Genomic DNA, 55633 nt, shown 5'->3' with positions numbered 1-55633 from the left:
AAAGTGGTCAGCGGCCAGACATCCGTGTCGGAGGTTATTCGTGTGCTAGGGAGCTACTAGCTCTCAAGGGGCGAAGTTTGGGATTATTAAGAATCACAAAGAAAATTTAATAATGCTGTTCGGATGCAAGTGATAAGATATAATGAAACTGTTGAAATTATAGGATTTTATACCTATAATTTTAGGTATATAAGACTGGTTTTGATGGCTTAAGAGGAAAGTTGGGATGAGATGTCTTTGCTGGTGGATCTGATGAAGCTCGCCTCGGAGAGAAAGGCATCAGATATTCATATTACGGTCGGGTCGCCTGCGAAGCTCCGTATTCATGGCACGCTTGTATCGGCAGGTGCTCAGCCTGTGACGCCTGAGCAATCCCGAAGCATGGCCCGTGAGATGATGTCCGAGGAATCGTTCAACCGGTTTATGGAAAAGGGGGATACGGATCTTTCGTACGAAATCGACGGGGTTTCGCGCTACCGGGTCAATGCCTTCCATCAGAAGGGCAACGTATCTCTGACGATCCGCTTGATTCCTTCCCGGATTCCTCCGATGGAGGAACTGGGATTGCCGCCGATGGCGCTGGACTTTGCGAAGAAGCCCCAGGGACTGGTACTTGTGACCGGACCTACGGGAAGCGGTAAATCGACGACGCTGGCCGCTATCATCGATTATATCAACCGTTCGCGCAGCGATCACATCATCACGCTGGAAGACCCGATCGAGTTCGTGCATGCGCATAAGTCGAGCATTGTTAACCAGCGCGAGGTGGGAGTGGATACGGATTCCTTCGCAACCGGGCTGCGTGCGGCTCTGCGCCAAGATCCCGATGTGATTCTCGTCGGCGAGATGCGCGACCTGGAGACGATCTCCACCGCCATCACAGCTGCCGAGACCGGTCATCTGGTGTTCGCTACACTGCATACGGCCGATGCTCCCCAGACGATCGACCGGATCATCGATGTATTTCCCGCAGACTCCCAGCAGCAGATTCGTGTCCAGCTGGCTTCCGTACTGCTCGGAGTAATGGCCCAAAGGCTGCTGCCTAGGGCAGACGGTCAAGGACGTATTGCTGCGATCGAGGTGCTGGTCAATACGCCAGCCGTCGCCAATCTCATCCGCTCCGAGAAGGTGCATCAGCTCCGTTCGACGATGCAGACGGGAAGGGCACAGGGGATGGTTACGATGGAGATGGTGCTGCGCGAGCTCGTGCAGCAGCGGATCGTGTCCCTGGATACGGCCAAGGAAGCCTTGTTCGGCTTCGCGGAGCTGAATTAGTTCATGTGCGGCAGAATGAGGTGGAACGGTAATGCCTAAGTTCATGTACAAGGCAGTTAATCACAGCGGCATGCCGTTCAAAGGAACGCTGGAAGCCCAGTCGTTCGAACAGGCTATGGATGAATTGAAGCGTAAGGGCTATTGGATTACGGAGCTGCTGGATCAGAGCCAGAGCTTGCTGCACCGGGAGATCAAGTTCGGCGGCCCGAAGGTCAAGGTCCAGCAGTTTACGATCTTCTGCAGGCAGCTGGCTACGCTGTACAAATCCGGCGTATCCATGGTGGAGTCCGTCAAGGCGCTGGCTGAACAGACGGAGAACAAGGAATTCAGGCGTATCCTGACGGATGTAGCCATGAGCATGCAGCAGGGAACCCAGATGTCGGAAGCGGCGTCCCGATACCCTACGGTATTCAGCGGCATTTTCATCAATATGCTGAAGGCCGGTGAGCTTAGCGGCAATCTGGATGAGATGCTGAACCGACTGGCTGTGTTTTATGAAAAGGAGCACTATACCCGGGAGAAGGTCAAGTCCGCGATGGTGTATCCGGTCATCATGGGCATTCTGACGGTTGTCGTGGTGACGCTGATGATGCTGTTCGTTATTCCGAATTACGTGACCAGCTTTCAATCGATGGGGCTTGAGCTGCCGCTTCCGACGAGAATGGTCATCGCGGTCAGTGACTGGATCGTGGCTTTCTGGTATGTGATTCCTCTTATCATATTCACCCCAAGCATATTGATCAGCTTGATCAGACGTCATCCCAAAGGTCCTTACTGGATTGACTACGTGAAGCTGCGCATTCCGGTCTTCGGCAAGCTTCTGCATAAGCAAGCTATCGCACGGTTCAGCCGGACGTTCAGTTCGCTGTTCACCGCAGCGATTCCGATGCTGCAGGCTTTGACACTGGTGTCCAGCGTCACCGGCAATGTTGTTGTCGGCAAAGTGATCGAGGATGCCCGAGACGGGCTGATCGGAGGCAGGTCGATTACGGACCCTTTCCGGCAAACGTGGCTGTTTCCTCCCATGGTGGTGCAGATGATGGCCGTTGGCGAACAATCCGGCGCTCTGGATACGATGCTGGAGAAAGTGGCGGACTTCTACGAAGCGGAAGTGGATGCGATGACCGACCGGCTCAAGTCGCTGCTAGAGCCGCTGATGATCGTAGCCTTGTCAGGGGTTGTCGGGGGGATTGTGCTGGCCGTTATGCTTCCTACCTTCGATATGATGAAGAACGGTATGGTGCCAATGAATTAAAGTCCGTCAGAACTTCGATAGGGTGTTACTTTTTTTTACATACAATTATGATGATGAAAAGGGGACATGTTCCATGAAAAAGTTTTTGAAATTGAAGCTATTCCGTAAAAACGAAAAAGGGCTGACGCTGGTCGAGCTTCTGGCGGTTATTGTAATTTTGGGCGTTATTGCGGCGATTGCGGTGCCGTCGATCGGTGGGGTAATTCAGAATTCAAGAATAAACGCGGATACGCAGTCTGAAGAATTGATCAAAGATGCCACAGTTCGCTATCTTATTGATAGAAATATTGGATCAGGCATCACAACTGTAACCATTGCGGACCTTCAAACTAACGGCTACCTAAAGAGTGGGACACTTACTCAGCAAGTAACGGGTGCCAAATACGTATCCGTGACCGTTGCTTATAGTGCGACTACAGGCTGGTCGGCTACTAACGTCGTCACAGGAACCTAATGATTTCATTTTAAACCAAAGGTAACTCTCCAGGGTTACCTTCTTTCATTCAACAGGAGGTGAACAGCGGGAGTGGATACGGCGATTGCTCTGGTTTTTGCAGGAATTCTTGGTTTATTGATCGGAAGCTTTCTGAATGTGGCGGCGCTTCGTACGCTATCCGGGGAGTCGTTGTCATTCCCGCCGTCCCACTGCACCAGCTGCAGTCACCGCCTGGGTCCGCTTGACTTAGTTCCTGTCCTCAGCTATCTGCTCCTGAGAGGCAAGTGCCGGTACTGCCGGCAGACGATCTCCATCCAATATCCGATCGTGGAGGCAGCAACCAGTCTTCTTTATGTGCTAATCGTATGGAAATACGGAGTCAGCTGGGAAGCGGCGGCCTGTCTATTCTTCGCTTCGGTTCTGGTAGCGATTGTCATTACCGATTGGAAAGCGATGATTATTCCGAACCGTATTATACTGTTCGGATTGGCAGGAGCGCTGCTGCTCAGGCTGATGTCGCACCCGCTGCCTTGGTGGCATTACTTGGCCGGGATGATGGGCGGTTTATTGCTGATCGTAGCTATAGCTGGGCTCGGATCGGTGCTGCTTCGTAAGGAAGCGATGGGAATGGGTGATGCCAAGCTGTTTGCGTTGGTCGGCCTTGTGCTGGGCTGGAAGCTTACGCTGCTTACCTTATTCGTTGCGAGTCTGCTGGGAACGGTGATCGGGTTAACGGTCATAGCGCTGAAGCGGTCCGAGCGTGAAGCGTATATTCCCTTCGGTCCTTACATTGCGCTCGCCAGCGTGATCTGCATGTTCGAGGGAGATTCGTGGATTAGTTGGTACCTGGGTTTATTGTAAGGAGAGAGTCATGGTTAGGACAACAAGTGCACGCAGTTGGGAGTGGCTGGTCATATGCGGTTCAAGGTTGAGAGGCTTAGGCAATGGATGACGCTGGCCAGTCATTATTTGGGCATCGAAATAACGGACTCTGCGGTGAAGCTGACAGAGCTTATGATAAAATCTGGCGCTTCCGCGTCGGTCACATCCTGCATCCGGGAGCCGCTGCCTGTGGATGCCGTGCAGGACGGAAAAATCATGCGTCCGCATGAATTAGTCCGTACCTTGCAGACGGCCAAGGCTCGATTGAAGAAGCGGACAAGCCGGGCGAATATTTCATTGCCAAGCCAGAATGTGATGGTTCGCTTTATGAAGTTTCCCGACATTCCGGTGAAGGAGCTTCGCCAGGTGATCGATTTTGAGATCAAGCATAACATCCATCTGCCTTTCGAGGACCCGGTGTATGATTTCGTCAAGTTGAACGGACATCATAACCAGCGATCGTCTGTCAGGCTGATGAAGCGCAATCCACCGAATATACAGCAGTCCGCTGCCATTAAGGAAGCGGCTGCCTCATCGGAGAGTTTGTTTGGAGGTAAGAACAGCGATCCGTTTGCAGATTTGGATCAGACTGCGGATGTGGTCCATGAAGAGTTATGCGATGTGATGCTGGTGGCGGTCCCAAGACCGATGGTGGAGCAGTATGTGGATTTGTTCAAGCAGGCGGGCATCAAAATCGCAAGCATCGAGATCAAGGCGATGTCACTCTTTCGTTGTCTGCAATCGATTGACGCTCAACTCAAGGGCACATATCTGCTGATCGATATCAACGATACGATCTGCGATGTGAATGTCTTCTCGGACGGTCAGCTGAAAATTTCACGCAACGTTCAGGTTGCTTTTCAAGAAAAGGAACAAGCGAAGGAGGAGCATGATGATCCGTTCTCCTGGTTGTCTGGTGCAGACAGCCACGGAGATTCTGGCTTTACTAATGCTTGCAGCGAGCTTGCGCACGAGCTGGAGCGGCTTATCAACTTTTACAAGTACACCTTGAACAATCGTAATGAGGAATTCGGCGCGCTGTTTATTGCTGGTGACGTAAGCCGTCTGGATGAAATTTCGGAATACCTGCAGAATCGTCTGTCTCTGAAGGTAACCTCGCTGCAAGCCAGTGTCTCCTGGGACAAGGAGCTGAGAGCCAAGACGGTTGCTTCGGAAGCGTTCGCGACAACCATCGGGCTCGCTCTGCGGGGGGCTGCAACATGAATAACATCAACCTTCTCCCCAGAAAGCCCAGGAGCGAGCAGTACTTCTGGCCGGTGCTCAGTGTAACGGCGCTGGCCGTCGTGCTTTCCTTCACGACCTTGGCTGTCTTTCAGTACAAGCTGGAGATGGCCTCGGAGCAGCAAGCCCAATACAAGCAGCAGCTGCAAGCGCGGATTCAGGTATTAACCCGGCAGCATGCCGAGGAACCGCGGACCGAGGAGTACCGCCGATTGCTCCAGACTGTGAAATCACTGGAGGGCAAGCGGATCGACTGGCTTCCCTGGATGAAAAGCATCACGGCTCCGCTGCCGGAGGCGTCGCGTCTGCTTACGCTGAAGAAAGCCGATGCGTCCCAGAATGAGGTGCCTGTAGCTCCTCCAGCGTCAGGACAGCCTCAGCTCCAGCAGCCGGGGGGGATAATTGACAGCCAGAAGCTCGATGCCCAGCTCGAGTTCTCCGACTTCAAGCAGATTGCGGATTATGTGCTGAAATTGAAAAAGGATAAGGGCTTTCAGGACATCCAGATCTTGTCTGTCGAGAAGAAGGAACTCGTCCTGCCTGTTGCCGTTGCTCTGGTTACCGAGAGTACCCCGGATAAGAAGCCGGCCGTGCCTGCACAGAAGGAAAGGTTCGTTCAGGATATCATCAGTCAAAAGCCGGCAGTAAGCGGGACCAAGTCGGAGCAGCTGTTGTCCGAGCTGGATTGGCTGATTAGCGGCAAGATGTACGAGCAGGAGCACGGAATCAAGCTCCCTGACCGGAAATTTACAAGCGGTAGCCCGCTCAAGGATTCACCGATCACGGAGGATGAGCTCCAAAAAGCTAGAGAGCAAGTGAATAAATTCGAGTCGATGTTCACCGAGAACCGCGAGACGCCTGCAACGGTTCAGGAAGCTGTAGCTCAGGCAACTGCAGCTGAGAAGAAGGCCGTCGTCTATACTGTTCATCTGGAGATTCAAACACGACCGATTACGACGACTCCATAGGTGATCCTGATGAATAAAGTACAATGGAACGCGATAGGGAACCGATTGAAAAACCGTCAGGTCCTGTTAACGGCTGCTGTTGTGATCAGTATGCTGCTGCTGGGCTTGTATTTTATCCGTGCCGTTTATCCCGCTCTGGCGGCCTCCAATCTGGACAATGGGGAGATCGTCCTGCTGGAGCAGCAGCGTGCCGCTCTGGAACAGAAGCCTGTACCGGACAAGGTCCCGGACAGTGAAGTGACCGCTCTGCTGCGTCGCGTACCCACCCAGCCTGAAATCCCCAGATTTCTGTACGCGCTTCTGTCTGCCGAGGAAGGCACTGGGGTAATTCTGCAATCTTACACGACGGGAACTCCGGCGAAGAATGCGGAGGGTCAGAAGTCATTCATCGATACGAAGACGAATTCGGTACAAACGCAAGCAGGCAAGCCTGCTGTAAGTCCTCATGGGAACGGAGTGACAGAGCTCACGATTACACTCAAGCTCAGTGGAACCTATGACGGGCTCCAGCAATTTCTGGCCCGCCTTCAGCAAGGAGAACGCTTAGTTTCGGTAACGTCTTGGACTCTGAATGCTGTCAATCAGAGTCCGGTCAAGCCATCGCAGGCGCAGCCCAAGCCACAACCGCAGCTGCAGAATCAGGAAGAGGACGGAGGGACGGAGGGGACGCCTCCCGAAACGGAGACAACGGGCACCACAGCGAGCGCGAGCAGCCTCCCCTTGCATATGATGGAGCTGCAGCTCAGCTTGTACGCAGCTCCGTCTTATGAAGGCAAGCTGGGCGCCTTGGAGGCGTTGCCTCTGCCATCCCATGAAGCTCGCATCGATCCCACCTTGTCCGATCATGCCTTCTACCCGATGCTGAAGCCGGTGCCTTAATATTTCGAGGAAGAGGAAAGGGTTTATACGTGATGAAGAAGAAGCTAGTGGTAAGCCTGCTGCTGATGTCAACCGTTCTCTACGGCACAGCCTTCGCCGACAGCGGCTGGCGGAAGATCGATGCGATGTTCTCGCAAATCAGCCTTACGATGAACGGTCAGAAGGCTGACATGCGCGGAGACGTCATGTTCTATGAGGGCTCCATCTTTGTTCCCCTCCGCAGCCTGTCTGAGGCGCTGGGGGCGGAGGTGAGCTGGAACGGCAAGACGCAGACGGTTGACGTTGATTTTACATCCGACAAAACGAAGGATATCTATAACGCCTCTCAGAAGGCGATGTACCAATATCTGATCATGCAGAACAATGCGGTTACGGCGGAGCTCATCGCGGGCTTCAAGGGCGATGATGAGGCGAGGCTGCTGCGCACCAACGAGCGCTACGAGAAGCTGCGGGATATTGCCAAGCAGATCGGTGATGAGCGGAATGCTGTATTATTTGACAAAATGATGGCCTCCATGCAGATCGTGATCAGCGGCTGGAGCAGCAAAAACGTCAGCGATTACAGCCTCGGCTGGGCGTTGTACAACGACTACGCCAAAGCTCTGAATACGGCGCTGGCTGAGAAGGTAAAGGACCTGACGAAGAACGAACCGAAATAGAAGGCCAAGGCCATAAAAAAACGGGCATTACTTATCCCAGCTTGGGATCGTAATGTCCGTTTTGTAATCGTAGGCTTGCTGCTTGCCTTTTTGGCCCGGCAGGAGCGTCATTTGGAACTGAAGATGAAGATATTTCACTTGAATGTCGCTGCTCCCGGAGCTGCTCGTTTGGCCGCTCTGCGTCATGAAGTAGGAGCTGGCTCCGGTGATGTCATGGATTAGGACATTTCGAGCAGGCGGCTTGCCGTCTTGGACGGTCTCGACGACTAGCGTCTGGTTGGGGATATCCCTATAGTACCGGATGTAATTGTCGGTTCTGCTAGCGGATTTGAACAAAGTCAGCACATTCTGCTGCTCAGCGGTAGCTGCACCGGCCGGCATAATCAGATTGTACTTCTGCTCGCGAAGCTTCCCGATCATATGATTGCTGACGGACCGGGCTTCGATCTGCGCTTTCTGACGGGCATAGGTGACTTGATTTCCGGTATTTAATTGCTGGAGAGCCATTGTAATGACTCCTGCGATAATGCCTATGAGTGTAATGGCGGCAAGCAGTTCGACCAGCGTCAGCCCTTTTTCGTTGCGGAACATGTTCATATTAGGAGTTCCTGTCCAGATAGCTTTGAATGGCATAGCTGACGCCTCCGGCTGCGGGAATGATCTCAACCTGAATGAGGGAGAAATGATCAGCTACCTTAAGCGTATAGCTCGTACGATTGTTGTCAGTAATCGTATAAACCTGCTTATCGGCCTCGGGAATCGGTATGTTGCTAATATTGACCTTGTACTGACGGTCGGAAGCGCTCGGATAATAAATCGTCTCAAGTTGAACGGGACTTGTCACAGTCTGTCTCAAGGGAACCAGATTCACAAGTTGCTGGATGTCGGCGCCGGGATTGGGCAGAGTTCCCGAATTGTTCGTGGGCGGAAACCAGATATTCATGCTGGCTGTCCCGGAGCTGAAGCTTGCTTTCAATTGTTCCATCACGGACCTGGCGATATCCACGGACACATCCCGCTTCTGCTCCCGTGCTGAGGCGGAGAATAGCTGGTTGTACGTATACGTGAAGGCGAGGATGACCATGGACAAAATAACTAGACTGGCCAAAATTTCGACAAGAGTCAACCCTTTTTCGTTGCGCAGCAAAATTTTCACCTCTTCAATAAGGGACTATGTTACTATAAATATAGTCCAAAAATCACGGTGAGGGAATGGGGAGCCATGAAAAATTTATGGAGAAATGAACGTGGTGCCGCTTTGATTCTTGTGCTGATGCTGAGTATGGTGATTACGGTCGGCTTGACCGCGCTCATTCTGAGTACACAGCAGGGCCAGCGTAACTCTGTGCACGATGGAAATGCCGAGCGTTCGAATTATATTGCGGAATCCGGTGCTGTCATTGTAAAACGGCTGGTTAAAAATGCGGCGGACAATAATGTGCAGGTGCTGAATCTGAACGCTGCGCAGCTAAAGGTTCTGGAAGACGTGAAACCATCCTTTACGCTGGACGGCACCAATGATATGAAAATAAGCCCCTTCAAAGAAGAGGGGAAAATTGTTGTGAATATTGAGGGATTCTCCAAATTCAATGATAGCTTGCAGAAACGTACGAAAATTACCCTGCCTGTCCTGGCGAACAGTAACGGTGGAGGTTCTGGCAGCAACGGTAACGGGATATTTGGCAACGACGTAGTGGGAACTTCGGTTACGGAGAAAAATCAGAAGAAAACCGAGCAATGGGTCAGGCATTGGGATGAGAAGACTTCCAAGGAAAGCGCTCCGGGTCAATATTACAAGGTGACTAACTACCAGGAGCAAATGACCAATCACTTCACCAAGCAGATAGATGCGAATCGTCCGGTCTTCTCGACGTCTGCGGTATTCCCGCTGCAGGGTCCGACTGCTCCCATTATTCCGCTGGAGGTGCTTGACGAGAAGAATTGCTCCAAGTCAGAGTTCCAGGCTTCGGATTTGGATGCGGTCAGCGAAATCTATTGTACGAAGAACATCGTGATTAGTCCTAAAGGGATGACCAAAAAGACCCCTATATATACGAACGGGAGTATTACCGTGAGGGGGGATATCACCAATGGGACATATATGGGCACTCTCTCGGCCAAAGGAAATATTACGTTCGAAGGTAAAATTTATGGTGGAGAGTTCGGCGAAACCATATCTGGCGGACAGATCATCTTCATGGATGAACTGAACGGCGGAGCGTTCTCTTCGCGCCTCTCTGCCCGAGGAGATATCGAGTTTAGAGGCAATATCAATGGCGTGACCTTTTCCGGTGATACTTTGTCCGGAGGTAGTATTTATTATAAGCGTGTCGTGAATAACATCACGTATTCAGGACGGCTGTCTGTTCAGCAAAATATCGTGTTTGAAGAAGGCTTGAAAAAGGGAACGTTCAGCATAGGCTTAGTGGCTGGAAACGATCTTCTGTTCAAGCGGTCTGTAGGGGATACTGGGCCCGTTATCATCTCCGGACTGATGGAGAGCGGAGGCGAGCTGAAGTTCTTCGAGCCGGTCCGTAACGTTACGGCCTCCGGACGATTTGTCTCCGGCAAAGCGATGACCTTCAATAAAGAAGTGGGAAGCAATTTTGTGGTCAGCGGCTCGCTGCACAGTCATGGAGGCATCACCTTTGTAGAGCCGGTTACGAACTCGACGGTTAGTGGCGGCCTGTATGCTAAGGGCGACATTACGTTCCAGAAGGCTATTCAAGGCAATTCGACTTTGGGAGAAATCAAGAGCGGAAATAACATTACATTCCAGAACGTTGACGGGTCCACTATAACCGGTGATGTCATCGCGAACGGTCTGCTTGCTTTCAATGGCAACCTCAATGAAGGAGCATTGTTCAAGCAAAATCTGGTCAGCAATTCAGCCAATTCGGATCTCAAATTCTCTGCCGGAAGCCGGGTTGCCGTAGAGGGATCAATCTATTCGGCAAGGGGAATTGATTTCAATCAATTGAACGGTGTCAAGGTTGGCAAGTCCGTCTATGCCTATAAGGATATCCGGATGCCGACCAATCTGAGCTACTTGAACGTGACAGGCGCTGTCTTATCCCGAGATGGATCGGTGACGTTTCCGAAGCTGTTCGGATGCGGCTCCAAGGATGCTTGCTACATAGGAAGCTTCGTTGCGGGAACTGCCGGCATTAACTTCAATTATAATCTGGACGGCTTTATGTACTTCGGAGGTCTGAGCACGGCTCAAGCAATCAACTATAATGGCACGCAAAACGGGCCTCCGAATACGATCCGAATCAGCCGCAAAGTGCCCGAAGGGTACACGGAGGACAATAGCAATAATAGTGGAGGCATCAACTTCGGCGAGTGGAGAACGACGAGCTGAAGCGGCTCCGGCCTGCTTCACGGCTGTATCATCTGACAAGACCATTTCTGCTCTTGAGACAAGGTATAAACCCGGCTCCGGCAGGGCATACTAACGGATGGTGAATCATTTTAAGCTGGGAGGACAGGTGCCGTATGGACTTTACGAGCCAGGATATTGCTGTGATTGAACAGGCGCTGCAAATTGCGATACGTTCACAAAGTGAATCCGGTAAAGCTTACTCCTATCAGGAAGTGTTAAGCAAGCTGAAAACCAGAGCATCTGCTGCGATGACTTCATCCCATCTTGCCTTTCAGGACGGGTATCGGTTCGATTACGATGATTCAGCGGATCTGGAGTAACTAGGATATCTGTAGACCATAATCCTAAGCCGCCCACAGCAAGACCTGCCGCGACCTAAAACGTCGAAGCAGGTCTTGTTTGTTTATATGTTACGTAGGGGCGTTGCTCCTTCGAAGCGCAAACAGGATCGCCAGCAGAGACAAATTAAGAAGCACCGCCCACCACAGTCCGCTTCGTATGGCCAAGGTCAGAAATAGGGATTCCAGGGTCAGCAGCAGCATGAGCGGAACGAATAGTTGGGAGAAAGCGAACACAGGAGATTGCTCTATATATTCATCATGTAAATAATTAATGATACTAATAATCAAAAGAGCCGTAAACCACCATCCCACATAGTTTCCTAGCGGCAACTGATGGAGCATTGGGCTCCAGGTGGAGCTTTCTGCGGTCTGAGTCCCGTAGGTCGGTTGCACCGCGGAAGGCTTCAGGAGCAATTCCATGGATGCGATCATACTGGCCGTCCAGATCGCCGGGAGCCAGAAGCTTCGCCGCTTGCGGACGCGACGTTCGCGCTTGAGCTGAGGAAGGCCGGTGGACAGCTTCTGAGACAACGTGAGCCCCTTGCGGGCTTCCTGGGCCGCCTCGATAGGCGCCAGAGCTTTGGCTATGATAAGCAGCATGCACCAGGCGAAGGGGACCGCCAGAGGAACACCGAATACAAGAGGGGCGAAGCTGGGGCCCTCCTCTTGGGTCCCGATCCATTGCCCGGTGTGAACCCCAAGCCATTCCGCCACATAAGAGAGACTGGAGCAGATGACGAACAGCAGCAGCGCTTGTCTGGCACCGAACTTGCGGGTATACCAGGCGAGCGCGGTTGCACCGCCGAGAATCAGCAGCAAACGGCTGATCTCTGTATGCCATGTTGGCAGCCATCCGCTGCCAATCAGGATATAACTGAGCGTGAACCAGAGCAGATAAAGGAGCGACATCGGGAACAGCCACTTATTTACCATGGCTGTTGGTCCTTGCCTGCACTCGCTGTACCCGGGTGTTCGGAGGGGGGAGAGCATGACAATCGGCTGCCCTTGTTGTATCGTAACAGCGAATGCAGACGCTGGCTTGGTGCAGAAAGGAACATTCGTCCTGGCAACCGAAGCGTTGGCTGGGTGAGAAGGTAGGAACATGGCCTTGACGACGGAGCTTTGGCGTCTAATTCGTAAGTATGGCCTGCTTTCACAAGCTCGGTATTCATCGCAGTCACCTCGAATGACAGTTATAGTAGACCGATGGATCGGACATGCAGAGTTGGCCTGTATGCTTCGCGCTCATCAGAGCAGATGAAACAAGGCCTGCAGGCATGCTGCACACGCGGGAAGGCTCTTCCTTATTTATGTATATAAGGAACTTGGACAAATGATACGGAAAATCGGATGAATGGAAGTTAAAAACAATTTGTAAGCCGAACATGCATTCGTTTATAATAAAAGGAGTATCGCTTTAACAGGAAAAGGAGCAATTCCATGAACCGACTGACCGGCAAGGTGTCCTCCATGAACGAATTAATCGAGCTGGTGCGCAGCACGCCGGAGCTTATGAAGCAGGTCACCTATTGGCACACCATTCCCGCCAGAGACGGCCGATATGAGGATTTTCCGGGCGGCTTGAACGAGCAGCTTCGTGAGGCGCTCATCACCAGAGGCGTGAGGCAATTATACATACATCAGGCGCAGGCCTTCCGTGAGGTGGCCGCTGGCCGTCATGTCGTCGCGGTGACGCCTACTGCCTCCGGCAAGACGCTTTGCTACAACCTGCCTGTGCTCCAGGGCATTCTGCGCGATGACAGCGCTCGGGCGCTATATTTATTCCCGACCAAGGCGCTGGCGCAAGACCAGGTGGCGGAGCTTCAAGAGCTCGCAACCGTGATGGGAGCGGATATCAAGACGCATACCTATGATGGCGATACGCCGCCTACTGTCCGTACGGCCATCCGCAATGCGGGGCATATCGTGGTGACGAACCCGGATATGCTGCATGCGGCTATCCTGCCGCATCATACGAAGTGGGTCAAGCTGTTCGAGAATATCAAATATATTGTCATTGACGAGGTTCATACGTATCGGGGCGTGTTCGGCAGCCATGTGGCCAATGTGATCCGCAGGCTAAAGCGTATTTGCCGATTCTACGGATCGAACCCGCAATTCATATGCGCGTCGGCGACCATTGATAATCCCCGCGAGCATACGGAGCGGCTGATCGGCGAGCAGGTCGCGCTGGTGAACGAGAACGGCTCTCCAGCAGGAGAGAAGCATTTCGTATTCTACAATCCCCCGGTTGTCAATGAACAGCTCGGCATCCGCAAGAGCAGCGTGCTGGAGACGCGCAAGCTGGCTGGGCTGCTGCTCAAGCAGGGCATTCAGACGATCGTATTTGCCCGCAGCCGGGTGCGGGTGGAGATTCTGCTGACCTATCTGCAGGAGCTAGTCGCCCATGAGCTCGGGACGAAGTCGATTCGTGGCTACAGGGGCGGCTACCTACCTAAGCTGAGGCGCGAGATCGAGCGGGGGCTGCGCAATGGGGAGATCCGCGGCGTTGTCAGCACGAACGCGCTGGAGCTCGGCATCGATATCGGGCAGCTGCAGGCATGCGTGTTGAACGGCTACCCGGGGTCCATAGCCAGCACCTGGCAGCAGTCGGGCCGGGCGGGGCGGCGCCAGGAGAGCTCCATTACCTTTCTCGTGGCGAGCAGTAATCCGCTGGACCAGTATGTGATCCAGCATCCGGATTTTTTCATCGACAAGGCGCCGGAGCGTGCGCTGATCGAGCCGGATAATCTGATCATTCTCGTCGACCATGTGAAATGTGCCGCTTACGAGCTGCCGTTCGAGGAGCACGAGACGTTCGGCGGGGAGTCGCTGCACGATATTCTTGAGTTTCTGACCGACGAGCGCATCCTCCACCGGGTGAAGACCCGCTGGCATTGGATGGATCAGTCGTTTCCCGCCCATGATGTCAGCCTCCGTTCGGCTGCGCAGGAAAATTATATTATTATCGATATGACCGGCGGGGCCAAGGTGCTGGGCGAGGTGGACCGGTTCAGCGCGCCGACACTGATTCACGAGGAAGCGATTTATCTGCACGAAGGCGTGCAGTATCAGGTCGAGAAGCTGGACTATGAGGAGAAGAAGGCGTATGTGCGCGAGGTTGACGTCGATTATTTTACCGATGCCAATCTGGCGGTGCAGCTGAAGGTACTGCATGTAATGCGCGAGGACCGTCAGCAGGGACTGACCCGTCAGTATGGCGAGGTCACAGTCAATGCGAAGGCGACGATATTCAAGAAGCTCAAGCTGCATACGCATGAGAATATTGGCTCAGGACCTATCCATCTGCCCGAGGAAGAGCTGCATACCAGCTCGTACTGGATCACGTTCGATGAAGAGACGGCGTCTCAGATGACGACGAACGACATGCAGTTTGCTCTGCTGGGGCTGTCCAATGTACTGGTCCATATCGCTCCGCTGTATCTGATGTGCGATCCGCAGGACGTACGTGTTGTGGCTCAGGTCAAGGCGGTGCACAACAAGCAGCCGACGATTTTCTTCTATGACCGCTATCCGGGTGGCGTAGGGCTGAGCGAGCGCTTGTACGAACTCCACGGCCAACTGCTCGCGGAAGCCTCTAGACTCATCGGTAGCTGCGGCTGTCTGAGCGGTTGTCCGGCCTGTGTCGGGCCGATCGAGGAGGTAGGGCTGACGGGCAAGAAGCTGGCGCTGAATCTGCTGGCGAAGCTGGAGGGAGATGTGCGATGAGCAGTTTGCGTGACCGGTTGAACCGGCATTTGAAGCCGGGAGCCTCTTCTGGGAACAGGGGGGAGAACACGGACAGCAGGGAATTTGAGGAAGAGCAGACGCTGAAGACGGAGGAGCTGTCGGCGGCAAGCGATCAGCAGGCTGCGGCCTCAGAGCAGCTTCAGGTCCAGTTGTCAGCTTCCATATCCACTTCTGCAGCCGATCCGGAAGAGGCGGGCTGGTCCAGGATTGGAGCCGTTCTTCAGTCGGGGGAGTGGGGGGACTTCATCACACGCCGTCTGGTTTATGAGCCCGCGTTCCAGCATGGACATTATGCCCTCGGCGACCTGGAGGCAACGGCACCTGCGCTTCAGCGGCTGCTGCAGACCCGCAAGAAGGCCGTCCAGGGCCGGCCGATGCCTGCGAGGGACGCGGGACTTGCAGCAGAAGGACAGCCTGATAAGGAAGGCCAGGCACATCTGTCGTCTCGAGAGTATAGTGAATCCCAGGCGGGCTCGCATGTTGGGACGGCAGCCATTTTGCCCGACACTGGGCTTGAGCAACTGCTGTTCATCGATACGGAGACAACTGGGCTAGGTCAAGGAGCGGGGAACGTTCCGTTTATGGTCGGAATCGGTTATTTCGAGGATGGAGGCTTTGTCGTGGAGCAGATGCTGATCCGGCATCCGGGCGAAGAGGCCTCCATGCTGTCTTATCTGCAGACCCGGATTTCGGAGAGGCCGGTGCTCATCTCGTACAACGGGAAGTCGTTTGACTGGCCGATTGTGAACAACAGGTTTATCCTGAACCGGATTCCCCTGCCGTCTGAGCCGCAGGGGCATATCGACTTCCTGTATCCGTCCCGCAGCCTTTGGAAAACGACGCTGGCCTCTTGCCGTCTGGGACAGGTTGAGGAGGACCGGCTCGGAGTGCTTCGGGAGGATGATGTGCCCGGCTCACTTGCTCCGGCCTTGTACTTTCAATATTTGGCTGAGCGAGATCCGGCCATCCTGGAAGGTGTGTTCCGGCATAATGAATGGGACATTCTGACTCTCGTCGGACTTGCCGTTCATTTCGGGAAGCTGTTGACGGGAGAGACAGGCTTCGAGGACGTCCGTACATTCGGACGTGAGGAATGGTTCCGTTACGGGAAGTGGATGGACCGCTGCGGGTTGAAGGAAGTAGCCATGCTGACTATGGAGGCTCTGGCCGAGGAACTGACGGCTCCCGAATGCGCTGAGGCTGTCGATTCGGAGCTGCCTGCTTGCGTGCTTCCGCTTGCTAGGTTTCTGAAGAAAAGCAGACAGTACGACTTGGCCGGTTCCTTGTGGAAGCTTTACATCCAACGCCAGGGGCAAGCACGGATCGCTTCCCTGGAGCCATTCATCGAGCTGTCCATGTACGGCGAGCATAAGCTCAAGGACCTGGAGCTGGCGCTTCGCTATGCGAAGGAAGCACAGGACGTGCTCTGGAGGCGGCAGGCACTAGAGCGTCGAAGCATTAGGAAGGAGAAGCTGCAAAGGGCTGCAAGCGAACCGGAGAGCGGGGAGACGCGAGACGAGGAGGCTGAGCTGCTCAAGCGGATCGACAGGCTGGAGCGCAAGCAGTTGGCAGCGGCTGCCCGGAAGCGGGGCGGTTCGCCAACGACAGGCACGCTGGACGGTACGGACGCGGGAAATGCTGTGAAGGCTAAGGTTGCGCGCAGCAGCGGTGAGGAACAGGCAGGGCGCTCCACAGGAAGACGACGGAGCCAGCCGAGCGTTCTGGACCAGCAGGTTTTGTTTTGAATGCCACGCAATGGACCGGAACGGGCCGAGGAGGGACGTTCCTTTGCCGATACAAGCGGCGAAGGATGCGATCGAATATGTTAAATCTTTGAAATTAACAGGCATTAAGGGCATAAGTTCCAGTAAAAAAGGGCAATACAGGAAGAACCTAATCAACACTTCCTAAGGAGAATGTATATGCCCGAATGGCCTGAAATGGAGAATTACCGTCGTCTGCTCGGAGGACTGATCGTAGGCAAGCGGATCACTGGGACTGAAGTAACCCGGGAGAAGTCCATCAATCTAGCGCCGGAGCGGTTCGATAAGCTGCTGGTGGGACAGTCCATCCGCCGTGTAGACAGACGGGCCAAGCATTTACTGTTCGAGCTGGAGTCCGGTGAGACTCTGGTGCTGCACTTGATGCTCGGCGGGATTATCTGCTACGGAACACTGCAGGAGAAGCCCGATCGGACCGTTCAGGTACAAATTTCGTTCGGGGACAGGAATCTCTACTTGATCGGACTTCGACTTGGTTATCTCCATGTTATTCCGCCCGAGCATCTAGCAGAAACATTCGCTAAGCTGGGTCCAGACCCCTTCGATCCCCGGCTGACGCAGGGAGTGTTCGACGAGCTTTTGGCACAGCGCAGAGGGACACTGAAGAGCAATCTGGTCGACCAGAGCTTTCTGGCCGGTATCGGCAACTGCTACAGCGACGAAATTTGCTTTGATGCAGCACTTCTGCCGGAGCGCAAGCCTGCCTCCCTCAGCCGAGAGGAGACTGTCCGTTTATTTCACTCGATGCGCCGGGTATTAGATGAGGCTACGAGCTTCGGCGGCTACATGGAGCTGCCATTGTATCCGGGCGACCGTCTGACCGGCGGCTTTGACAGTCGATGCCGGGTGTATGACCGCGAGGGAGAGTCCTGCGTTCGCTGTGGCACGGCGATCGAACGGCGTGGAGTTTCTTCCAAGAAATCGTTCTGCTGCCCAGGCTGTCAGGGATGAGAGGGGAGAGACATTCATGAAATTTGGCTGTCATCTCAGCATCCGCCGCGGCTATCTGGAGGCCGCCAAGACGGCGGTCCGCCTCGGAGCGGAATCCTTTCAATATTTCCCGAAAAATCCGCGCAGCCTGTCCATCAAAACGCCGATTCCTGCGGATGCCCAGGCCTGCGCGGCTTATTGCCGGGAGCACGGGATCCTCTCGATCGCACATACGCCTTACCCGACCAATCTGGCCGTCGAACCCGGAGATCTGCGTGATGCGACAATTGCTTCGCTGCAGAACGATCTGTCGATTGCCGACGCCTGCGGCTCCGTAGGGATCATCGTTCACTTTGGCAAATACCGGGGAAAAGACCCGTTACAAGGCTATAAAAATATTATACAATGTATAAATGACGTTCTCGCCGGGTATGCGGGCAGCACGCTGCTCTTGCTGGAGAACCAGGCAGGCGAAGGCAGTGCTATGGGCATGACGCTCGAGGAGCTAGTACAGGTACGCAGCTTGTGTCAGCAGCCCGGATTGGTTGGGTTTTGTCTCGACACCTGCCATGCCTTTGCCTCCGGCCTTTGGCCCTCGGGGGTGACGGACGGCTGGGGGCAGCTGCAGCTGGAGATGGAGCGCACAGGCTATTGGCAGGCGCTGCATGCCATTCATCTGAACGATTCTGTCTACCCGCGCGGCGGCTGTAAGGACAGACATGCCCGAATAGGCAAGGGCACGATGGGCGAGGAGCGCTTTGCCCGGATGCTGGCTTCCAGGCCGCTCAGGACGAGAGAGGGACTTCCGGTTGTACTGGAAACTCCTGTTGCTCCCGGAACGACGCATGAAGCTGAAATTCGGTATATTCAGGAGCTGAGCCGTCTTGACGAAAATCGATTTGTATCTGGATGATCTCCGGCCTTGCCCGCCAGGATTCGCGCTTGCTCGAAGCGCGGAGGAATGCCTACTGATGGTCAAGGAATGCCGGATCGGTATATTGTCGCTCGATTACGATCTGGGTTGGGGTGCCCCTAACGGTATGGATGTTGTCCGGGGGCTAATCGCCTCCGGTACATTCCCGGACCGGATCTACCTGCATACGTCCAGCGAAAGCGGACGCAGGCAGATGTATGAGGCTTTGTATCAGAGCAAGCCGGATCGTACCGAGCTATATGCGGGACCGATGCCGTATGAAATGCTGGCTGAGCGGGCTGCACAGGCAGGAAAGCCATCCAAGAAAGCTAAAGAATAGGTTGTGGTTGCAAATGACAGCAAGTATGGAAGTCACACAAAAAGCGGAGATTCTGTCGCTGGAGGGCATTCATTTTATCCGGGAGAACCGGCATATTCTTGATGATGTCGGGTTCCGCATTCAAGCGGGTGAGCATTGGGTCGTGCTGGGACGCAACGGTTCCGGCAAGACGACGCTGCTGGAGCTGATGAACGGCTATCAGTTTCCATCAAGCGGGCAGGTGCGGGTGCTGGATCATACCTATGGACAGTGCGACGTACGTGAGGTGCGCAAACGGATTGGATATATCAGCCAATCTCTGTATGAGAAGATGAATCCAGCCGATCCGGTCTGGGAAGTGGTGGCTACGGGCGAATTTGGCTTTCTCCGGTTCTATGAAGCCATCCCGCAAGGCATTCGCGAGAAAACGCTGGATAAGCTGCATGAGGTCAAATTGCTTCATATGGCAGACCAGCCGCTAGGTACGTTATCTCAGGGCGAACGCAAGAAAGTCATGCTGGCCCGGGCGCTGATGACGGAGCCATCCATTCTCATTATGGACGAGCCATGCGCAGGTCTGGATCTGTTTGAGCGCGAGCGGCTGTTGGAAAATATCAACAAGCTGAGCGAGCAGTCGATCACCGTCATCTATGTGACACATCATCTCGAGGAGATCGTGCCGATGTTCACGCATGTGCTGCTGGTGGAAGAAGGCAAGGTCATCGCTTGCGGCGAGAAGCGGGAAGTATTGACGGAAGAGAACCTGGTGAAGGCTTTCCAGGTGCCGATTCGTATCGAATGGTTCGGAGACCGTCCGTGGATTAAGGTGCTGGGATGAGCGAGTGTGTGTTTGTAGGTACCTCTAACCGCGGTTTTGCCCAACAGGCCCAGGAGGAGCTGAGACGTCTGCTTGGGCCTGCTGTCCGCTTCGGCTGGCTATCTCCAGGCGAGATTTTCTGGCTGGAATCGCCGTTGTCCCGCGATGAAACAATCGCCGCCGTTCTGAAGCAGGAACCTGCCTTTCTCCGGCATCTGTTTCCGGCGGATGTAGCGGATGAGTGGGGAGGGACATCTGCCGAAGCGATCGGTGCTGTATGTGGTCTGGTTGAAAGAAACCGGGAAGCGCTGTCCGCAGGAACGTCCGTCGCTGTGCAAATCCGCAAGCCGGAGGGAGAAGCCGAGCTTCCCGCACCGGCGTCTCTGAAAGCGGAGCTGGACGTGCTGCTGCAGCAGGAATACGGCCTGAATCCGGTCGTCCGGCAGTCTGACTGGATCTTGTCCGTCTACATGACCCGCAGCCGCCTCTATGCCGGGCTGACCCGGCCCGAGGAGAACTTGTCCGATTGGTCGGGTGGAGCGATCCGTTTCCGCAGAGAAGAGGGTCAAGTCTCCCGTGCCAAGTTCAAGCTGCTCGAGGCCGAGCTGGCGTTCGGACTGGATTTTCAGAGCTACCGTCAGGCGCTCGATATCGGGGCCGCTCCCGGAGGCTGGACAAGTCTGCTGCTGGAGCGCGGTCTGGCTGTAACGGCCGTAGACCCGGCCAAGCTGGATGCTTCGCTGTTGTCTCAGCCCCGGCTTACCTATCTGTCCAAGAAGGCGGATGAAGTGAAGTTCGAGACCGGTAAGTTCGACCTGCTCGTCTGCGATATGAGCTGGAGCCACCGTCAGATGGCCAAGCTCGTGCTGCAGCTTGCGGATGCGGTGCAGACAGGCGGGACCGCTATTATCACCGTCAAGCTGATGCATAAGAAAGCTTTCCAGTCGATCCGCGAGGTAACGGAGGACTTGTCCGGCGCTTTCACGCTGCTGAAGGCCAAACAGCTCTTCCACAACCGGGACGAGCTGACGCTGTTCTTAATGAAATCATAAAAACGGCGGTTCGGAATAATCTGAACCAAGGGAGAGCGACCTGTGAAGAGTTCTAAAACTTACTGGGAAACTCTATATGCCGGACAATCGGCCGAGTAGCTTCAATATGATTTGTGGCTGGATCCCTTCCTAAGCGAGCTGCAAGCTGGCGACGGACTTCCTGTGCTGGATCTGGGCTGCGGGGCCGGGAACAATGCGCTTTATTTGACGGAGCGCGGGGTACCGGTTGTTGCTTGCGATCTGTCGGAGGAAGCGCTAAAGCTAGTAAGTGAACGGGTGCCGGAGGTACGCACCCTGGTGCTGAATCTGCTCGAGCCGCTCCCCTTTGGAGACGGTACGGCTCCCGCGATTGTGGCCGATCTGTCTCTGCACTACTTTCACTGGGCGGATACCGAGCGGATCGTGGCTGAGCTCAGGCGTGTACTGAAGCCTGGTGGCTTGCTGCTGTGCCGGGTCAATTCGATACGCGATACGGAATACGGTGCAGGTCAGGGGACGGAGCTGGAGCCGGGCCTGTACGAATCGGGCGGCAGAATAAAACGTTTTTTCGAACGGGATCAGACGGAAGCCTTGTTCGCGAATTGGACGATCGAAGCGCTGGAGGAAAACGTATTGCTCCGCTACGAAAAACCGAAGAGAGCTTGGATGGTAGCCGCTAGACGGGACTGGGCCTAGGAACAGCCTGAACTTGCGTAGCCTAGCTGCTTTGACGCTTACGGACATCCGGCACAGCTAATTCGAGATGGAGGGAAGGTATCCATGGGAACGAGTATGACGGTATGGGCCATCGCCGGAATCATCGTCGCGGCGGTTGTGATCGCGTGGGCATTGGTTAAGGCAGGGCGCAAGGTCAGGGACAAAACGGAGGCAAGCAAGGTCATCCAAATGAGTTTGTACAAGCCGAAGCCCGGACAGCCTGTTAAGTCCCAAGGCGGCTCCAAAACTTGTTCGTTCTGCAAAAAGAAAAGTAAGCGACTGGCGTTCTACGCGAATGAAGCCGGTGGGGTCGTTGGCGTCTGTGATGACTGCCGGCCTCAGGCGGAGCGGAGAGCGCTGATGCGTTTGTAGCCGAAAGCGTTAATTATATAACATTAGCAACTAACCTTAGTTCGGGATTTCTCGGGCTAAGGTTATACTTTTTTCTGTTGCTTTTTCTTATGAAATTGTGACTATTATTCAGAGTATGAATTCTTAATAGGGAGCCTGAATAACTTGGATATCTGCAATAAGTGTTAGATCTTTATTTAGAATATAGCGAAATTCATAGAATTCGTGATGTTCATCCTCTCCGGTAATTTTTAATAGGGTGTGTTCAAGCTCAGCTTGCTGAAAGATCTGAATGTGCTTTTGGATATGCTTTATCGAGATATAGTCAGTGGGAACCCGGATATATCCATCATTTCTTTGTCTGTAGTGTTGCTCAAATAGGGTTTGTGCTTGATCTGGAGTATAAAACGAAGCGAGCGATTGAATGAGTTTGTCTTTGTCTTCTTCTGTAATGGGAGTAAAATGTTCGAACCTTGCTAATATGGCGAGGCTTTTGTGTTCAAGATGTATGAGTTTATCCAAGACCACTTGAGGGGTGTCATGAAGCTGAAGGAGACTTGAACTTGAACTGTGAATGGGTGTAATTGGGCCAGTACCACTCCATTCCGGATATTCCCATGTAGACAGTAGTATGTGGAGTATGATAAATAACGATTTTATCATACAAAATCTCTCTTATTTGAATTTTTGTATCGCTCCAAAATTTCTGGAAGTTGTTCGCGGGTGAGAATTAATCCATAAATAGTTGAGTGGATGAGTTGGAGATCGCCGTGATCCAGCAAAGACAAATGACCGTACGTTATTTGAAAAGAGGCACCAAAACGCCCTTGCAGAGCAGGTAATATAAATTTCTGTTCGATAGGAGACAGTTTTTCAAATAATGCTGTAATGGTTTGAGCCAATGTAAGCTCCATTAACTTTCAACTCCTATATATGTAAATAAGATGTACTATGATTCATGATAAATACAATGGTTGTACAATTCAACACTTTGAAAAAGGAAACTATTTCTCTAATAGATCAATAATAGCATTCTAAAAAAATATTAAGGTAATAGTTGAAACACTTGAACTCTACCAAAATTTCATATATAATCCATTTCATAAGATTTTAATAGTCAGGTCAACGGAAGCACCGTTGTCCGGGATGTATGTCCCGGGCAGCGCGTGCTTTTTTTGTGTCTTAGCACAACAAGGAGGGATAGACGTTGATGAGCAGACTGCAGCTGGTGCTATTGGATACGGACGAATATTTTGGGGACATGCTGTCGGTCTATCTCCGCACGTCTGAGTTTGCGCAGCGCTTCGAATTACAGCGGTTCACCAGCCGGGAGGACGGCTGCAGGTATTTGGCGGAGGCCAGGGAGCCGTTAATTGCGCTCGTCCATGAGTCATGGCTGCCGCTTCCGGATGAGGCCTTCAGGCTAAGAGCGGGTTGCACGCTGATCGTCAGTGAAACGGAGCGGCTTGGCGGCGTGTTGGAGTATCCGGTGATCTTCAAATATCAACCGCTGAACACGCTGCTCGCTTCGACAGCTTCGCATTATAACGAATTTAGTGCGGAAGCTCTGCTTGGCGGGGGCGTGACGAAGTCGCAGGTAATCGCCGTGTATGCGGCGACGGGAGGCAGCGGCAAGACGGTAACGGCCATTCACTTGGCTGCTCAGCTTGCTGCGGAGGGCGAGCAGGTACTGTGCTTCTCGTTGGAGCAGCTTCCCTCGTATGCCTGGTACGACGCTGCCGGTGAAACAGGAGAGCCGGATGATGCCTTCTCCCGGCTGTTGTATTACGCCAAGTCCCGGCCGGAGCTGTTGACGGCCAAGCTGGAGCAGGCCAAGCATCGGCATCCGCAGTGGCGCTTCGATTGCATCCGTCCCCTTCGGCAAACGGAGGAATGGGGAGATATGGAACCTGCCGACCTGAGGTCGCTGCTGAAGGCTGCCAGACAATCCGGTTTGTATGACCGGATCATTGTCGACTCCGACTCGTCTTGCGCTCCCGTTGTGATGGAACTGCTGTGTGAGACTGATCTTATCCTCTGGCCGGTCAGTGATGACGGAGTCCAGCTTAGGAAAACTAGCGACTGGATCGCTGCCCTGCGTAAGCGAAATGGCGAAGAGGCAAGGCTGGTTATGGACAAAGTCCGCTTTCTCCATAACCGGAATACTGGAGCTCGGTTGAATGATTTTCGGGCATATGCGATAGCGGTGAGCGGCCAGCTTCCTTATGTGCCGGAGTGGAAAAGTATGGTGCGTGTGGAGAGCATGCTCGTACGGGGCTTTGCCGATGATGCGGTTGCGATCGTCCGGGGAGGTGGAAGCAGTGAACGATGAGCGGTCCTGGCAGGATCTCCACGCAGAACTCAAGCGCATCGTACAAGAGCAGATCGACTACGGAAGCACTCTCTCCGATGCAGAGCTCCTGGATCTGATTGAAAAGGAGGTATTTGCCCGCTCCTCGCGCAGCCATCTGACGGCAGGAACGATGAATAAGCTGGTCAGGGATATTTTCAACTCGTTTCGCGGGCTGGATGTGATCCAGCCGCTGGTGGACGATCCGGAGATTACCGAGATCATGATCAACTCCCATGAGCGCATCTTCATCGAGAAACGCGGCCGTGTGACGGAAACCGGCCTTGCCTTCGAAAGCAGGGAAAAGCTGGAGGATACGATCCAGGCGGTGGTCGGGCGTGTCAACCGTATCGTCAACGAGTCGAGTCCGGTCGTGGATGCACGTCTCCCTGACGGGTCCCGTGTCCATGTCGTACTGCCTCCCGTTGCGCTGGACGGCCCGACGATGACGATTCGGAAATTCCCAGCGGCGCCGATGACCCTGGAGGATTTGCAGCGAAGGGAGGCGCTCAGCGAGGAAGCGGCTGCTTTTCTGATCCGGCTGGTGAAGGAAAAGCATAACATCTTTATTAGCGGAGGCACAGGCTCGGGGAAGACGACGTTTCTGAATGCGCTATCCCAGCATATTCCGGCGGATGAGCGGATCATTACGATCGAGGATTCAGCCGAGCTTCAGATTCGCGGCGTGCCTAATCTTGTCAGACTGGAGACGCGTAACGCGAATACCGAAGGGCGAGGGGAAATTTCGATCCGGGAGCTGATTCGCGCCTCGCTACGGATGCGGCCTAACCGGATTATTGTGGGTGAGGTGCGTGGCGCCGAAAGTTTGGATATGCTGCAGGCTATGAATACGGGGCACGAAGGCTCACTATCGACTGGCCATGCTAATTCCACGATTGACATGCTCAGTCGGCTAGAGACGATGGTGCTCAGTGGCGCAAGCCTGCCTCTGGATGTTGTACGCAAGCAGATATCTTCTGCGCTGGATGTGATGGTGCATCTGCAGCGACTGCGCGATCGGAGCCGCCGGGTGACGGAGATCAGCGAGGTGGTCGGCATGGCTGGAGGGGAGGTGAAGCTGCAGCCGATCTACCGGTTTGTGGAGCGAGGGGAGGCTCCGGATGGCCGTGTGATCGGCAGTTTGGAAGCAGTGAGTCGTGTGCCGCCGGTTGCTGTCAAGCTGTCAACGGGCGGCTTGACCTGAAGCTCGGGGCACGCGGAATTCATAATAGGGAGGCAGATGAATGAAGGCCAGACGATGGGCAGGCTTACAAGCCGCTTGGCGCTGGCAGATAGCGCTTTTTCCTGGCAAAGACAAGGGGCATGGAGTGCGTGCAAGGGTACTTACGGATTACGGACAGCTGGAGTTAAGCGCTAAGCAGCAAGTTCTGGCTATCTGTGTGGGAGCAGCACTGCTTGGCTGCCTGGCCTGGATTTTCTTCCGGCATCCGGTTGCTTTGCTGCTATCCCTGCCGGGAGGGCTGTTATTTCCTGCGATGCTACGCAAAAGCTTGCTCGAGCGCCGGAAGGCCCAACTCAAAATTCAGTTCAAGCAGCTGTTATCGACCGTCTCCACATCGCTCGGGGCGGGCAAGTCCATTGAGAGTGCCTTTCGGGAAGCCATGCAGGACCTGAGACTGTTGTATCCCGATCCTTCGACAATGATTATCCGGGAGCTGGAGATTTTAAACCGTAGACTGGATAACGGGGAAAGTATAGAATCGGCGTTGCTCGGCTTTGCCCAGCGTGCCGGTCTGGACGAAATCGGCCAGTTTGCCGATGTGTTCGTTATTTGCAAGCGGACGGGAGGCAGCTTGGTGCAGGTCGTAAGGCGAACGTCCATGCTGATCCAGGAAAAGCTGGATATCGAGCAGGATTTGGCTGTCACTTTGGCTCAAAAGAAATTCGAGGCCAGACTTTTGTCCGTAGCTCCGGTGTTTTTTGTGGCTACGATGGCCTGGACGGCACCCGATTATATGGAGCCGCTCTACGAAGGAGCCGGACGTTTCGTGATGACGGGAGCGCTTGGCGTACTGTGGCTGTGCCGGTCCTGGATCGGCAACATTATGAAAATAAGGGTGTGAGCCATTGTCCTGGATGCTAATTATGCTGCTCCTACAAGCGGGAGCTATCCCGGCAATAGCGGCTAAGTCGCATCGCAGATATGCCCCCTGGCTGGAGGAGCATTGGAAGCTCAAGCCGAGCGATGCGCTGTATTGGCTGGCGGCCGCAGCTCTCACGGTTATGGAACGCCTGGAACTCTCCGACAAGCTCAGCGAGCCGCTTCATAGGGTTCATCAGATTATGGCTGGCTTGCACGGAGCCAAACAGGCGCTGGCACGTACGCGCTGGTTTACGGTGCGTGCTTTGCTTGTCATGTATGGCTGCGTGGCGTTCTTTATAGCGACCGGTGCGCTGCTGGAGGATGAGCCGGAGCTGCTGCTTTACGGCGTGTTATGCGCATCGGCAGCTCCCTTCGTGCTATTTAAGCAAGAGCAGGGAAAGCTGCTGAGCAAGAAACGGGAGATGCTGATCGAGCTGCCGGAAGCGCTGAATCAACTGATGCTGCTTATTGGTGCAGGCGAAACGGTACAGCAGGCGATCGTTCGAATATCCGAGCGAACGGCTGATTCTACGAACCCGCTCCGCCAGGAACTCGGTGAAGTGGCCAATGCGCTGAAGATGAATGTCTCGTTCGCCAAGGCGATGGAAGAGTTCAGCAAGCGGTGCGCCTTGCAGGAAACGACACTATTCACGACGACGCTGATGCTGAACTACAAACGCGGGGGCGACGAGATGCTCGTCTCACTGCGCGAGCTGTCCATGACCCTTTGGGACAAGCGCAAGGCACTGGCCAAGACGCTGGGCGAGGAAGCCTCGTCGAAGCTGGTGTTCCCGATGGTGCTGATTTTCTTTGTCGTTATGGTCATCGTAGCTGTGCCTGCGTTGATGATGGCCGGATAGCAGGGCAAGGAAGGCGGATATTTAAACAGATAAACATATTGAGGAGGAAACTTGAATATGGGGATGGGGAAACAGCTTAAGGAAGCTTGGCTTCGGTTCTGGAAGGAAGAAGACGGGCTCGGCACGTTGGAGATTTTGTTGATTATTGCGGTGCTCATAATTATTGCGATAGCGTTCAGAAAATGGATCATGAAGTGGTTGGGAGAGCTTTTCAACAAGGCAGATGAGCAACTAAAGATCGAAAAAGATAGTATCCGGAATGATGGGGACTCATTAAGTCCAAAGCCCTCCAAGTGATGCTAACAAAGCCTCACCTCTCCAAACCCCGCCCCCGCTTCTGGCGGGAGCGCAGCGGCCAAATTACACTGGAAGCGGCCATGACGCTACCGGTTATTTTGTTGGCGACGTTCGTCCTGCTGGCGGTGGCGGTGTACTACTACCAGCAGTCTAGTCTGTATTACAATGCCGGACGTTCCGCGGAGCGTACCGCTTACATATGGGACAACAGCAGCAAAAATTATGTAACGGGTGCCGTTCACCCTACTGCAAGCGATGGACTTTATTGGAGGATAGCATCCGATGGCGTGTCACAATGGTTTAATGTGCTCCATCCCTTCGAGCCGATCCGGGTGCAATTGCCGCAGGCCGGCAAAGGGACGAATGCAGCTAACGGAGCCGTAGGCAAGCTGGAGAGAGCCTCAGGCGAACTGGGCAGTGAATTGCAAGGAGGATTGTCTTACCAGCACTACGGCCTTTTCCGAGTTGTGCGCTCTTCGCTGGAGCGAACCGTACGGTTGCCGGATTTTGCCCACGATTGGTTTAAAGGCTCCTCCCAGCTTCATGCAGGCACGTCCTCACATGTGATCGATCCGGTAGAAACGATCCGTCTGACGGATCTGACTCGAACTTTCATATCCGAGATACAAGGGCGAATCAAGCCTAAGGCGGCGCTGGAGCTGATGATTGAGCCGGTGACGGGGCCGGCTAAGAAGCCCGTTATTACCAATCATAATCAGGCTGCTGATTATCTTCGCAAACTGGTCAACGGAAAGGAGAAACCTATTAAAGTCTCTTCTGAAAGGACGCGACTTGTCGACGCACTGGATGCTTCGGGAGTCGCCCATCAAGCCTACTTTAATTTTAAAGAAAAACAAGTGCTTGAGGAACAGCTTCCCAAGGATATCGAGCTGCTCAAGAGCGGGAAGGTCAAAGGTGTGGTTTGGCATTTCTTCAAGACGAACAAACAGGATAAGGTCAAGCTTTCGGCATCCTTTAGGAGGGAAATTGAACGTAACGGCATTATTATCGTGATTCATGAATAAGCCCGGAAGGAGGAGAAGCATGTCCAGGCGCAGCCGTTGGTTACTGCGGCAAGACGGCGCGGTATCCGTCTATCTGATGCTCATTTTGCTGCCGCTGCTGCTGTTATTGGGGTTATTGGTCGATGTATTGCGCTGGAGGACGGCGGATCAGCAGGCGGAGCTTGCGGTCAAGGCGGGCGTTCGTTCCGTAATGGCAGGGTATTCAATACCTTTGCAGACGTACGGTCTGTTCGCCCTGGATACGAAGGGAGAGAGCGACCCGAGCGAAATCTTCATAGAAACGGTGGAAGGGAATCTGGCCACTTCATCGGAGGGAGAACGATTCGCCTGGATTGAGCAGAAGCTGGAAAAGGAGGCGAGCGCCGCCAAGGTGACGGCCATGTATCCCTTGTCCAACCACGAGATTTTGAAGCGCCATATTCTAGAGGAGATGAAGTACAGAGCGCCGCTCAGCTACTCGCTGGAGCTGCTGGATAAATGGAAGAGAAATGGTCTTGCCTCCAATCTGGGTCAAGCTTCGCGATTTGGAGAAAATGCCGCCCGCTTAGAAAAGCTGCTGGAGGAGCGGGATAGCCGTCTGGACGAAGCCTGGGAGGAATTTGTGAAAATCCGCCAGCGTGCTGCGGACATCACGCCCTTTTACAGGACTCAACTGCGCGACCTGGACGAGCTTAGCTCCAAAATCGGCATACATACCCTGGAGAATGTCCGTGAGTCGCTGCAAAAGGCACAGGAACAGATCAAAAGCCTGGATAGGGATATGCGCAGTATCGACGCCTCGATCGCTGCGCTTGCTAAAGCTGGTCCGGCTGCCGTTCCAACTATTATTCAGCTCAGTCAAACGAGGTCGCAGCTCAGTCGGGAGTATAGCAAAGCACAGCAGCTTGCTTCAGATTATGAGGAGCTTCTGAAGAACTTTGCACGTTATGCGGAGCTTTTGACGATTATTCGCACGAAAACGCCGGTGGATCTGAGCAGACTTCAGACGCTTTTGGCTGCCTTTCAGGAAGCTCACCGGCTTGCGGTTGATGCTAACGTAGCCGTAGAGGAAGAGCTGGTCAAAGTTCGCGGAGGCGGTCCGACAGGTGAGGGTTCACATGCGATGGCTGAGCTGGAAAATCAGACTTACGCCCAGGTTAAGGTACTAGGCCGGCAGGAGCTGGAAACGTGGCGGGCCGATGTGGTCGGAGCGGTGGCACAATTCTCCGGATTCAATGCGCAGATGAATGACGGCATCTGGTTTACGAAGGAGAAATATACCAACACGCTGAAAGCGCTCGAAGGCTTTCAAAGCTCAATCGAAGCGACAGCCAGCCGGATGGAACCGACAGTGACGAGCCAACAGTCCAGCCAGCGCAGCATTCAGGCGGCTAAGCGGGAACAGCGTACCAAGACGGAAGCTATTCTGAATGAAGTCAAGAAGGGGCTGGGTGCTTGTAGTGTGACCAGTGGCGTAGATCCTTTCGAGTGGATCTATCAAGAATTAGAGGGAAACCATCAGACACCGCAGGCCAAAGGGTTATTCAAGAGCTATATGGAGCGAAATGAAGCTCCTACAGGAGCGGATGCCATACCGAGTGTTCCGCTGGATAAAGCGGATAAGGCTGGGCTAGGCGCCCTCAAGCTTGTATCTGGACTGGAGAGTTTGCTTACGGATCTCCGGGACGAGTTCTATGTGGATGAGTACGCAGTGACTAAGTTCAGCTACCGTACACTAGGACTGGGCAAAAACGCTTCCGGTGCACCACGCACCTCCAAGGAGTTGTCCCGCCCGGAGAAGCACCCGTTGACTAATCAGGAGATCGAGTACTTAATCTATGGGGCCAGCTCTTGTGCTGGCAATTATTCACTGGCTTATGCGGAGATGTTCGCCTTCCGGCTAGCTATCAACACAACCGAAGCGCTGCTGGAGCCCCGCAATGAGGCTTTGGCCGTCGGCTCCCCGCTACTTGTTGTTCTCGCAGCGGTAGCGGAGGGTGCAGTCCGTGCTCAGCAGGACATGGCTCAGTTGATCCAAGGGGAAGAGGTTGCCTTGTCCCGCAAGCTGACCTCCGAGATCACTCTGAATTACAGGGATTACCTGCGTGTCTTTCTGCTGCTGCACAGCCGGGAAAGTGTGCTTCTGTCGCGCATGCAGGCGCTGATTCACCACAATACAGGCATTGATTTGGCTGCGGCTTCTACATACGCTTCCGGACAGGCGACGGTTTCATTCAAGTTTTGGTTTATGGGCAGCATTATCCGTTCGCTCGGAGCGGACGGCTTCGGAGGTTGCGGTCAGGAAGCCTCGCGCTGTCTGCTGACGAAGTCGGCTGATTTCCGCTATTGACTGTTGAGAGAAGGCCAGACAGAAAGGAGAGAAGGATCATGCGCTTTGCGAGATCGCCGGAAGGGGGCATCGTGCTGGAGGCTGCACTCGTACTTCCGTTATTCGTATCCCTGCTGATGCTGTTCGTGTCGGTGATCCGTCTGGCCCAGGCTGATATGGCGCTTCAGTCGGCTGTGTCGGAATCAGCTAAGGTGATTGCGGCCAACCTGTACCCGGTGGAGCAGCTGTATGAAGAGGCCCGTCAGCGCTGGGCCTCCAGCAAGCCCGGCATCTGGTTGGACAAGGCAGTGTCTGAGGCGGAGGCGGCTCGCTCCAGGGTGGTGGATGCAGAAACGTTCGTTGAGGACTACGGACGCTTTATTCCAGAGCCGATCGTTCGGATCATGGCTTGGGAGAAGGATTTCCGAACTGAGCTGGAGACAGCCGCCGGGGAGCAGACGAGCGAGTGGAAGCAGGCCTTGCGGCGAAAGACGGCAGAAGCAGCAACGCCTTGGATTGCAAGCTTCGCAGATACCTCCGTCTTACGGAAGGAGAAGTTCAAGGTAACGGATGTGGTACTGCCTGATTTCTACAGCGGAATGTCAACGGAGGTTGTGATTGAGGCGCAATACGAATACACACTGCTGCTGCCGTTCTACAAGCGTACGTTCGTGCTGAGGAAGCAGGCAAGAGAACGGGCATGGATTGGGGGGTAACACATGGACTGGTGGTTTGCAGGCTTGCTGCTTGCCGTTGCTTTTGCGACAGATGTACGCAAGCGGATCATTCCGAATTGGCTTACGGTGAGTGGCGCAGGAGCGGGGCTGATCGGACATACGATAGTCTCGGGCTGGGAAGGGTTGACCTGGTCAGCACTTGGACTGGCGGCGGGCTTTGTACCCATGCTGCTGCTGTATGCGCTCAAGGGTGTAGGGGCTGGAGATGTGAAGCTGTTTGCGGCTGTGGGAGCAGTTACAGGAGCTGCTTTTACGTTGTATGCGATGGCAGTGTCGCTCTGTATTGCAGGCTTTATCGCCTGCGCGGTTTTCTTATGGAGGCATGACCGGCTGCAGAGGTTCAAGGGTATCTTCGGCATCCTGATGAGGTTATGGCTGTTTCGCGATCTAACAGCGCTTCTGAAGCCGTCAGACGAAGAGGAGCGGCTGCGCTTTCCGTTCATGTGGGCCGTCCTTCCGGGGGCCGTTTATTCGTTTTTGGCGTGGAAGGAGTTCCTTTAGAAGGCCTGTGTACTTATTACACGTTGAGAGCATGAGTCATTACAACCTGGGAAGCTCGTAGAGTTAGGCTAGGGATGATCCAAAATGGGCGAGGTGAATGAAAGTGAGTCAATTGCTGTACGGCCTTAAGGTCGAATTCGTTAAGCAATACGGGCTTGATATGGCAATATCGGCCGAAGGGGGACTGAAGCGCGAAGAGCTGTCCGAATTCCAGCTCCGGATGCTGACAGCGAACCGTATTCCCAGACTGCTGGAGCTTAGGCTGGAGGCGAGGGACGGGAATTGTACGCTGTACTATCAGGTATCGGGAAAGCGGATGCTGGCGCAAATCCTGCGCATGGACCCCATCACGATGGAGCAATATTATTTGCTGCTGCTGCAGGTGGTGGAGGTGCTGGCGGACAGTGCGATGAATATGCTGCAGCCGGGCCGGTTCGTGCTGCAGGAAGACTTTATTTTTGTCGGGGAGGGACTGGATCAGCTTTACTTTACTTATCTACCCAAAGAGCAGTTGGAGGGTAAAAATAGCGTATCCGCCGATTTGCAGCATTTGGCATCCAGATGGATTCATCGAGTCAGCGAGCTTAGAGGGAGCGGCTTCCAGGAGCTGATGCGGTTTTTGCAGGAGGAATCGTTTAATCTGCCGGAGCTGAAGCAACTGGTGAACCGGCAGCTTGAGCGCTTGGCTAGTGCTAGTAGTTCAGGAGATCAGCGTCCAATGGCAGCAGTAAATATGAAGGGAGAGGCGGGAGAGGGGCATTGGAACGCAGGCTTTGTTCCTCCTGTACGTCCGGCGGGCCGAGCTCCACAAGGGTCTTCTGTACCGTCCGGCCACTGGCCACCTCATGAATCTCCCGTATCCCGTTCCACTTCGGAAGAGTTCGCCTTGAGGTCATGGGAACTGTCGCCGGATCCCCCACAGCCATCTCACAACTTGGACACGGGCGGTCCGGGCGGCCAAGTGGCCGGAATCGGCTCAGGAGCGGGGCCATCAGAAGCTTCGGCAAGCTCCAAGTCGGCCAAGGGATTGGACTTTCGCTCCCGGCGGTTGCCGGTGGTGCTGGCTATGATATTGGCGCTCGGCCTGCTGTGGAAGCAGTATGCGGATCAGCCGGAGGAGCAGTGGCTATATCTGTGCGCAGGAGGATCTGTCGTGATCGTCGGCATCGGCATGGGCCTGCTGCAGAGAATAGTCCGCAGACGGCAGTTGTTAGAGCAGGAGCAGCAACAGTCATTCCGGGAGTCTGATTTTGCATCGGAGTTATCCCAGTCATTTCCGGGTCATGGGCCGGAGATGAACAAGCCTCTGTACAGCTATCATGGAGAGCTTGGCCAGGAGTTGTCAGGAACAGGGGGCCGTCCTTCGGATCATCCATTCCCAACAAGCGGTCCGTTGGCCGACTCTGTGTCTTTTTTGGAAAGCGCAGGACTTATGGCCTCGGCGGCTGAGTCCCTCCAGTCCACTAACCAAACCAGTCTCTATGGAGAGTCGGCTGATGTCTCGGGAGGAGTCGAGCGTCGAGGACAGGGGAGAGGTTTGGACGGACGGACGACACTGCTGCGACGGCCTGACGCAACGGTTGTGCTTTCCCGCACGCACACGGAAGCTGCTCTCCGCGATGCGTATCTGGAGACGTACCGGGAAGGCAAGACGGAGAAGATTCCACTTAACAAGGCCAGCATTCTTATCGGACGGCAGGGAACGGAGGTTGACTGGGTAATGGAGGAAGCGGGGGTTTCCCGCATGCATGCCGAGCTCGTCCGGGAACAGGGTGGAGTGATGGTAAAAGATCTCGGTTCCAGCAACGGAACACGTGTGAACGGCGAGCTGCTGATACCTTATCAAACGCATCTCTTGAATAACGGCGATGTGATTTCGATTGTGACGACAGAGTTTACTTACCGGACACGTGACTAAGCATGCTCCTGCGAAGCAAGAGATTCGGTCGTTGGCGGCCCGTCCGGACCGGTATTTCCTCGATGAGGATGGATTAGGTTGCTTAGCTTTTCGTTGACGCCCGCTTCCTTGCTTCTGCAAGAGCGGGCTTGGTTGTACTTCCGTTTTGTTCGTACATCAGACTAAGAGCGACAGCGTAGGTTCCCTTCAATGGATCAGCAAGCTTTCGAATGTTAATTGTAATTTTCAGATAGTCACTTCGCTGCGTAATTCCCGGTAGAAGCTTCAACTCCTGCTGAAATGGGGAGTGTACGCGTACTTTAAGCAGGAGTTTTTTACCGGTTGAATAGAGAACGTTTGTTTGCATATAATGATTAGTATACAAACGAATGTTCCTATTTGGAGGCGAGGTCTGGTGGAGAAATTCGTAGGTCGTACGGTTGAAATCGTGTATATCGGAAAGGATCATGAAATTACCCAACGCAGGATTGAAGTGCGCCATGTGGACGCTGCGGCTGGAGTCGTTAAGGCTTTTTGCCTGAGCAGGCGGGCACCACGTGTTTTTCTAATCGCGAACATATTGGCTGTAAGGCCGGTTGTGCGCACTGGGGTGTCTTGAGGCTTCATGACCCCACAGAACATCTGCTAGATAGTTAACTCCATTAGTTTTCTTCATCCATTAGGTTAATCAGAGTGCTGGTTGGCCTTTTTGTCGTATTTAGAAGGGGTTACCGGGATAGGGTCCGCCTGCCATCCAATACGGAGAAGGAGTTGAGCATTCTGAATTCAGACTGGCGCAAGCGCGTCGTCTTCCAAGCGGAGCTGGCTCCGTCATCCATAAACCGCTTCGACTGCCAGATCGAGCGGTGGAGGCCGCTTCGTCTTCAAGCACGACTGGGTGCGCGTTTTAACATTGACTTGTTGGACGAATATGCGGCGGACGTTTCGCGCCTTAAACCGAATGCATTTGTACCGCTGGTTATGAAGGATAATGAGAACCTGTGGAGAATGGATAACCATGCCTTCAATCAGGAGATCGCTCGTTCGCTCTGATGGATACGGGCAGAGAGGCGGATTTATCCGGCGTAAAGGGCGCGCTGCTGCGAGGAACCGACTAGTGCGCGTACCCGATCGGACACTTGCCGATTATGTTTCAAGACAGCTTCCTGCCGAGGGCCAATCAGGAGGAGCGTGGAGTGAACTACATCATGCGCCTGTTCGAGCAGACCGGTAGTCCCGCGCAACCACCATGCAGGTGCCTTCGCTTGGAATCGCCTTGGATGTTCAACTTGGCGGCTTCGAGGTGAAAACTCTTGTGCTTGAACTGGAGCGGAGACGCTGCAGGAATTGCCCTGAGCGAAGGACTTTAGACTAGGAGGCAAGGCAGCATGACCATGGACAAGCCCGGATCAGGGCATTTGATCTCCACGAAGGGTGGAGACGGAAAGCTTTGCCTGCAATTTCTCGGGGACAGCATCACCGAGGACGGCACCTATATCACCTGCATGCAGGAGGCTGTCCGTCAGCAGCTGCCGGAGCTGGCGATTGCATGGATCAACGACGGCCGCAGCAGCGAGACGGTGTCCGGTTTGAGCGAGCCGGATCATCCCGGCCCCCGGCCATACCTGCACGACCGTCTGGGCGAGGTGCTGAGCATCGCTCAGCCCGACTGGGTCGTCCTCTGCTACGGCATGAACGACGGCATCTATTACCCGTACGCTGAGGAGCGGTTCCAAGCCTACCGGGAAGGCTATCTCCGCGCCGTGGAGCAGATCCGGGCGTCAGGCGCCCAGGTGATCGCGGTGACACCGCCGCCGTTCGACCCGGGTTCCGTGAGTGAAGGCGTGCAGGCTATCAGCGACGAGAACCGAGCCGCGTACAGCTATCTGGAGCCGTATGCCCGTTACTCAGAGGAAGTGCTGCGCCGTTACGCCGACTGGGTGCTGACTCTGAAGACCGAGGCAGGTTGTGCGGATGTCGTGAATATTCACGACCCTGTGCTGGCGTATATTCGTGCCGGACGGGATACCGATCCCGGCTTCCGGTATGGAGACGGCATCCATCCGGACGTGGGAGGGCACCGGGTGATCGCCTCCGAACTGCTCGACAGGCTGTTCGGTATTCAAGTGCCGAAGCGTCCTTTTCTCTCTTCCTAATTTCAGAGCGTTACGTATGATTTGAAGGACTTAAAGAGACTCGCAGCAGCTTTTGATGATCGCAGTAAGCGAGAACTCATTTTCTTTATGTATGGAGAGTAGAATGGCAGATAACAATGACAATTTTTATCGACATATCGGGGTTTAAGGAATTTGTGTGGCTGATAACTGTATTTTAGTTATTCGAAAAATCCTAGGTCCCTACACAGGAAAGTATGATTTACCAGGTGGTCGGCTAGAAAAGATGGAATCCTTGGAGGAAGGAATCATAAGAGAATTTCGAGAAGAAACGGGATATAACGTTCGAAAACTTAAACATAGTGGTGTCTGTGATTTTTCTGTGATGTGGACATTACAAGATCATACAATAGAAAATTTGCATCATATTGCAATTTTATATGAAGTAGATGTTGATTCGGAAGAGCTATCTACTGCCATTGAATCGTTTGAAGGGCAAGATTCAAAAAATGTTATTTGGCTTGCTCTTGATCAAGTAGCCTCTAGTAATTCATCGCCACTGGTATTGCAGGCTATTGAATGGATGCGTACTGGGACTTTTCCTGTTGCGAGTAGTTCATTTGATTATCGAATCTGAAATTTAAATGTAAACCTTCACGACTCCCATGGAATCCGGCTGTGATTCTACGGGAGTTCTTTTGTCCATGAGATTTCATCTGTCTAGAGAGGAAGTCCCGCCTATTTACATCTAAATGTCCGGATCGTAACAATTGGCCGGCGGAGATGGTATGATAAGGTTATAAGCAAGCTTGTATCGCTAATTTCCTTCTGGGAGCTATGAACCTATTGAAAACAACAATTGCTGTTCACTGGCAGTACGGCGCGGCTACGCATAGCGGCTGGCAGCGTACTTTAAACGATGACCGCTCTCTGCTGCGCATGGGGCTGACCAAGAAGGGTTTGCCTTACGCAGTGGCGGCTTTGGCAGATGGGATGGGCGGTTTGGCTGACGGAGGAGCTGCAGCGGATGAAGCGTTGGACCGACTGCGAACCTGGATGGAGCGGGACTTACCGGGGGTGCTCGACAGCAGGGACAGATGGAACGCTCTGGAAAAGTCCGCACTGCTGCAAATTCAAACCATTCATGATACGATCAGCGGACGTGTCCGAACTCTCAGACAGCGACAGGGCACGACACTCACGCTGTTGCTGTTGTGCGATTCGGTCTATTGGATCTTCCATATCGGCGACTGCCGGGTTTACAGGTTGAACCCCGGCAAGCTGCGGATCAGCCGTCTGACGCGTGATCATAGCTGGGTAGCCCGTCAAGTAAGGCTGGGCCTGATGTCTGCCGCAACGGCGGACAGGCACCCCAGGCGGAACGTGCTGCTTCGCTATCTTGGCATGGCAGGCCAGGCCAGAGTCGATGTCCGATGCGGATTGTATGATCAACACACGCTGTTCATGCTGTCCAGCGACGGTCTGCACGGTCCGCTGACTGCCGCCCGCCTGTCCCAAGAGCTGCTGGAGGCGAACGGCCGCGGGAACGATGTTCAAACCCTCTGCGATGCGCTGTTGTCACAGACGCTGGAGGGGCCAGCCCCGGATAATGCCAGTATTGTCGCCTTGCGCCCGATGGACCGGGGGAGGACAGGGCTCAACCGCCTTCAGGTACGGATCTCTTTGATCGTACACCGTGTTTTGCATCCGCGGCTTGCAGTTCCCTTTCGGAATTAGTCGCCATATCCATGAATCTCTCTGGATTCGTGCGTAAGGTAAATGCTATAATGAATTGTCAATGATAGCGTGAGTAAGGAGAATCGGAACTTCCATGAGTTTGTTAACGGTTGAGGATTTAAGCCACGGTTTCGGCGGGCGCGTGTTGTTTAAGGACGTTTCGTTCCGGCTGCTGCCCGGGGAGCATGTGGGTTTCGTTGGAGCTAACGGCGTCGGCAAGTCGACGCTGATGAACATTTTGACTGGGCAACTGGTCAGAGATTCGGGAAAGGTCGAATGGACCCCGAAGGTCCATTACGGCTATTTGGACCAGCATACGAAGCTGACGCCCGGCAAGACGGTGCGCGAAGTGCTGCAGGATGCATTCCTGCCGCTGTTCGAGCTGGAGAAGGAAATGAATCTGATCGCTGAACAGATGGCCGATGCCGACCCAGATAAGCTGGAGCGGCTGCTGGAAGAGATGGGCGAGATCCAGGACCGTCTGGAAAACAGCGGATTTTATCTGCTGGACATCAAGGTCGAGGAGATGGCGAACGGCCTTGGGCTGGATGCGATCGGACTGGACCGCGACGTCGCTCAACTGTCCGGCGGGCAGCGGACGAAGGTGCTGCTGGCCAAGCTGCTGCTGGAGCAGCCGACGGTTCTGCTGCTGGATGAGCCGACCAACTACTTGGACATCGAGCACATCGATTGGCTGACCCGTTATTTGCAGAGCTATCCGTATGCGTTCATGCTCATTTCTCACGACACGGAATTTATGAATAAAGTGGTCAATGTCATCTACCACTTGGAGTTCTCCAAGCTGACGAGATATACCGCCAACTATGAGCGCTTCCTGCAGATGGCGGATATGAACAAGCAGCAGCATATCGACGCCTATGAGAAACAGCAGGAGTACATTAAGAAGCAGGAAGACTTCATCCAGCGCAATAAAGCGCGCGCTTCCACGTCGGGCCGGGCCAAGAGCCGGGAGAAGCAACTCGGGCGCATCGAACGCATCGAACGCCCGGAGGAAGCGGTGAAGCCGACCTTCGGATTCAAGGAATCCCGTGCCAGCGGCCGCATCGTCTTCGAAGGCGAGGGCCTGGAGATCGGCTACGGCCATGCGCTGCTGCCCGCGATGAATGTTACCGTCGAGCGCGGTGACAAGATCGCGGTTGTAGGGTGCAATGGCGTTGGCAAGTCCACGCTGCTGAAGACGATCCTCGGCATTATCCCGCCTTATGGCGGCAAGACGTACCTGGGCGACTATCTGTATCCGTCCTATTTCCAGCAGGAAGTGAAGGCACCTAGCCTGACGCCGATCGACGACGTATGGAACGAATTCTCCCATATGAATCAGCACGAGGTAAGGGCGGCGCTAGCCCGCTGCGGTCTGAAAAATGACCATATCACCCGTCCGATCAGCAGTCTGAGCGGGGGTGAGCAGGCCAAGGTCCGCCTGTGCAAGCTGCAGATGCGGGAGAGTAACTGGATCGCCTTTGACGAGCCGACGAACCACTTGGATGTGGCCGCGAAGGAAGAACTGAAACGGGCGCTGAAGGCCTTTAAAGGAACGGTCATTATCGTCTGCCACGAGCCCGATTTCTATGAAGATTGGGTAACGAAAGTATGGAATGTCGAGGAATGGTCGGCGGCAGCTGTAGGCAAGTAATTCACAAATAGGGAGAATGATTAGGATGCTGACGCATGTCGTATTTTTCAAATTGAAGGACCGCAGCCCAGAAGCCGTACAAGCTACGGCAGATGTGCTGCGCAATATGGAAGGTAAGATTGAAGTTTTGCGCCATATCGAGGTCGGGCTGGATGTGCTTCATTCCGAACGTTCGTACGATATCGCTCTGATCACCAAGTTTGATTCCCAGGCTGACTTGGCTGTGTACGACAACCACCCGCTGCACGTTGGGGTTAAAGCTCACATGAAGCAGGTGCTTGACGGCACGAGCGTTTGCGTCGATTTCGAAAGCTGATCCGAGCGGGACAAGCCCTTGATTACCATAAGGCAGGCTTCATCACCATCAGCCCCAGCATGACAAACAGCACGAACAAATACAGATAAAGCGAACGGCTTAGCTTGCGGACCAGCGCGGTCCGATCGTGTCCGGGCTGGCGCAGACGGCGTATCGTCGGTGAGAATGCCCGCGCCATGAATAACAGCGAGGCGAACAGAACGACGAAGGTACCGAAAATCCAAGGTGTCGTCCACGGGTAGCCGCCGATCCACATCAGGAGCAAGCCGGATGCGACCAGCACATGTCCCGTATGCTTGGACAGCCTGACGACAAAGGTAAATGAGTCCAGATAAGCCTCGAGCCGGTCGCCCTCGGCTGCCGGAAGCTTGCGGAGCATCGGCATCAGTACGAAAAATGGTCCGATGGATACCATCGCGCTGACGACGTGAATAAAGACAAGCCAGGTATACATGAGTGCTAAGACCTCCATGCGGGGAAAATGGGCGGGCGAACAGAGTGTAGCGGGCAGGCCGCATGCGGCCCGGCGGTAAGCCGGACCCAGGCGGCTTGTCCCGCTGCACTGTTTTCAGTTGCAGGGAATAAAGAGACGCGGGCTCAGTCTCGTTAAGGCCTACAGAGCCCGGAACTCGTGAACCCAAACCTTCATCTGCGGCAGCCAAGGCATGCCGGCGTGCAGCGAAGTGATGTACGTCTTATAGGCTTCCACGGTCGGGTAGCCTTCGGACTGAATGATCTCGTCCGTCAGATCGCCTAGCGTCTGCCTGTATACGCGGGTTACCTCAAAGCGCTGACCGCGCAGCTCCATCACTTCACCGGGATCGGCGTAGCGTCCGTTGCGGCGGGTTGACGTTTTCAGACCGCTGAGCACCTTGTCCACGTCGGCTTCGACGGTGATCATACGGTCGATGGTACAGGTTTTGGGTGGTAATGCTTCGGCTTCGATTGACATCGTATTCCTCCTGAATGGGCGATGTGTCCGCCCTTATGCAAATCCATTCCAAAGCTTACACGAATGTAGGCGGCGAATCAAATAGGAGGCTGGAAAATGGGAATGACCCTTAATGAAAATTATATCGTGGAGCTCTTGAAGAAGCTGCTGGAAACACCGAGTCCGACCGGGTATACGAGGGCGATCATGAGTCTGCTCTCCGAGGAAGCCGGTAAGCTTGGCTATGCGATGCAGTTCACGCCCAAGGGCAATGGGATTCTGACGATAGATGGCGCAGAAAGCGGTCCTGCTATCGGACTCAGCGCTCATGTGGACACGCTCGGCGCCATGGTTAGAGCCATCAAGCCGGGCGGTACGCTGCGCTTTACGCTGATCGGCGGCTATATGCTCGGTTCCGTGGAGAATGAGTACTGCACGGTCCATACGCGTGACGGCCGTACATACACGGGGACGATTATGACGACCAAGCCGTCGGTGCATGTCTACGCCGACGCCCGCGACTTCAAGCGCGAGGAAGCGGTCATGGAAGTTCGGCTGGACCAGCAGGTCAAGACGGCAGCCGATGTCAGGGCGATGGGGATTGAGGTTGGGGATTTCATATCCTTCGATCCCCGGGTACAGCTGCTGCCGAGCGGCTATATCAAGTCGCGTCACCTCGACGATAAGGCAGGCGTGGCGGCGGTCTTCGGACTGCTGGAAGGGCTGGCGCGGGAGGGTGTCAAGCCGGCCCGGCCGCTGAAGATTTTGTTCAGCACCTACGAAGAGGTGGGGCACGGGGCGTCCTGGCTGCCCGGTGACATCGCCGAACTGCTTGCGGTGGATATGGGGGCGATGGGCGACGATCTGAGCTGTACGGAGCTCGATGTTTCGATCTGTGCCAAGGACTCGTCGGGCCCCTACGATTATGCGATGACGTCCCGGCTGATCGAGCTGGCCAAGCGGGAAGGGCTGTCCTATGTGGTGGACGTATACCCGCAATACAGCTCTGACGCTTCGGCGGCGCTGCGCGGGGGCAGCAACATCCGGGCGGCGCTGATCGGTCCCGGCGTCCACGCGTCTCACGCGATGGAGCGGACGCATCGGCAGGCGATCGTTCACACGGCCGCCCTGCTAGCCGCTTACGTACAGGAGCCTGCACCGGGCTACCCGCAGGAGTAAGCGACGAAGCAGCGGCTCGGCGTCTCCTCGAAGGAGCAGGCTGCTCGGCCGCTCAGCATCTAGTATTTAGAAAGGGGGAAAGTCCATGAATATTATATCGGTAGACGATTTATATAAAAGCTATGGCGAGAAGGTGCTGTTCGACGGCATCGCGTTCCAGATCAACGAGAAGGAGCGGATCGGTCTTGTCGGCGTCAACGGGACGGGGAAATCGACTTTGCTGCGCGTGATGGCAGGTCTGGAGTCGACTGAGCGCGGGAAATTAACGCATGCGAATCATTTCCATGTGGAATATTTGCCCCAGCAGCCGGAATTCGACATGGATTCCACGGTACTGGATCAGGTGTTTCATGGGGATACCCCACTGATGAAGGCGCTGCGTGAGTACGAGGGGGCGCTGGCCGAGCTGCAGCTCGCTCCGGAGGACGAGAAGCGCCAGTCCAAGCTGTTCGCGGCACAGTCCCGCATGGACGCTACAGGGGCCTGGGATGCCCAGACGACAGCCAAGACCGTACTCTCCAAGCTGGGGATCCGCGACTTCGGGCAGCGCGTCGGCACGCTGTCCGGCGGACAACGCAAGCGGGTTGCGATGGCCCGTGTGCTGATTCAGCCGGCGGATCTGCTCATCCTTGATGAGCCTACCAACCATATCGACCATGAGACGGTCGAATGGCTGGAGGGCTATCTGAGCGCGTGGAAGGGCTCGCTGCTGCTGGTCACGCATGACCGGTATTTCCTTGACCGCGTAACGAACCGGATGTTCGAGCTGGACCGTGGACAGTTGTTCAGCTACGAAGGCAACTATGCGGCTTTCCTGGAGAAGAAGGCCGAGCGGATGGAACGCGAAGCCTCAATGGAGGATAAGCGGCAGAATTTGCTTCGCCGCGAGCTGGCTTGGCTCCGGCGCGGCGCCAAGGCGCGTACGACGAAGCAGAAGGCGAGAATCGACCGTGTCACGGAGCTGCGCGACCGCAAGGTCGGTGGACCGTCCGCCCAGCTCGATATGTCGCTCGGCGCAAGCCGGCTGGGCAAGAAGATCATGGAGCTCGAGGACGTAGGCAAATCCTTCGGCGAGCGCAGACTGATTCGCGACTTCAGCTATATCGTGCTGCCGGAGGACCGGATCGGCATCATCGGGCCGAATGGAACCGGCAAGTCGACCCTGCTGAATATGCTGGCGGGAAGACTGGAACCGGACGAGGGCCAGATTGACACAGGAACCACCGTGAAGCTGGCTTACTACACGCAAGAGAATGTAGAAATGGATGATAAGCAGCGGGCAATCGACTATATCAAGGAAGCGGCCGAAGTGATCCGGACGGCCAGCGGCGAGGCGATTACCGCAGGTCAGATGCTGGAGCGATTCCTGTTTTCGCCCTCCCAGCAATGGACGCCGATCGGCAAGCTGTCAGGCGGCGAACGGCGCCGGCTTTATCTGCTCCGCACGCTGATGGGCGAGCCCAATGTCCTGCTGCTCGATGAGCCGACCAATGATCTGGATATCCAGACGCTCACGATTCTCGAAGAGTATCTGGAAGACTTCCCTGGTGTTGTCATCACCGTGTCCCATGACCGGTACTTCCTCGACCGGACGGTGGATCACTTGTTCGTCTTCGAGGGCGAGGGACATGTACGCAAGTTTTACGGCAATTACTCGGAATATCTGGAGCAGACGAAGCTGGAGCGTCAGCAGGAAGCGGATGCGGCCCGTTCCGTCAAGTCCGCTCCGGCAGCATCCGGGCAGGCTGAACAAGCCGCGCAGCAGGCAGACGGCAAGCGCGACACGGGGCGCCCCAAGAAGCTCTCGTTCAAGGATCAGAAGGAATGGGATGAGATCGAAGGGCGGATTGCCTCAATGGAGGAGCAGCTTGAGCAGGTGAAGCGGAACATCGAGCTGGCTGGCAGCGACTACGGCAAGGTACAGGATTTGTTCCGTGAGGAGCAGACGCTTACCGAGCAGCTGGAGCAGGCGATGGAGCGATGGTCGGAGCTGTCGGAGCTGGTCGAATCGATCGCGGGCAATAAATAACGGCGGTCGCAACATTTCCGTGTGAAATAAGCTCTTGTTATGGTATAATTAACGTTTGGAAGCGCATGGAATTTCAGGGTGCCGCTTCAGTCTATAACCGAAAGTGGGTCAGCAAATTATGATTACGGTAACCGATGTCACCTTACGATACGGCAAACGGGCTCTGTTCGAGGACGTAAACATCAAGTTTACGCCCGGCAACTGCTATGGCCTGATCGGCGCCAACGGCGCAGGCAAGTCGACTTTCCTCAAAATTCTCGCAGGAGAATTGGAGCCGAACAAAGGGGAAGTCAGCATCACACCGGGCGAGCGTATGGCCGTCCTGAAGCAAAACCATTATGAATATGATGAAATTGAAGTTTTGAAAACAGTCATCAAAGGACATACCCGCCTGTTCCAGATCATGGAAGAGAAGGATGCCCTGTATGCCAAAGCCGATTTCTCCGAGGAAGACGGCATGAAGGCCGCCGAACTGGAAGGCGAATTCCAGGATCTCGACGGCTGGCAAGCCGAATCCGATGCGGCGGAATTGCTGCTTGGTCTAGGTATTCCTAAGGATCAGCATGATCTCAAGATGAAGGAGCTCGACGGCAACGAGAAGGTCCGTGTCCTCCTCGCTCAGGCGTTGTTCGGCACCCCGAACATTCTGCTGCTCGATGAGCCTACCAACCATCTGGATATCGAATCGGTGCGCTGGCTGGAGAACTTCCTGTCCCGCTATGAAGGCACCGTTATCGTCGTATCCCATGACCGTCACTTCCTGAACCAGGTATGTACGCATATCGCGGACATCGACTTCAGCAAACTTCAGCTGTACGTGGGCAACTACGACTTCTGGTACGAGTCCAGCCAGCTGGCGCTCAAGCTCGTCCGCGAGCAGAACAAGAAGACCGAAGAGAAACGCAAGGAGCTGGAGGAGTTTATCCGCCGGTTCAGCGCCAATGCCTCCAAGTCCAAGCAGGCGACCTCCCGGAAGAAAACGCTGGAGAAGCTGCAATTGGAGGACATCAAGCCTTCGACTCGTAAATATCCGTTTATCAAATTCACGCCGGAGCGCGAAGCGGGCAAGCAATTGCTGACGATCGAGCGCCTCAGCAAAACGATCGACGGTCAAGTGGTTATCAATGATATTTCCCTGACGATCAATAAAGGCGATAAGATCGCCCTGGTCGGACCGAACGGGATCGCCAAAACGACGCTGTTCCAAATTCTGATGGGTGAGATCGAGGCTGATTCCGGCGAATTCAGCTGGGGGATCACGACGTCTCAAGCCTATTTCCCTAAGGACAACTCCACTTACTTCCAGGATGATGTGAGCCTGGTGGATTGGCTGCGCCAATACTCCAAGGATCAGGACGAATCGTACCTGCGCGGCTTCCTGGGCCGGATGCTGTTCTCGGGCGAGGAAGCTCTGAAGAAAGCAAGCGTGCTGTCCGGGGGCGAGAAGGTCCGCTGCATGCTCTCCAAGATGATGATGAGCGGAGCCAATGTACTGCTGCTTGACGAGCCGACGAACCACTTAGATCTCGAGTCCATCACGGCTCTGAACAACGGAATGATCGATTTTGACGGCACGATGCTGTTCGTCTCGCATGACCATCAGTTCGTCCAAACGGTAGCGAACCGGATCATCGAGCTGACGCCGACCGGACTTATCGACAAGGTCATCTCCTACGACGAATACTTGGAGAATGACGACATCAAGCGCCAGCGCGAGCTTGCTTACGCCTAACGGACGCACCCCTTAGTGAGCCTAGCGAGCTTCCTGCCGGGGGCGGAAGCCTGTTCGGTATGCGGAGCGATCCACGCAGGGGGCCAGTCGCGTCTAGACAGCGCCGGCCCTCTATGCTGCGGAGGCAGGTGCCGGTCAGAGGTCGCCGCATACACCGACAGCTAGGCTGACAACAAGAAAAAGGATGAGTGACCTCCCGGCGGGAGATCCTCATCCTTCTTTCACAACTGTGGCCCGATTAGCTTCCGCCTGTGCGGCGACGCTGGTTGTTCGGTTTCTTGTTGTTCTGGCTGCGCATGGTGGCGTCGCTGCCGGCCCGCTGCTGCGGATTGTTCTTGGCATCGGCTTGAGCTTGCTTCTTCTGGGCCAGCTTCTGCTTCATAGCTTCGGCCAGGCTGATTTTGCGCGGTTCTTCCGGTTGGTTCGTCTCTGACATGATTTAACACCTGCCTGTGGTCAATATAGTTCCATCATACCGATTTGTCCAGCGGTAAGCAACCATCAATCTAGTAAAAGGGAGCGATTTCGCTTGAAATTGCCGGAATGGACCGAGCGGGAGCTGCTGGGTGAGGACCGTGTGCTCAGCATCAGCGAGCACAAGGAAGGTCCCCGGTATGTGCTCCTGTATACCCCCTTCTGCGGAACCTGTCAGGCTGCCAGACGGATGCTTGACGTAGTCGCGGTGATGACGCCCGGGCTGCGGCTTGGGATCGCGGATATTAATCTTTGCCGGGAACTTTCGCGCGAATGGCGCATCGAAAGCGTGCCGTGCCTAGTGGAAACGCATCATGGGCGCGTGCTGCGCAAGCGCTACCGGATGGAGGGTGTCCCCGCTCTGCGGGAATGGCTGCTCCAGCAATAATCGGGCATCTGCCCAAGGAAAGGATGGAAAACCGATGTCCATGCAAGCCTGGAATCCCGGGGATGTAGTCAAAGCCTCGTATAAAACCGGCGAATATATCGGAGAAATCGTCGAGCTGATGAACAGCGGCAAGGTTGCCGTACGCATACTGGCTGTGGCGGGGCATCCCGAGCAAGGGAATCTGCATCATCCGATGGACCCGGATGTGCCATTTTTTCATGAGCGTCGTGCGCTCGCTTACCAGGAGATCGCCTTAATGCCACCGCAGACCGTATCTCCATATCGCGGTGCAGTGCCGGATTACAAGGCATCGCTGCTGCAGGCGCTGGAGCGCGAATACGAACGGCTGGACCGGCTGAGCAGGTGGGCGCAGCGGGGCCAGCAGGAGCTGGAGAAGCTCAGGCAGGAATATACCTAGGACGGAAGTGATCGCTCGTGCTGTTTGTGCTCGTCGGTCTGTGGACCATCGGTCTGCTGCTGATTTTAACAGATCCCAAACGTTCCACGACCCGCTGGATTAGCAGCATAGCTTTTACAGGCGGCTCAGGGGGGCTATCGGCTGTGATTGCGGATCATCTGGTCCCGGCCTTTGCGGAGCGCGGCTGGCTGACGGAGCCGGCGGCCTACGTGCTCGGACGTGCCGAGCTTACGTCGTCTCTGATCTGCTATTACGGACTTCCTTATACATTCCTGATGTTCGCTCTGGTCTACCACCCGAATTATCCGCTCTGGGGCCGGGGGAAGTGGTTGCCGCTCGCTCTGCTTGTGCCTGTAGCCGGCTCACTGTTATTTGATGCCAAGCCCGGAGATCCTATTCCATACGGGTATGTGACGGTATGGGCGACACCTTATATTCTCGCAGGGATCGGGCTGCTGCTGTCGGTGACCTTGCAGGAGCGCAATTCGTTCCTGCGCCGTAACCGGATGCTTGTCACGGCGGCAGCTGTTCCTACGCTGCTGTTTGCCTTATTCACGCTGTATCTGCTGCCTACGTTTTTCGGCATGCATGAGTACTGGCGGTACAATACGTTTCTGATTGCCTTTACGATTGCGGTTATTGTAGGCTCAAGCTTCCGCTATGGGTTCATGGGGCTTCAGATTTCGATTCAGAACCAGAAGCTCGATTACACGCTCCGTGCGATCACCTCGGGAACCTCGATCTTGAACCACGCGATTAAGAATGATGTTGGGAAGATCCGGCTGTTCGGTGAGAAGATCAAGTTCGATGCGGCTGACGGGTTGACGAATGCCGAGGAGCTGACCCGCGATGTCGAGGTGATCATGAAGGCCTCGCAGCATATCTACGATATGATCTATCGCATCCAGGGGCAGACACAGGAGGTCACGCTGCGCACCGAAGAGATACTTCCCGCCGAGTTGATGCGGGAATGCCTGGACATGCTCGCACCGGAGATGCACGGAATCGAAGTCAATGAGCTGTACGCCTACCCGGGGCGGCTGATCGCGGATCGCGCCCAGCTCGGCGAGGTGTGGACCAATGTCCTGACGAATGCGCTGGAGGCGATGCCCCAGGGAGGAACGCTGAGCGTCAAAATCTCGGAAACGAAGCGTAAAATCGTCATTGAGGTGAAGGATAGCGGTCTGGGCATGGAGAAGCATCAGCTCAAGCGGGTATTCGATCCCTTCTACTCCACCAAGAACGGCAAAAAAATGAATTTTGGGCTGGGCCTATCCTATTGCTATGCCATCGTACAGAAGCATAAGGGCACGATGAACATTCACAGCAAGCCGGGCCAGGGAACGAGCGTATTTATGCAGTTTCCGAAGCCTGGGAATGAGAAGATCCGTACCGTAGATGTCGAGGGTCAACGCAGCAGTTGAAAAGGGGGTGAGCACTATGGATGATAACGGAGTCATACGCGTCGTCATTGTAGAGGATGATCCGGAATGGCTGGCGGGACTTAGAAGCTATTTGCGCAAGGAGAAGGATATGGAGGTCGTGGCCACGGCATCCGGCGGCGTAGAGGCCGTCAAGCTGCTGGAGACGCTGGAGGCCGATGTCGTGCTGATGGACATTATGATGTCTGACAGCCCGGAGGGTCTCTGGGCAGCGGCCGAGATCGTCAAGTGCAGCGGAGCGAGGGTGATCATGCTGTCCTCGATGGAAGAGAAGGATATGATCTTCGAGGCGTTCAAGGCCGGAGCTGTCGATTACATGGTGAAGTCGAACTTCGCGGAGATTCCCCAGATGATCCGCAGTGCTTATGCGAATCGAAGCGCCATCCACCCGAGTGTGGCGGAGCAGATGCGGGAGGAATTCCGCCGTCTTAAGCAGCTGGAGCATGAGGTCCGGGTGAAGGAGCTGCGCGATCTGCTCACGCCAACCGAGGTGCAGGTGCTGGATTTGATCGAGAAGGGCCATACGCAGACGCAGATTGCCGACAAATTCGTTGTCTCGATCCGCACGGTCAAGGTGCATGTCGGAAACATCCTGAAGAAGCTCGGCGGCAAGAGCAGCAAAGAGGCTGCGCAGAAAGCAAAAGATATGGGCATCCTCTAGTTTCTTGTGATATAGTAGGTACGAAATTTATAAATAGAATCAGACGAACAGGTGGAGGAATCAATCGCGATGGCTGCAAATGATCAAATCCAAATCGGTATTATCGGCGCCGGCGGTATCGGCAATGAGCACATTAAGGGCTTCCAGGCTACGGAAGGCGCGGTCGTACATGCGATCACGGACGTGTTCCAGCCGCTCGCTATCGAGCGGGCCAGCCAGTACGGCATCCCGAAGGTCTATGCGACCTATAAGGAGCTGTTGGCCGATCCCGGCATCGACGCTGTCGTCGTCGCTGTTCCCAATGATGTCCACGCTCCGATCGCCATCGAGGCACTGGAGGCCGGCAAGCATGTATTGCTGGAGAAGCCGATGGCCCTGAATGCCGCTTCCGCCAAGCAAATCGTCAAGGCTTACCTGAAGTCCGGCAAAGTGCTGATGATGTCGCACCAGAACCGGTGGGAAGCGATCTATCTTCAAGCCAAGGAGCAAATCGACAAGGGAGCTCTCGGCCATATCTACAACGCCAAGACGGGCTGGATGCGCCGCAAGGGTATTCCGGGCTGGGGCACGTGGTTCACGCAAATGCACAAGTCGGGCGGAGGCCCGCTTATCGATATCGGGGTTCATATGCTCGACTTGACCCTGCACTTTATGGGCGGCCCTAAGCCAGTGTCGGTCTTCGGCTCCACCTATGCCGAGTTCGGACCGCACAAGAAGGGGATCGGCAATTGGGGCAAGCCGGATTGGAACGGCTTCTACGATGTGGAGGATCTCGCCTCCGCATTGATCAAGCTGGAGAACGGCAGCACCATTACGCTCGACGTCAGTTGGGCGGCGCACACTTCGTTCCAGGACAACGGTCCTTACATCCATCTGATGGGAACGCAGGGCGGAGCTTCGCTAAATCCGAAGCAGGGCACCCTGCATACGGAGCTGTTCGACAGGACGGCTGATGTATCGCTGTCCTTCCCTGAGGGAGATACCGGCCCTCGTCTGCGGATGAATGCGCACTTTCTGGAATGCGTAAGAGAGGGACGCGAGCCTATAACGTCTGCTATATCCGGACTTGCTAATAGCCTGGTACTGGAAGCCATCTACGAATCGTCCCGGACGGGGCAACTGGTCAATCTGGATTGGAGTCTCGATTAATCCCATGGACGAGCTGCTTCAACTGAATTTACAGCTATTCAGCATGATCGGCACGATCGCGTTCGCCATTTCGGGTGCGGTCGTAGCTATGGAAGAGGAATACGATATCCTCGGGGTATTCGTACTGGCCCTCGTCACCGCATTCGGTGGCGGGGTCGTTCGCAATGTATTGATCGGCATCCCGGTCACGACCTTATGGGAGCAAGGGAATTTATTCATCACCGCACTCGTCGCTGCTTTTCTTGTCTTTATCGTACCCGTAAGCTGGATTCGCCGGTGGAAGACCTGGGAGTCTTTATTCGATGCGATCGGTTTGGCTGCCTTCGCGATTCAGGGAGCCCTGTACGCCAAGCAGATGAATGTGCCGCTGTCGGCGGTTATGGTAGCTGCAATGCTGACGGGGATCGGAGGCGGGATGATCCGCGACGTGCTCGCCGGACGCAAGCCGCTCGTGCTGCGTGATGAGATTTACGCCGTATGGGCGATGCTGGCAGGTTTGATGATCGGTCTGGGATGGGTTCAGGGGTCTTGGCAGCTGCTGGTGCTGTTCGTCTTCGTGGTGGCTCTGCGGATGCTGTCGGTCATACGCAAGTGGCGGCTGCCGCGGCGTGCGCTGAAGCTGAGCGACGAACCGTCCATGGAAAAAAGCTAGCCATCTCGAAGGGAGTTGTGAGAGCAGTTATGGAACAGGGAGCGGATATGTCTTGGAAGGAATGGAAACTCATATCCCCCGAGTCCATGCAGGAGCGTCTGGAGACGGTACGCACCCTGCGGGAGGATGGACTGGAGCTGTATGAGATCGGCAAGGACCGGGTGACCGGGGAGCATTACCTGCATTATGCCTATCTTCATCGCAATATCGCCGGAATTGGAACAGAGGGACAGGAGGAAATATTCCATCAGCTGCTTCCACTGGATTCCGACGATGTACTGGGGATTTTATTCAGTGAACAGGCCTATGCGTACCCTGAGCATTGGCATAAGCCGTTCTTGCGCAACGGGCCTGACGGGGATTATGTCTGGTTCGATCCTTCCTACGCTGAGGAGGAAGGTGATTATGAGGCGCTTGGACAGCAAATTATGGACGAGCTGGCCAAGTTCAAAGCCCAGGGCGACTTATCCGAGGATGCGGTAGAGCGCCTGCTCAAACGGCTGGAGAGCGATTCGGGCGACAAATAAGAGGGGTCTGCGCATAATTTCCTGAAAGTGTCTCATCCTAAACCTGGAGTCTCCACATGCAGGAGCGACAGGAGGGATAGGCAGGATGAAGGTTATTATCACCGGCAAGACCGTTCAGGCGCTCGGGCTGGCTGCTGCGGCAGGGCTGCTGCTGGCCGGCTGCGGGAGCGGCAGCGGTTCTACCAGCGGAGGACAGGGCTCAGGGCTGGCGGATCATCGCCAGCACGCGCTGTATGACCGGGACTCGCGTAATAACGAGGACCCTTCGCTCGGCGTGAAGGAGCGCTGGGTGCAGGACCAAGAGAACCGTAAGGAGCCGGAGTACAACGGCAGAACCCAGCTCGACATGACCAACCGCCATCTGGCGGGGACCATGGCCTTCGACCCTGGGGTTGCCGCTAAGATCGCCGAGCTGCCTGGCGTACAGGCCGCCCAGGTGCTGATGACGGAGGTCAATGCGTACGTGGCTGTCGTGCTGGACGGACACAATCCGGACCAGGAAGCGAACCCGGATACGATGAGCCACCGGATTACCGCCAAGGGCGGGTCTGGGTTGTTCGCGGCCGGCTCGCCGACCCGGTTGTCCTGGACGGAAAACGGAGGCCTGGGCCACACCAAGGCGGACGAGATCCGTAAGCTAGTGCTGTCTCAGGCTCCGACGAATATTCAGGATGTCTATGTGTCCGCCAACCCGAATTTCGTGCAGCGCGTCCGCGTGTATGCCCAAGCCGAGCAGGAGCCGGGAAGCTTCACGCCTTATCTGAATGAATTCAATACGATGATTCAGCATGTATTTCCCGACAACGCCGATACCCGCAAGTAGCGGTAATCCCGCACAGACGCACCTCAAGCCTTCTATTCCCCGAGTGGTGGAACAGAAGGCTTTTTTTCAAGCAAGCGCATGATACGCAGCACGGCATACCCGGGGGTTGAGTAAATCGCTTAGTTACCCAGGGGCTGTTGGGCCGAACACGATCTTCTGGACTCCGATAACCCTGTTACTCGGTTGCCCGTCTGGTAAAAAGCTGAAACACAACGCCGAACTTATCCGTCACCATGCCATAAGCCGGGCTGAAGTAGATCGGGCCTAGTGGAATATGGACTTGACCTCCCTGCAGCAGCGCATCATAAAATCGTCTCGAGGTTTGCTCATTGTCTGCCGTGATGCAAATATTCAGCAGATTGCCGGGCTGGACCTTCTGTCCGGGCAGTACGTCGGATACGAATAATTGCGCTCCGTCTATGAGCAGTACCGAGTGGGCGATGCGTGCCTTGGCCTCTTCAGACAGGGAGGATTCAGCGTCGTCGGGCGCTTCACCTATCGTTTGGCAGAACACGACCTGGGCACCCAAGGCTTCTTCGTAAAAACGGATGGCTTCCCGGGCATGCCCGTCCAGCATAATAAAGGGGGTAAATTGTAGACTCATGAACAACAGCTCCTTGGATTGGAATGGTTTCAGTGTAAATCGGAACGATGACAACTTCTGTCACGGTTATAAAAAAAGATTCTTTTAAAACCAAATTTAACTTTTTATCGCTAGACGTATGGCCTAGAATGAAAGGAATATCGCTTGAGGTGGAGATGCTTGCGTGTGAAAAGCATTTTATATATCGAAGACGATCTGGAGATCGGAGAATGGGTGAAGAAGGACTGGGAGCGGCGGGGATATGGCGTCGACTGGCGGACAACAGGGCGGGGGAGGGCGCATGCGTTGCTGGCGATGATACCCAGCGGTGTACATGCATATGTAGCATTTCAACTATCGGCAGGCTCCCTGTTCGGGATAATAGGGGGCAGCTTCGTTTTATTCCTGGCTTCAAGTTTGATTTATTTCTCAAAGAAAGCCATTTAACCCAAAAACCGGTCCGCTATCGTTCTTCCCGTGATATACTGAAGAGGATTTCTGCATAGGCAGAAAGACCACTCTAATAGAGCGAGGAATCGAGACGATGACAGACAACCAGTTGGACGTAAAGCCTGAGGTTCGGACCTACCTGGACCGCATAGGATACGATGGGCCCTGTGATAACAGCCTGAGAACCCTTGAGCTGCTGCAGGAATGTCATCTGCATGCCGTACCTTATGAAAATCTGGACATTATCCATGGCATTCCTTTATCCCTGGAGATTCCGAAATTGTATGACAAGATCGTCGCTCGCCGGCGCGGCGGCTACTGCTTCGAATTGAACGCGCTGTTCAGCTGGCTGTTGACGGAGCTGGGGTTCAAAGTGACTTCCTTGTTCGCCAGATTCTGGCGAGACGTGCCGGAGAGCCCGCCTATGCGCAGACACCAGATCCTGCTGGTGGAGGCGGAAGGGAGCTTGTATGTATGCGATGTGGGCGTGGGCAGTGTTGTACCTCGATGGCCTATACGGCTTGAGGAGCGCCTGGAGCACGTACAGGGCACCGAAACGTACCAGCTTGAGCGGGATGCAGACTTCGGCTGGGTGCTGTGCGAGAGCAAGAACGGGGAGTGGAGATGGATCTATTCCTTCACGGAGGAGCCCCAACTGCCTATAGACTACATCATGGCCTCTTACTGGAGCGAGCATGCGCCGGAATCTGTATTTACCAAGCAGGCTATAGTCGCCATCCGGACGAAAGAGGGCAGGAATTCAATGCTGGGTCAGGAATTGCGCGTGTTCACCGACGAAGGCGTGCAGGTCTTAACCCTGGCCTCTCCGGAGGAGTGCAGTGATGCTTGGCGTACGTACTTCGGCATTGTTATAAGCTAGAGCTACAGAAAAACCTTCCGAACCTGATGGATGATCGGAAGGCTTTTCTGCGTACCCGGCGGTGTTAGCGGCCTACATTTCGAATTTATACCCGACGCCCCATACGGTCTTGATATGCTTAGGCTCTTTGGGCTCAGCTTCCACTTTCTTGCGCAGGTTAGTGATGTGAACATCGACGGATCTTTCGGTGACGAAGGAGTCGATCCCCCGAATCTTATTCAGCAATTCCTCGCGGGAGAACACCTTGCCCGGATGAAGCCAGAAGTTTTTCATAATTTCAAATTCCGAGTAGGTCGTGTCGATTGGCTGCTTGTGGATGAAAATACAACGCTTCTCCATATCGAGCACGATTTCCCTGGTGTCTTCAACCAGGGGCTCGCTGGCCGCAGCCGCCTGGTGGTTCTGTTGGGTCAGAGCGGAGCGCCGCAGCAGAGCGGTTGTCCGTGCAGCCAGCTCCCTCATGCTGAAGGGCTTGCACAAGTAATCGTCTGCCCCGTTCATCAGGGCGTTGACACGCTCAGATACTTCATTCTTGGCGGAGACGATCATGACCGGGACCGAAGAGACCGTCCGGAGCTGCTTGCACAGCTCGATGCCGTTCGTGTCCGGGAGCATCAGATCGAGAATGATGACATCCGGATGATACTTGTTGAAGAGCTTGATTCCCTCTTGCCCGTCAGCGGCCAGGTTGACCGTGTAACCTTCTTCGCTCAAATAAATGGACATCATATCTGCGATACTATGATCATCTTCAACCAGCAATATTCTAGACATGACAGCCACCTCAACTATCAAAAATATTAGGAATTTGTTAGAAATATTCATACTTTTCAAATTCCGGACTGTAACTTTCCAAAATATTAGGAGTCATACTATAAAATAGTAGGGCAATACGTGATTTCCATCATTTAGAAATGGTTAAAAATCATGTAAAGATAATAAAAAGTCAAACCAAGCTTGAGCCGTGGTTCGCAACCACGAACGCATGAATAGGGGAGGCGATCTTGATCATGACAAGTGTTCGTTTGGAACGTCAAATTCGCAAATGCGTTGAGGATCTCAACGATCTTGTATGCGGCCAAGGCCTGCTGTTAACCGATCCCAGCGTTGTAAGCAAAAGCATGGAGCTGGACCGTCTGATTCTCAGGGCCATGTACAAGCAGAAGCCTGCTCCAGTGCGCAGAACATCCTGAGCTCGTCCGGAACTTAGGCATGATCTTGTAAAAACATGGCCGTACTTAGGTATAGCCGCGACTGTTGCCACTATGTAGTACATCACGGCATAGATGAGACGATCCGGGAGGGATCGTCTTTTTCAATGGAGCCCCATGTACGCCGCTTAGTAGCCGTGCCGTATGCTTGCGGAAGCGCTTTAGGAGAATAACCCTGGTCAAGAAGAAGGAAGAAGCGCGGCTACTCCTTGAAGCACCACGTTTCTCCCCAATGCTGCACGGCATCCATGACCGGCTGCAGCGCCTTGCCTT

The 55633-nt window shown here is 54.6% G+C and carries 62 protein-coding genes (2 of these 62 cut by a window edge); 50 read left to right on the top strand and 12 right to left on the bottom strand.

What is annotated here, in order from left to right; genetic code table 11:
• From WMW72_RS11915 to WMW72_RS11875, 9 genes are all read left to right on the top strand, one after another.
• Nucleotides 1-60 carry the final stretch of a GspE/PulE family protein gene (locus tag WMW72_RS11915; RefSeq protein WP_341415687.1) on the top strand. 1605 nt of this gene lie to the left of the window's left edge, so the window shows 60 of its 1665 coding nt (coding positions 1606-1665); the start codon falls outside the window, past its left edge; it ends in the stop codon at nucleotides 58-60.
• A 171-nt stretch (nucleotides 61-231) separates the two neighbouring features.
• Nucleotides 232-1275 (top strand): type IV pilus twitching motility protein PilT, encoded by a 1044-nt coding sequence (locus tag WMW72_RS11910; protein ID WP_341415686.1) that lies wholly within the window; start codon nucleotides 232-234, stop codon nucleotides 1273-1275.
• Nucleotides 1276-1306: 31 nt separating this feature from the next.
• Nucleotides 1307-2530 (top strand): type II secretion system F family protein, encoded by a 1224-nt coding sequence (locus WMW72_RS11905; protein ID WP_341415685.1) that lies wholly within the window; start codon nucleotides 1307-1309, stop codon nucleotides 2528-2530.
• 73 nt (nucleotides 2531-2603) lie between these two features.
• Nucleotides 2604-2984 carry a competence type IV pilus major pilin ComGC gene (locus tag WMW72_RS11900; RefSeq protein WP_341415684.1) on the top strand — a complete coding sequence of 127 codons (381 nt, stop codon included), beginning with the start codon at nucleotides 2604-2606 and terminating at the stop codon, nucleotides 2982-2984.
• Nucleotides 2985-3056: 72 nt separating this feature from the next.
• Entirely contained in the window at nucleotides 3057-3827 is a 771-nt protein-coding gene (locus WMW72_RS11895; RefSeq protein ID WP_341415683.1) for a prepilin peptidase, read from the top strand.
• A 42-nt stretch (nucleotides 3828-3869) separates the two neighbouring features.
• Nucleotides 3870-5072 carry a type IV pilus biogenesis protein PilM gene (pilM, locus tag WMW72_RS11890; protein WP_341415682.1) on the top strand — a complete coding sequence of 401 codons (1203 nt, stop codon included), beginning with the start codon at nucleotides 3870-3872 and terminating at the stop codon, nucleotides 5070-5072.
• Nucleotides 5069-6058, top strand: a complete 990-nt coding sequence (locus WMW72_RS11885; protein WP_341415681.1) for a hypothetical protein — start codon at nucleotides 5069-5071, stop codon at nucleotides 6056-6058. The genes pilM and WMW72_RS11885 overlap by 4 nt, the downstream gene beginning before the upstream one ends.
• 9 nt (nucleotides 6059-6067) lie before the next feature.
• Nucleotides 6068-6937, top strand: a complete 870-nt coding sequence (locus WMW72_RS11880; RefSeq protein WP_341415680.1) for a hypothetical protein — start codon at nucleotides 6068-6070, stop codon at nucleotides 6935-6937.
• A gap of 32 nt (nucleotides 6938-6969) precedes the next feature.
• Complete coding sequence (locus WMW72_RS11875; RefSeq protein WP_341415679.1) at nucleotides 6970-7596, top strand: stalk domain-containing protein; 627 nt, start codon at nucleotides 6970-6972, stop codon at nucleotides 7594-7596.
• A gap of 27 nt (nucleotides 7597-7623) precedes the next feature.
• Here the strand turns inward: WMW72_RS11875 and WMW72_RS11870 are convergent, their stop codons facing one another.
• Together WMW72_RS11870 and WMW72_RS11865 are read right to left on the bottom strand one after the other, a co-directional pair.
• Entirely contained in the window at nucleotides 7624-8229 is a 606-nt protein-coding gene (locus WMW72_RS11870; RefSeq protein ID WP_341415678.1) for a pilus assembly FimT family protein, read from the bottom strand.
• Nucleotides 8195-8743 (bottom strand): prepilin-type N-terminal cleavage/methylation domain-containing protein, encoded by a 549-nt coding sequence (locus WMW72_RS11865; protein ID WP_341415677.1) that lies wholly within the window; start codon nucleotides 8741-8743, stop codon nucleotides 8195-8197. Before WMW72_RS11865 ends, WMW72_RS11870 begins: the two co-directional genes overlap by 35 nt.
• Before the next feature lie 75 nt (nucleotides 8744-8818).
• Between WMW72_RS11865 and WMW72_RS11860 the strand changes: the two genes are divergently transcribed.
• Both WMW72_RS11860 and WMW72_RS11855 read left to right on the top strand, forming a co-directional pair.
• Nucleotides 8819-10960: a hypothetical protein gene (locus tag WMW72_RS11860; RefSeq protein ID WP_341415676.1), complete on the top strand. Its 2142-nt coding sequence runs from the start codon at nucleotides 8819-8821 to the stop codon at nucleotides 10958-10960.
• A gap of 134 nt (nucleotides 10961-11094) precedes the next feature.
• The gene (locus tag WMW72_RS11855; RefSeq protein ID WP_341415675.1) at nucleotides 11095-11301 is read left to right on the top strand and encodes a hypothetical protein; all 207 of its coding nucleotides are present in this window, start codon (nucleotides 11095-11097) and stop codon (nucleotides 11299-11301) included.
• Nucleotides 11302-11391: 90 nt separating this feature from the next.
• Here the strand turns inward: WMW72_RS11855 and WMW72_RS11850 are convergent, their stop codons facing one another.
• Nucleotides 11392-12255: a carotenoid biosynthesis protein gene (locus WMW72_RS11850; RefSeq protein ID WP_341415674.1), complete on the bottom strand. Its 864-nt coding sequence runs from the start codon at nucleotides 12253-12255 to the stop codon at nucleotides 11392-11394.
• 507 nt (nucleotides 12256-12762) lie between these two features.
• Between WMW72_RS11850 and WMW72_RS11845 the strand changes: the two genes are divergently transcribed.
• The 9 genes from WMW72_RS11845 to WMW72_RS11805 all read left to right on the top strand — a co-directional run bounded on the left by WMW72_RS11845 (nucleotide 12763) and on the right by WMW72_RS11805 (nucleotide 21952).
• Complete coding sequence (locus WMW72_RS11845) at nucleotides 12763-15051, top strand: DEAD/DEAH box helicase (protein WP_341415673.1); 2289 nt, start codon at nucleotides 12763-12765, stop codon at nucleotides 15049-15051.
• Complete coding sequence (locus WMW72_RS11840; protein ID WP_341415672.1) at nucleotides 15048-16817, top strand: ribonuclease H-like domain-containing protein; 1770 nt, start codon at nucleotides 15048-15050, stop codon at nucleotides 16815-16817. Before WMW72_RS11845 ends, WMW72_RS11840 begins: the two co-directional genes overlap by 4 nt.
• 177 nt (nucleotides 16818-16994) lie before the next feature.
• A complete protein-coding gene (locus WMW72_RS11835) occupies nucleotides 16995-17804 on the top strand; it encodes an Fpg/Nei family DNA glycosylase (protein WP_341415671.1) in 810 nt (269 codons plus the stop codon).
• Between the two features lie 16 nt (nucleotides 17805-17820).
• Complete coding sequence (locus tag WMW72_RS11830; protein WP_341415670.1) at nucleotides 17821-18696, top strand: deoxyribonuclease IV; 876 nt, start codon at nucleotides 17821-17823, stop codon at nucleotides 18694-18696.
• Nucleotides 18668-19036, top strand: coding sequence for a cyclic-phosphate processing receiver domain-containing protein (locus WMW72_RS11825; RefSeq protein ID WP_341415669.1), 369 nt, complete (start codon nucleotides 18668-18670; stop codon nucleotides 19034-19036). Before WMW72_RS11830 ends, WMW72_RS11825 begins: the two co-directional genes overlap by 29 nt.
• Nucleotides 19037-19061: 25 nt before the next feature.
• Entirely contained in the window at nucleotides 19062-19853 is a 792-nt protein-coding gene (locus WMW72_RS11820) for an ABC transporter ATP-binding protein (protein ID WP_341415668.1), read from the top strand.
• Nucleotides 19850-20884 (top strand): SAM-dependent methyltransferase, encoded by a 1035-nt coding sequence (locus WMW72_RS11815; RefSeq protein WP_341415667.1) that lies wholly within the window; start codon nucleotides 19850-19852, stop codon nucleotides 20882-20884. Before WMW72_RS11820 ends, WMW72_RS11815 begins: the two co-directional genes overlap by 4 nt.
• 111 nt (nucleotides 20885-20995) lie before the next feature.
• Nucleotides 20996-21559, top strand: a complete 564-nt coding sequence (locus WMW72_RS11810) for a class I SAM-dependent methyltransferase (RefSeq protein WP_341415666.1) — start codon at nucleotides 20996-20998, stop codon at nucleotides 21557-21559.
• Between the two features lie 84 nt (nucleotides 21560-21643).
• Nucleotides 21644-21952, top strand: coding sequence for a hypothetical protein (locus tag WMW72_RS11805; RefSeq protein WP_341415665.1), 309 nt, complete (start codon nucleotides 21644-21646; stop codon nucleotides 21950-21952).
• A gap of 123 nt (nucleotides 21953-22075) precedes the next feature.
• On the opposite strand, the gene WMW72_RS11800 is transcribed toward WMW72_RS11805, so the two are convergent.
• Together WMW72_RS11800 and WMW72_RS11795 are read right to left on the bottom strand one after the other, a co-directional pair.
• Nucleotides 22076-22594 carry a hypothetical protein gene (locus WMW72_RS11800; protein ID WP_341415664.1) on the bottom strand — a complete coding sequence of 173 codons (519 nt, stop codon included), beginning with the start codon at nucleotides 22592-22594 and terminating at the stop codon, nucleotides 22076-22078.
• Nucleotides 22591-22845, bottom strand: coding sequence for a hypothetical protein (locus WMW72_RS11795; RefSeq protein ID WP_341415663.1), 255 nt, complete (start codon nucleotides 22843-22845; stop codon nucleotides 22591-22593). The genes WMW72_RS11800 and WMW72_RS11795 overlap by 4 nt, the downstream gene beginning before the upstream one ends.
• 296 nt (nucleotides 22846-23141) lie before the next feature.
• Between WMW72_RS11795 and WMW72_RS11790 the strand changes: the two genes are divergently transcribed.
• The 10 genes from WMW72_RS11790 to WMW72_RS11745 all read left to right on the top strand — a co-directional run bounded on the left by WMW72_RS11790 (nucleotide 23142) and on the right by WMW72_RS11745 (nucleotide 34031).
• Nucleotides 23142-24263, top strand: coding sequence for a nucleotide-binding protein (locus WMW72_RS11790; RefSeq protein WP_341415662.1), 1122 nt, complete (start codon nucleotides 23142-23144; stop codon nucleotides 24261-24263).
• Nucleotides 24220-25485: a TadA family conjugal transfer-associated ATPase gene (locus WMW72_RS11785; protein ID WP_341415780.1), complete on the top strand. Its 1266-nt coding sequence runs from the start codon at nucleotides 24220-24222 to the stop codon at nucleotides 25483-25485. Before WMW72_RS11790 ends, WMW72_RS11785 begins: the two co-directional genes overlap by 44 nt.
• A 40-nt stretch (nucleotides 25486-25525) precedes the next feature.
• Complete coding sequence (locus WMW72_RS11780; RefSeq protein WP_341415661.1) at nucleotides 25526-26365, top strand: type II secretion system F family protein; 840 nt, start codon at nucleotides 25526-25528, stop codon at nucleotides 26363-26365.
• A 22-nt stretch (nucleotides 26366-26387) separates the two neighbouring features.
• Nucleotides 26388-27245 (top strand): type II secretion system F family protein, encoded by an 858-nt coding sequence (locus WMW72_RS11775; RefSeq protein WP_341415660.1) that lies wholly within the window; start codon nucleotides 26388-26390, stop codon nucleotides 27243-27245.
• A 57-nt stretch (nucleotides 27246-27302) separates the two neighbouring features.
• Nucleotides 27303-27542 (top strand): Flp1 family type IVb pilin, encoded by a 240-nt coding sequence (locus tag WMW72_RS11770; protein ID WP_423227538.1) that lies wholly within the window; start codon nucleotides 27303-27305, stop codon nucleotides 27540-27542.
• The gene (locus tag WMW72_RS11765; RefSeq protein WP_341415659.1) at nucleotides 27542-28567 is read left to right on the top strand and encodes a TadE/TadG family type IV pilus assembly protein; all 1026 of its coding nucleotides are present in this window, start codon (nucleotides 27542-27544) and stop codon (nucleotides 28565-28567) included. The genes WMW72_RS11770 and WMW72_RS11765 overlap by 1 nt, the downstream gene beginning before the upstream one ends.
• A 19-nt stretch (nucleotides 28568-28586) precedes the next feature.
• Complete coding sequence (locus tag WMW72_RS11760) at nucleotides 28587-30896, top strand: hypothetical protein (RefSeq protein ID WP_341415658.1); 2310 nt, start codon at nucleotides 28587-28589, stop codon at nucleotides 30894-30896.
• Nucleotides 30897-30934: 38 nt separating this feature from the next.
• Complete coding sequence (locus tag WMW72_RS11755) at nucleotides 30935-31591, top strand: TadE/TadG family type IV pilus assembly protein (protein ID WP_341415657.1); 657 nt, start codon at nucleotides 30935-30937, stop codon at nucleotides 31589-31591.
• Nucleotides 31592-31594: 3 nt separating this feature from the next.
• On the top strand, nucleotides 31595-32113 hold the full coding sequence (locus WMW72_RS11750) for an A24 family peptidase (protein ID WP_341415656.1): 519 nt from the start codon (nucleotides 31595-31597) through the stop codon (nucleotides 32111-32113).
• A gap of 97 nt (nucleotides 32114-32210) precedes the next feature.
• A complete protein-coding gene (locus tag WMW72_RS11745; RefSeq protein ID WP_341415655.1) occupies nucleotides 32211-34031 on the top strand; it encodes a DUF6382 domain-containing protein in 1821 nt (606 codons plus the stop codon).
• Nucleotides 34032-34113: 82 nt separating this feature from the next.
• On the opposite strand, the gene WMW72_RS11740 is transcribed toward WMW72_RS11745, so the two are convergent.
• Complete coding sequence (locus WMW72_RS11740) at nucleotides 34114-34512, bottom strand: hypothetical protein (protein ID WP_341415654.1); 399 nt, start codon at nucleotides 34510-34512, stop codon at nucleotides 34114-34116.
• Nucleotides 34513-34781: 269 nt separating this feature from the next.
• Between WMW72_RS11740 and WMW72_RS11735 the strand changes: the two genes are divergently transcribed.
• The 6 genes from WMW72_RS11735 (at nucleotide 34782) to WMW72_RS11710 (ending at nucleotide 39831) form a co-directional block, all read left to right on the top strand.
• Nucleotides 34782-35063 carry a hypothetical protein gene (locus WMW72_RS11735; protein ID WP_341415653.1) on the top strand — a complete coding sequence of 94 codons (282 nt, stop codon included), beginning with the start codon at nucleotides 34782-34784 and terminating at the stop codon, nucleotides 35061-35063.
• A gap of 335 nt (nucleotides 35064-35398) precedes the next feature.
• On the top strand, nucleotides 35399-36166 hold the full coding sequence (locus WMW72_RS11730; protein WP_341415652.1) for a GDSL-type esterase/lipase family protein: 768 nt from the start codon (nucleotides 35399-35401) through the stop codon (nucleotides 36164-36166).
• A 157-nt stretch (nucleotides 36167-36323) separates the two neighbouring features.
• Nucleotides 36324-36761, top strand: coding sequence for an NUDIX hydrolase (locus tag WMW72_RS11725; protein WP_341415651.1), 438 nt, complete (start codon nucleotides 36324-36326; stop codon nucleotides 36759-36761).
• A gap of 209 nt (nucleotides 36762-36970) precedes the next feature.
• Complete coding sequence (locus WMW72_RS11720; protein WP_341415650.1) at nucleotides 36971-37861, top strand: PP2C family protein-serine/threonine phosphatase; 891 nt, start codon at nucleotides 36971-36973, stop codon at nucleotides 37859-37861.
• Between the two features lie 94 nt (nucleotides 37862-37955).
• Entirely contained in the window at nucleotides 37956-39515 is a 1560-nt protein-coding gene (locus WMW72_RS11715) for an ABC-F family ATP-binding cassette domain-containing protein (RefSeq protein WP_341415649.1), read from the top strand.
• Between the two features lie 25 nt (nucleotides 39516-39540).
• Nucleotides 39541-39831: a Dabb family protein gene (locus tag WMW72_RS11710; RefSeq protein ID WP_341415648.1), complete on the top strand. Its 291-nt coding sequence runs from the start codon at nucleotides 39541-39543 to the stop codon at nucleotides 39829-39831.
• 22 nt (nucleotides 39832-39853) lie between these two features.
• On the opposite strand, the gene WMW72_RS11705 is transcribed toward WMW72_RS11710, so the two are convergent.
• On the bottom strand, nucleotides 39854-40285 hold the full coding sequence (locus tag WMW72_RS11705) for a hypothetical protein (RefSeq protein WP_341415647.1): 432 nt from the start codon (nucleotides 40283-40285) through the stop codon (nucleotides 39854-39856).
• Nucleotides 40286-40444: 159 nt separating this feature from the next.
• Nucleotides 40445-40783 (bottom strand): ASCH domain-containing protein, encoded by a 339-nt coding sequence (locus tag WMW72_RS11700; RefSeq protein WP_341415646.1) that lies wholly within the window; start codon nucleotides 40781-40783, stop codon nucleotides 40445-40447.
• Between the two features lie 96 nt (nucleotides 40784-40879).
• Between WMW72_RS11700 and WMW72_RS11695 the strand changes: the two genes are divergently transcribed.
• The 3 genes from WMW72_RS11695 (at nucleotide 40880) to WMW72_RS11685 (ending at nucleotide 45702) form a co-directional block, all read left to right on the top strand.
• Nucleotides 40880-41941, top strand: a complete 1062-nt coding sequence (locus tag WMW72_RS11695) for a M42 family metallopeptidase (RefSeq protein WP_341415645.1) — start codon at nucleotides 40880-40882, stop codon at nucleotides 41939-41941.
• An 85-nt stretch (nucleotides 41942-42026) separates the two neighbouring features.
• On the top strand, nucleotides 42027-43970 hold the full coding sequence (locus WMW72_RS11690) for an ABC-F family ATP-binding cassette domain-containing protein (RefSeq protein WP_341415644.1): 1944 nt from the start codon (nucleotides 42027-42029) through the stop codon (nucleotides 43968-43970).
• A 118-nt stretch (nucleotides 43971-44088) separates the two neighbouring features.
• On the top strand, nucleotides 44089-45702 hold the full coding sequence (locus WMW72_RS11685) for an ABC-F family ATP-binding cassette domain-containing protein (protein ID WP_341415778.1): 1614 nt from the start codon (nucleotides 44089-44091) through the stop codon (nucleotides 45700-45702).
• 238 nt (nucleotides 45703-45940) lie between these two features.
• On the opposite strand, the gene WMW72_RS11680 is transcribed toward WMW72_RS11685, so the two are convergent.
• Nucleotides 45941-46138: a hypothetical protein gene (locus WMW72_RS11680; RefSeq protein ID WP_341415643.1), complete on the bottom strand. Its 198-nt coding sequence runs from the start codon at nucleotides 46136-46138 to the stop codon at nucleotides 45941-45943.
• Nucleotides 46139-46231: 93 nt separating this feature from the next.
• Between WMW72_RS11680 and WMW72_RS11675 the strand changes: the two genes are divergently transcribed.
• From WMW72_RS11675 to WMW72_RS11640, 8 genes are all read left to right on the top strand, one after another.
• Nucleotides 46232-46564 (top strand): thioredoxin family protein, encoded by a 333-nt coding sequence (locus WMW72_RS11675; RefSeq protein ID WP_341415642.1) that lies wholly within the window; start codon nucleotides 46232-46234, stop codon nucleotides 46562-46564.
• A 34-nt stretch (nucleotides 46565-46598) separates the two neighbouring features.
• Nucleotides 46599-46982, top strand: coding sequence for a kinase-associated lipoprotein KapB (gene kapB, locus WMW72_RS11670; RefSeq protein WP_423227537.1), 384 nt, complete (start codon nucleotides 46599-46601; stop codon nucleotides 46980-46982).
• 17 nt (nucleotides 46983-46999) lie between these two features.
• The gene (locus WMW72_RS11665) at nucleotides 47000-48406 is read left to right on the top strand and encodes a sensor histidine kinase (protein ID WP_341415641.1); all 1407 of its coding nucleotides are present in this window, start codon (nucleotides 47000-47002) and stop codon (nucleotides 48404-48406) included.
• Nucleotides 48407-48422: 16 nt separating this feature from the next.
• Nucleotides 48423-49085, top strand: coding sequence for a response regulator transcription factor (locus WMW72_RS11660; RefSeq protein ID WP_341415640.1), 663 nt, complete (start codon nucleotides 48423-48425; stop codon nucleotides 49083-49085).
• Nucleotides 49086-49154: 69 nt separating this feature from the next.
• Nucleotides 49155-50234, top strand: coding sequence for a Gfo/Idh/MocA family protein (locus WMW72_RS11655; protein WP_341415638.1), 1080 nt, complete (start codon nucleotides 49155-49157; stop codon nucleotides 50232-50234).
• A 4-nt stretch (nucleotides 50235-50238) separates the two neighbouring features.
• A complete protein-coding gene (locus WMW72_RS11650; protein ID WP_341415637.1) occupies nucleotides 50239-50886 on the top strand; it encodes a trimeric intracellular cation channel family protein in 648 nt (215 codons plus the stop codon).
• 17 nt (nucleotides 50887-50903) lie between these two features.
• Nucleotides 50904-51413, top strand: a complete 510-nt coding sequence (locus WMW72_RS11645; RefSeq protein ID WP_341415636.1) for a hypothetical protein — start codon at nucleotides 50904-50906, stop codon at nucleotides 51411-51413.
• Nucleotides 51414-51498: 85 nt separating this feature from the next.
• The gene (locus WMW72_RS11640; protein ID WP_341415635.1) at nucleotides 51499-52236 is read left to right on the top strand and encodes a hypothetical protein; all 738 of its coding nucleotides are present in this window, start codon (nucleotides 51499-51501) and stop codon (nucleotides 52234-52236) included.
• Nucleotides 52237-52411: 175 nt separating this feature from the next.
• On the opposite strand, the gene WMW72_RS11635 is transcribed toward WMW72_RS11640, so the two are convergent.
• A complete protein-coding gene (locus WMW72_RS11635; protein ID WP_341415634.1) occupies nucleotides 52412-52840 on the bottom strand; it encodes a VOC family protein in 429 nt (142 codons plus the stop codon).
• 165 nt (nucleotides 52841-53005) lie between these two features.
• On the opposite strand from WMW72_RS11635, the gene WMW72_RS11630 reads away from it, so the two are divergent.
• Together WMW72_RS11630 and WMW72_RS11625 are read left to right on the top strand one after the other, a co-directional pair.
• A complete protein-coding gene (locus WMW72_RS11630; RefSeq protein WP_341415633.1) occupies nucleotides 53006-53266 on the top strand; it encodes a response regulator in 261 nt (86 codons plus the stop codon).
• 97 nt (nucleotides 53267-53363) lie between these two features.
• Nucleotides 53364-54149: an arylamine N-acetyltransferase family protein gene (locus WMW72_RS11625; RefSeq protein WP_341415632.1), complete on the top strand. Its 786-nt coding sequence runs from the start codon at nucleotides 53364-53366 to the stop codon at nucleotides 54147-54149.
• Between the two features lie 72 nt (nucleotides 54150-54221).
• Here WMW72_RS11625 and WMW72_RS11620 read toward each other — a convergent pair whose 3' ends face one another.
• Nucleotides 54222-54923, bottom strand: a complete 702-nt coding sequence (locus WMW72_RS11620; RefSeq protein WP_341415631.1) for a response regulator transcription factor — start codon at nucleotides 54921-54923, stop codon at nucleotides 54222-54224.
• 236 nt (nucleotides 54924-55159) lie between these two features.
• On the opposite strand from WMW72_RS11620, the gene WMW72_RS11615 reads away from it, so the two are divergent.
• A complete protein-coding gene (locus WMW72_RS11615; protein WP_341415630.1) occupies nucleotides 55160-55342 on the top strand; it encodes an aspartyl-phosphate phosphatase Spo0E family protein in 183 nt (60 codons plus the stop codon).
• Between the two features lie 220 nt (nucleotides 55343-55562).
• Here WMW72_RS11615 and WMW72_RS11610 read toward each other — a convergent pair whose 3' ends face one another.
• On the bottom strand, nucleotides 55563-55633 hold the end of the coding sequence (locus WMW72_RS11610; protein WP_341415629.1) for a winged helix-turn-helix transcriptional regulator. 253 nt of this gene lie beyond the right edge of the window; the window shows 71 of its 324 coding nt (coding positions 254-324); the start codon falls outside the window, past its right edge; its stop codon occupies nucleotides 55563-55565.

Origin of the sequence: Paenibacillus filicis, from assembly GCF_038070315.1 — a bacterium.
GTDB classification, from domain to species: Bacteria; Bacillota; Bacilli; order Paenibacillales; family NBRC-103111; genus Paenibacillus_G; species Paenibacillus_G filicis.
The sequence above is the reverse complement of the archived record's forward strand: the minus strand, read 5'-3'. Positions and strand labels throughout refer to the sequence as shown.

Excerpts from the sequence above, each read along its gene's own strand:
- WMW72_RS11910 (WP_341415686.1), top strand. The coding sequence starts at position 232 with ATGTCTTTGCTGGTGGATCTGATGAAGCTCGCCTCGGAGAGAAAGGCA.
- WMW72_RS11905 (WP_341415685.1), top strand. The coding sequence starts at position 1,307 with ATGCCTAAGTTCATGTACAAGGCAGTTAATCACAGCGGCATGCCGTTC.
- WMW72_RS11900 (WP_341415684.1), top strand. The coding sequence starts at position 2,604 with ATGAAAAAGTTTTTGAAATTGAAGCTATTCCGTAAAAACGAAAAAGGG.
- WMW72_RS11885 (WP_341415681.1), top strand. The coding sequence starts at position 5,069 with ATGAATAACATCAACCTTCTCCCCAGAAAGCCCAGGAGCGAGCAGTAC.
- WMW72_RS11880 (WP_341415680.1), top strand. The coding sequence starts at position 6,068 with ATGAATAAAGTACAATGGAACGCGATAGGGAACCGATTGAAAAACCGT.
- WMW72_RS11875 (WP_341415679.1), top strand. The coding sequence starts at position 6,970 with ATGAAGAAGAAGCTAGTGGTAAGCCTGCTGCTGATGTCAACCGTTCTC.
- WMW72_RS11870 (WP_341415678.1), bottom strand. The coding sequence starts at position 8,229 with ATGCCATTCAAAGCTATCTGGACAGGAACTCCTAATATGAACATGTTC.
- WMW72_RS11860 (WP_341415676.1), top strand. The coding sequence starts at position 8,819 with ATGAAAAATTTATGGAGAAATGAACGTGGTGCCGCTTTGATTCTTGTG.
- WMW72_RS11855 (WP_341415675.1), top strand. The coding sequence starts at position 11,095 with ATGGACTTTACGAGCCAGGATATTGCTGTGATTGAACAGGCGCTGCAA.
- WMW72_RS11850 (WP_341415674.1), bottom strand. The coding sequence starts at position 12,255 with ATGGTAAATAAGTGGCTGTTCCCGATGTCGCTCCTTTATCTGCTCTGG.
- WMW72_RS11845 (WP_341415673.1), top strand. The coding sequence starts at position 12,763 with ATGAACCGACTGACCGGCAAGGTGTCCTCCATGAACGAATTAATCGAG.
- WMW72_RS11840 (WP_341415672.1), top strand. The coding sequence starts at position 15,048 with ATGAGCAGTTTGCGTGACCGGTTGAACCGGCATTTGAAGCCGGGAGCC.
- WMW72_RS11835 (WP_341415671.1), top strand. The coding sequence starts at position 16,995 with ATGCCCGAATGGCCTGAAATGGAGAATTACCGTCGTCTGCTCGGAGGA.
- WMW72_RS11830 (WP_341415670.1), top strand. The coding sequence starts at position 17,821 with ATGAAATTTGGCTGTCATCTCAGCATCCGCCGCGGCTATCTGGAGGCC.
- WMW72_RS11820 (WP_341415668.1), top strand. The coding sequence starts at position 19,062 with ATGGAAGTCACACAAAAAGCGGAGATTCTGTCGCTGGAGGGCATTCAT.
- WMW72_RS11815 (WP_341415667.1), top strand. The coding sequence starts at position 19,850 with ATGAGCGAGTGTGTGTTTGTAGGTACCTCTAACCGCGGTTTTGCCCAA.
- WMW72_RS11805 (WP_341415665.1), top strand. The coding sequence starts at position 21,644 with ATGGGAACGAGTATGACGGTATGGGCCATCGCCGGAATCATCGTCGCG.
- WMW72_RS11800 (WP_341415664.1), bottom strand. The coding sequence starts at position 22,594 with ATGATAAAATCGTTATTTATCATACTCCACATACTACTGTCTACATGG.
- WMW72_RS11795 (WP_341415663.1), bottom strand. The coding sequence starts at position 22,845 with ATGGAGCTTACATTGGCTCAAACCATTACAGCATTATTTGAAAAACTG.
- WMW72_RS11790 (WP_341415662.1), top strand. The coding sequence starts at position 23,142 with ATGAGCAGACTGCAGCTGGTGCTATTGGATACGGACGAATATTTTGGG.
- WMW72_RS11785 (WP_341415780.1), top strand. The coding sequence starts at position 24,220 with ATGCGGTTGCGATCGTCCGGGGAGGTGGAAGCAGTGAACGATGAGCGG.
- WMW72_RS11780 (WP_341415661.1), top strand. The coding sequence starts at position 25,526 with ATGAAGGCCAGACGATGGGCAGGCTTACAAGCCGCTTGGCGCTGGCAG.
- WMW72_RS11775 (WP_341415660.1), top strand. The coding sequence starts at position 26,388 with ATGCTGCTCCTACAAGCGGGAGCTATCCCGGCAATAGCGGCTAAGTCG.
- WMW72_RS11770 (WP_423227538.1), top strand. The coding sequence starts at position 27,303 with ATGGGGATGGGGAAACAGCTTAAGGAAGCTTGGCTTCGGTTCTGGAAG.
- WMW72_RS11765 (WP_341415659.1), top strand. The coding sequence starts at position 27,542 with ATGCTAACAAAGCCTCACCTCTCCAAACCCCGCCCCCGCTTCTGGCGG.
- WMW72_RS11760 (WP_341415658.1), top strand. The coding sequence starts at position 28,587 with ATGTCCAGGCGCAGCCGTTGGTTACTGCGGCAAGACGGCGCGGTATCC.
- WMW72_RS11755 (WP_341415657.1), top strand. The coding sequence starts at position 30,935 with ATGCGCTTTGCGAGATCGCCGGAAGGGGGCATCGTGCTGGAGGCTGCA.
- WMW72_RS11750 (WP_341415656.1), top strand. The coding sequence starts at position 31,595 with ATGGACTGGTGGTTTGCAGGCTTGCTGCTTGCCGTTGCTTTTGCGACA.
- WMW72_RS11745 (WP_341415655.1), top strand. The coding sequence starts at position 32,211 with ATGAAAGTGAGTCAATTGCTGTACGGCCTTAAGGTCGAATTCGTTAAG.
- WMW72_RS11740 (WP_341415654.1), bottom strand. The coding sequence starts at position 34,512 with ATGGCGCACTTCAATCCTGCGTTGGGTAATTTCATGATCCTTTCCGAT.
- WMW72_RS11730 (WP_341415652.1), top strand. The coding sequence starts at position 35,399 with ATGACCATGGACAAGCCCGGATCAGGGCATTTGATCTCCACGAAGGGT.
- WMW72_RS11715 (WP_341415649.1), top strand. The coding sequence starts at position 37,956 with ATGAGTTTGTTAACGGTTGAGGATTTAAGCCACGGTTTCGGCGGGCGC.
- WMW72_RS11710 (WP_341415648.1), top strand. The coding sequence starts at position 39,541 with ATGCTGACGCATGTCGTATTTTTCAAATTGAAGGACCGCAGCCCAGAA.
- WMW72_RS11705 (WP_341415647.1), bottom strand. The coding sequence starts at position 40,285 with ATGTATACCTGGCTTGTCTTTATTCACGTCGTCAGCGCGATGGTATCC.
- WMW72_RS11700 (WP_341415646.1), bottom strand. The coding sequence starts at position 40,783 with ATGTCAATCGAAGCCGAAGCATTACCACCCAAAACCTGTACCATCGAC.
- WMW72_RS11695 (WP_341415645.1), top strand. The coding sequence starts at position 40,880 with ATGGGAATGACCCTTAATGAAAATTATATCGTGGAGCTCTTGAAGAAG.
- WMW72_RS11690 (WP_341415644.1), top strand. The coding sequence starts at position 42,027 with ATGAATATTATATCGGTAGACGATTTATATAAAAGCTATGGCGAGAAG.
- WMW72_RS11685 (WP_341415778.1), top strand. The coding sequence starts at position 44,089 with ATGATTACGGTAACCGATGTCACCTTACGATACGGCAAACGGGCTCTG.
- WMW72_RS11680 (WP_341415643.1), bottom strand. The coding sequence starts at position 46,138 with ATGTCAGAGACGAACCAACCGGAAGAACCGCGCAAAATCAGCCTGGCC.
- kapB (WP_423227537.1), top strand. The coding sequence starts at position 46,599 with ATGTCCATGCAAGCCTGGAATCCCGGGGATGTAGTCAAAGCCTCGTAT.
- WMW72_RS11660 (WP_341415640.1), top strand. The coding sequence starts at position 48,423 with ATGGATGATAACGGAGTCATACGCGTCGTCATTGTAGAGGATGATCCG.
- WMW72_RS11655 (WP_341415638.1), top strand. The coding sequence starts at position 49,155 with ATGGCTGCAAATGATCAAATCCAAATCGGTATTATCGGCGCCGGCGGT.
- WMW72_RS11650 (WP_341415637.1), top strand. The coding sequence starts at position 50,239 with ATGGACGAGCTGCTTCAACTGAATTTACAGCTATTCAGCATGATCGGC.
- WMW72_RS11640 (WP_341415635.1), top strand. The coding sequence starts at position 51,499 with ATGAAGGTTATTATCACCGGCAAGACCGTTCAGGCGCTCGGGCTGGCT.
- WMW72_RS11635 (WP_341415634.1), bottom strand. The coding sequence starts at position 52,840 with ATGAGTCTACAATTTACCCCCTTTATTATGCTGGACGGGCATGCCCGG.
- WMW72_RS11625 (WP_341415632.1), top strand. The coding sequence starts at position 53,364 with ATGACAGACAACCAGTTGGACGTAAAGCCTGAGGTTCGGACCTACCTG.
- WMW72_RS11620 (WP_341415631.1), bottom strand. The coding sequence starts at position 54,923 with ATGTCTAGAATATTGCTGGTTGAAGATGATCATAGTATCGCAGATATG.
- WMW72_RS11615 (WP_341415630.1), top strand. The coding sequence starts at position 55,160 with ATGACAAGTGTTCGTTTGGAACGTCAAATTCGCAAATGCGTTGAGGAT.